Genomic DNA, 57,429 nt, shown 5'->3' with positions numbered 1-57,429 from the left:
TCCCGGGCTACTTTTTGATCGTGTGGGACTTCATCAACTGGTCTCACGAGCAGGATATCCCGGTGGGGCCCGGACGCGGTTCCGGGGCCGGGAGTCTGGTGGCGTACGCGATGCGCATCACCGACATCGATCCGATGCCCTACGACCTGCTCTTTGAGCGCTTCTTGAACCCGGAGCGCGTCTCGATGCCGGACTTCGACATCGACTTCTGCATGAACCGCCGCGGGGAGGTCATTGACTATGTGACCGAGAAGTACGGCTACCATAACGTGGGTCAGATCGTGACCTACGGTCAGCTCAAGGCCCGGGCGGCCATCAAGGATGTGGGACGCGCGCTCAACTTCAGCTATGGCGAGACCGACCGCCTGGCCAAGCTGGTGCCCGACGTACTGGGGATCTCGCTTCAGGAGGCCCTGGATCAGGAGAAGCGCCTGCGCGATATGTGCGAAGAAGAGGAGCGCGTGGACACGCTCTTTGACATCGCGCTCTCGCTGGAAAACCTCAACCGCCAGGCCGGGATGCACGCCGCCGGGATCGTGATCTCGGAGACGCCGCTGTGGGATTTTGTGCCTATCTGCCGCGGGGCCAACGGCGAACTGGTCACCCAGTATGCCAAAAACGAGGTGGAAGAGGCCGGGCTGGTCAAGTTCGACTTCCTGGGGCTCAAGACGCTTACGGTGCTCCAGGATGCGGTGAAGCTGATCAATCAGCAGCGCGACGCCCGGGGAGAGGAGCGCTTCGATCTCAACGCCATCCCGCTTGATGATCCGGAGGTCTTCCGACTGATCTCGGCCGGGAACACCACCGGGGTCTTCCAGCTGGAATCCTCGGGCTTCCAGGAGCTTTTGAAGAAGCTCAAGCCCAACTGCTTTGAGGACATCATCGCCGCGGTGGCGCTCTACCGGCCGGGGCCGCTGGGCAGCGGCATGGTCGATGACTTCATCGATCGCAAGCACGGCCGCAAGAAGGTCGAGTACCCGCACCCCTGGCTCGAAGACGTGCTCAAGCCCACCTACGGGGTCATGGTCTACCAGGAGCAGGTCATGAAGACCGCTCAGGTGATGGCCGGGTATTCGCTGGGCGGCGCCGACCTGCTACGCCGCGCGATGGGCAAGAAAAAGCCCGAGGTGATGGCGCAGCAAAAAGAGATCTTTGTGGCCGGGGCCCTGGAGTTGGAGATCGAGGAGCAGAAGGCCTCCGACATCTTCGACCTGATGGCCTATTTTGCGGGCTACGGCTTCAACAAGTCGCACTCGGCGGCCTACGGCCTGATCACCTATCAGACGGCATACTTAAAGACGCACTTCCAGGTGGAGTTTATGGCGGCGCTGATGACCAGCGACCGCGACAATACCGACAAGATTGTGCGTTTCATTAACGAGGCCAAGGGCTTAGGCATTGAGGTGATGCCGCCCGATGTCAACGAGTCCCTGCTCGATTTCAGTGTTGTCGAACAGAAAATTCGCTTTGGTCTGGCGGCGATCAAGGGGGTGGGCGCCGGAGTGATCGAGGTGATCCTGGAGGAGCGCACCACCGGCGGTCCCTTTGAGAGCCTGTATGACTTTTGCGGGCGCGTGGATCTGAAAAAGATCAACAAGCGCACCATCGAAGCGCTGGTCAAATGTGGGGCGTTCGACTCCGTCGGGCCGCCCATCAAAGAGAGCTACATCGGGGAGATCTGCGCGACCCGGGCCTCGATCTTTGCGGCGATCGAGACGGCGGTGGAGCGCGGGCAGAAGGCGCAGCACGATAAGGCGGTGGGGCAGTCGAGTCTCTTTGGCATGATGGCCCAGGATGCGCGCGAGGAGGTGCTCGACGACAGCTACCCGGAGTGTCTGCCCTGGAACGATCGCGAGCTGCTGGAGCATGAGAAGTCGCTGCTGGGCTTCTACGTGACCGGTCATCCCCTGGATCGCTTTGAGAGTGAGCTGGGGCTCTACGGCGCGTCGACCACCCATGAGCTGATGACCAACAGCTCGTTGCGAAACCGCGCCGATGTGGCGGTGGCCGGGGTGGTCAGCGCGATGCGCGAGGTGCCCTTAAAGAGCGGCGATGGGCGCATGGGCTTCATCACCATTGAAGACAAGACCGGTGAGATCGAGGTCATCGCGTTTAGCTCCAGCTATGCCGAGGCCGAGGAAGTGATTAAGAGCGGGGAGCCGCTCTTGCTCAAGGGGCAGATCCAGGAGGAGGGCGATCCGGAGAACCGTACCCGACGCATCCGTCTGGAATCGGCCAGCACGCTGGAGTCCGAACGCGAGGCCAAGGTCCGCCAGGTGTTGGTCGAGATCGGCGTGGAGCAGGTTTCCAACGGACAGCTCCGAGAACTGCAGAAGGTGCTGGCCGCCCACTCCGGGCATTGCCGCACGACGCTTATCTTTAAGAAAGAAACCTCCCAGGGCACGGGGCAGGCCGAGATGGTGTTGCCGGCAGATTTTGCGACCCGTCCTACCGACGGGCTTCTGATGGCGATCGAGCGCCTCTTCGGCCGCAACTCCGTACGACTGAGCTGAGTCGGTGGGGCGACGTGGGGAGCCTGTGTGACGGGCGCGCTTTCGGGCGCGCCCGATTTTTTTGGGGCTGGGGGAAAGATCGTGTCGCGGCTCGCGATAATAGATGAGCGGCCCGGGGTGCCTGTGAGGTCTATTTATGATCGTATGGCGAGCCGCTAAGACAGTTGACGGGAGCTTTTTGCGTGGCTATACACCTGTATAGTAGTCGAGCAGCCGACAAGCCCGACCCTGCGAGAGCTTCACACACTACGAGATCCTCGCCGGCCATCAAGGCCGGGGAACATGCCTGGGAGATAGAGATCATGTCGAACGATAAGAACAACAAAGAGAAAGCTCTGGACCTGACGGTCAAAGCGATTGAGAAGCAGTTTGGCAAGGGCTCGATCATGCGCCTGGGGACCGACGATACCCTGGTGCGCGTGGAGAACCCGATCCCCACCGGCTCGATCTCGCTGGATATCGCGCTGGGCGTGGGTGGCTACCCGCGCGGTCGCGTGGTGGAGATCTACGGGCCGGAGTCTTCGGGTAAGACGACGCTGACGCTGCACGCGCTGGCGGCCGCGCAACGCGCCGGTGGTGTGGCGGCGTTCATCGATGCGGAACACGCCCTGGATGTGAAGTATGCGCAGGCCCTGGGCGTGAACATTGAGGAGCTCCTGGTCAGCCAGCCCGATACCGGTGAACAGGCGCTTGAGATTGTCGACATGCTGGTGCGCTCCAACGCCATCGATCTGCTGGTGGTCGACTCGGTCGCCGCGCTGACTCCCCGCGCCGAGATCGAGGGGGAGATGGGCGACTCTCACATGGGCCTGCAGGCTCGCTTGATGAGCCAGGCGCTGCGTAAGTTGACCGGGACGATCGCCAAGTCGCGCACCTGCGTGATCTTCATTAACCAGATTCGTATGAAGATCGGGGTGATGTTTGGCAACCCGGAGACCACCACGGGCGGGAACGCGCTGAAGTTCTACTCGTCGGTGCGTATGGACATTCGCCGCATCGGGGCGATTAAGGATGGGACCGACCTGACCGGTAACCGCACCCGGGTGAAGGTGGTCAAGAACAAGGTCGCGCCGCCCTTTAAAGAGGCTGAGTTCGACATTATGTACGGTCAGGGGATCAGTCGTCAGGGCGACCTGGTCGACCTGGGCTCGGAGATCGGGGTCATCGATAAGGCCGGTTCCTGGTACAGCTACGGCGATGATCGCCTGGGACAGGGCCGAGAAAACGCCAAGCAGTTTCTGGTCGACAATCCCGCGGTCGAGGCGGAGGTCGAGGCCAAGATTCGCGAGCACTTCGGATTGGCGGCGCCGCAGGTTGAGGCGGATGCCGAGACCGGCGCCTGACAGGCAAGCTCGGTGATGAAGCATCGCAGGCGGCCCCCTGAAAAGGGGGCCGTTTTTTGTGGTGAGTAGCCCCGGGGGGGCCGCCAGATGGCGGGTTGAGTTTAGCCCGAGGGCGTGCCACAATCGCCCGAGTTTCCCCGCACTCCATAGCGCCGGAAGAGCGCGCGCGGCGGCAGGCCGCCGGGCGGCATTCTGGCACGCCCCGACCCACCCTAAGGGGCCCGGACCGCATCACCAGGAAGGGCGATGAGTAGCAACCAGGACCTCAATAAGATCTTGCAAATCGCCGTTAAAGGTGGGGCGAGTGACATTCATATTAAGGCGGGCCTGCCACCGATTTTCCGGATCGATGGGGCACTGCTTCCGCTGCGCGAGGCCAGACGGCTGAGTCCCGAGGAGATCGGGAAGATGGCCTCCGACATCATGGCGCGTTTTCAGCGCGAGCATTTCCAGGAGACGCTGGATATCGACCTCTCCTACGGGGTGCCCGGGGTGGGACGTTTTCGCGTCAATGTGTTTCAGCAGCGCGGCTCCATCGGGATGGTCTTTCGCGTCATCCCCTTTAAAGTCGCTTCGATCGATGAGCTCCTGCTACCCGAGGCGGTACGCACGCTCTCCGAGGAGCGGCGCGGGCTGATTCTGGTCACCGGCGCCACGGGCAGCGGTAAATCGACGACTCTGGCGTCGATGGTCGACTCCATTAATCAGACGCGAACCTCTCATATCATTACGATTGAAGATCCGATTGAGTTTTTGATTCGGGATAAGCGCAGCATTATCAATCAGCGTGAGATTGGTAACGACACCAACTCGTTTGCCCGCGCACTCAAGGCGGCCCTGCGTCAGGACCCCGACGTCATCATGATGGGGGAGATGCGGGACTTGGAGACGATCGAGATCGCCATGACGGCTGCCGAAACCGGTCACCTGGTCATGTCGACCTTGCATACGGTGGATGCGGCCGAGGCGGTTACCCGTATCGTCACGGCGTTTCCGCCGCATATGCGCGATCAGGCGCGCTACCAGTTTGCCAACCTCTTCCGCGGGGTCATCGCCCAACGCCTGGTCCCCCGGGCCGATGGCAAGGGCCGGGTGCCGGCGGTGGAGGTGATGCTCTCGACGGCCCGCATTCGGGAGATGATCCTGGAGGAGGCGACCGCGCGCTCGCTTACCGAGCAGATCGCCAAAGGCTTTGATAACTATGGGATGCAGAGCTTCGACCAGTCGTTGATGTGGCTGCTTCAAAACGGCTACATCACCTACGAAGAGGCGTTGATTCAGTCGAGTAATCCCGACGACTTTGCGTTGCGCGTCAGTGGTATTGGTTCGACCAGTGGCGACGGTCAGTGGCAGGGCTTTGAAGGCCGGGAGAGGGCTCCCCAGGCCGAGGATGATTTCGATCTGGACGAGTTCGAGATCGATCGTTTTTAGCGTGAGGCCGGCGCTGGCACAGCGACCACGTCGAGCAACACAGGACACGACATTAGTTGATATCAGATGAGGAGGCGGCCGCGGCGGCGTCTCCGATGGATTCAGGGCGACGGGGTCGAGAAGTGAAGAGCGAGCACCGAAGAAGAACATCGTGGCAGGTCGTGTTGGCGTGTTTGACGTGGGCGGTCGTCATGGTGATGGCGACCACTGTCAGCGCTCAGGGGAGAGACGACAAGGATGCGCCGCCACGGGTGACAGTGACCGAGATCCCCGGAGGCGGGACCGACACGCTGCTGATGGAACTGCGCGACATCGCCGGGCTGGATGTGCGCGACCAGGAGTGGTTTGCCAATCAGGTGCGCGGGCGAGCGTTTCGCCTCGAAGGGATCACCGGCCGCTCCTCGGATATGATGTGGGTGATGCGCGGCGGCAGCATCGCGGTTGTCGTCAACATGGTGGCGTATGACGAGGCTGAGTACCGCGCTCAGTTCATCACCGCCGAGAGTGGAACCGTCGCTCACCAGTTCGCCATTGACCGCAGCGAGCAGGGGCTGAATCGCACCGGAGCCCGGGTGGTGCGCACGGAGCTGGAGCGTTTTCTGGGCCTTGGTGGCTCGCCCGCTCCCGCTCAGGCCGCTCCTTCCACGCCGGTCGAAGAGCCGGCTTCTCCGGCTCAACCGACGACTTCGGACGCCGCCCAGGCCTCGTCTTCGGAGTCCGCTGCCCCGGCGGAGGTGGCGCAGCTCGAGGAGCCGGTCGACCCGAGCGACCCGGAGGCGCTGCGCCGTCGCGCAGCCGCCGAAGAGGAGGCGTTGCTCAACCGTCTCTCGCGGGATTGGTTGTGGCTGCGCGCCTACGGTCGAATGTTCCGCAAAGATTTCATGGTCGCCGGAGAAAGCGCCATCTTTAGCTACAAATCCGCCGGGTTCCCGGGCTTTGAGCTGGATGTGGAGGCCTTCCCCTTCGGTCGCACCAATCCGGAGATGATGGCGGCCGGCGTTTACGTCAACTACAGCCACGGTTTCGATGGCCTGAACATTGTCACCACCGATGAAAGCGGGCAGGAAAACACCGAGAGCGTCAGCCTGCAGAGCATGGTGATTGAGGGCGGCGCGATTTATCGCCTGGATTCGCCGCTGGACAATAATAACCGTCAGCTGCGCTTTAAACTGGGGGCTCGTTACGATGCCTTCACCGCCACGGAGAACCCGATGCTCCCCTCTACCAGTGTGATCTCGCTGGTGGTGGGCACTCGCCTGGTGCTACCGGTGATCATCGATGCCTTCGCCGTCACCGCCCAGGTGGATGTGGCGCCAGTCTCGGTGTTTAGCAACGGCGCAGATGTTTTTGGAACAGACTCCTTTAGCTACGGGTTTGGCACGGAGCTGGGGTTTGTCTACGAGTTCATTGACAACCTGTTCATGTCGGCTTCGTACGCGTTCCGGCTCACCCGCAGCGATTTTACCGGCGAGGGTGAGAGTGAGTTTTCGGAATCGGATGCGTTCGATATGAATCAGGGGTTGAAGGTAGGCATCGTCTACCAGTACTGAGATCGCACCTGGTCGTGCTCCGCGTTGCCTGGCGGCAAGCGGCGCGGCCCTTCTTGAAGGGATGAGGCAGTTCGGTGAGCGATAGCAACTTCTCCGCGATTCGTGCGCGGCTAAAATATCCGTCGATTGAGGCTTTTAAAGAAGGCTACGGCCGCTACATCTCCGCAGGCGGGATGTTCGTGCCCATGTCTCCCCAGAAGCTCAAGCCGGTGGGCACGACGGTGCGTTTTCAGTTTCTGCTGGCCGATGGCACCTCCGCGCTGCTTGGCGAGGGGGTGGTACGTCAGCTGCGCGGGGTGGAGCGCGACGGGGAGAGCGGCCCGGTGGGGATGTTGGTGAAGTTCACCAAGCTCAGCCCGGAGTCCAAGGCGCTGATCGACGAGGTCGTTCGTAGCAAGAGCGAGCATTCCGGGGTGCATGTGCCCGCCGAGGTCCCGTCCGAGCCTCAAGACGAGCATACCGCCGAGGCGGAGATTCCCGACGATCTCTACGAAGCGGCCTCCGGTAGGGACGACACCGACGAGGGGAGCAGCGCCTCCGGCGACGAGATCTTCGCGTCGGCCTCGGAGTCGGCGATTGAGACCGGGGCGGTGGTAGACGACCCTGCCGCGGTGGTGGCTGCGGCGCTGGCTCAGGGCTCAGAGCCCGAATCCCTGGCAGAGGCCTCGGAGCCTTCGCCGGAGATGGATGTTCTCGACGACCTTTTTGCGCCGGCGGCCCCGGCGGCGGATGAGGCTGCGGAGGACCCCTTTGCGCCGGCAGACCCATCTGTAGACGAGCTCTTCGCGCCGGCGGAGCAGGGCGCCGACGACGACTTTTTTGCGCCGGTGAGTGAGGCTGAGGACGGCGATGCTTTTGCGGCGCAAGAGGTCGAGGCGCCGGCCGAGAGCCCCGTCCCGGCGCCGGCGGCTCGGGCCCTGGCCGGGGATCGGGCGCTTAAACACACCGAAGGGGGCCTCAAAGTGATGGCCTTCGACGGGACCGATCACCTGGAGGAGGCCGCCCGCGAGTTTGAAGCGTTTGCTTCGGCCGGTGATGACGACGACATCGACGAGCTCTTTGATAACGTCTTCGGTGGTGGCGGTGACGACTTCTTTGGCGGCGGTGGCGACGACCTCTTTGGCGGCGGTGGCAACGAAGCGGCGAGTGTTGGCAGTGCGCCTGACGAGCTTGAGGAATCGCCGATGCCCGTCGCACCCGAGCCCCCCTCGCTTCCCCTGGCGGAGACGCCGGTGGTGGACCTGAGTGACGAGCTCGATGTGGTCGAGGATGACGCCGACGAGGAAGTGCTGGAACTCTCAGAGCCGGTGTCGACGCCGGCGGAGGCGTCCGACTCGGTCGAACTCCTCCTCGACGAGGTGGCAGACCTGGACGAGGACTCCGATGCTGTGGAACTCGCCGAAGACTCGGATTCGCTGGAGCTGGAGCTCGAAGAGCCTTCCGATGCCGTGGAACTCGCCGAAGACTCGGATTCGCTGGAGCTGGAGCTCGAAGAGCCTTCCGGTGCCGTGGAACTCGCCGAAGACTCGGATTCGCTGGAGCTGAAGTTTGGTGAAGAGCCCTCCGAGGAGGCGCCCAGCGAAGAGCTCCTTTCCTTGCTCGCCATGGATGAGAGTTCAGAGCCGGACGAACTCAATTTGAGTCTGGGTGTCGGGCTCTCCGAGAGCTCCGTCAGCGACAGCGACGACCTGAGTGCGCCCGATTCCTTTGAAGCGCTGCTGGCCAACGCTCGCCGCGAAATCGAGGGTAAGAAGGAGCCCGAAGACGAGAAGAAAGGAGACATCCTCGATGAGCTCCTGGGCGATGACGACCTTCCGCCCGCTCCCGGAGCAGCGCCTACCTTCGCGGTGCCGCAACCTGGCGAGAAGAAAAAGAAGGGGGGCTTTATGTCGAAGCTCTTCGGTAAGGACTGAGCCCTTCCAGGCGGGCCGCAGGGCGGCCCCGGACGAGCACGCGCGGCCGCTCCCGATGGGAGTGGCCGTTTTTGATCCTGCGGCTCGCAGGAGCGTCTGTGTGGCGTTCCAGACGTCAACGCATAGATTCGTCAAAGTTATCGTTCTGTGCGCCTCCACAGAGCTTCTGGGGATCTCAGGGGGCAATTAAGGAGCAGGTTTGAACCCATCATCCAACTTTCATCTCGCCTACCTGCACGGGTTTGCCTCGGGGCCAGGCTCCACCAAGGGGAGCTGGCTGGCAGCCAGGCTTCGGGAGCACGGCTATGACCTGCATGAGCCCGACCTGAATGTCCCCTCATTTTACGACCTGACCTTTAGCGAGGCGCTCAGGGCGATGGATCGACTCGACGCCGAGGTCGCGCCGGATGGCCGCCCCTGGCGGCTGGTGGGGGCGAGCATGGGAGGGTATCTGGCCGCGCGCTGGGCGCAGCTCAATCCCACGCGGGTGGATCGCTTGCTTCTGTTGGCGCCGGGATTTGATTTGCCGCAGCGTTGGCCCACGCTGGTGGGTCCGCGCCGGATGAAGCGTTGGGAAGAGCAGGGGGAGCTCCGGCTTCCGGGGCCCGATGACGGATTTGAGCCGGTAAGCTGGCGCTTTATCGAAGACGCTCGCACCCATGACCCCTGGCCAGAGGTCGACTGCCCGGTGGTCATCATTCACGGTCGCAAGGACCTCACCGTGCCGGTGGCCTCGTCCAGGCGCTACGCCCGGGACCACGATAACGTGCGTCTGGTGGAGGTGGACGACCGTCACCAGCTCAACGCCTCGCTGAGTATACTCTGGGAAGAGATGGTGCAATTGTTTGAGATTTAATGGTTTTTCGTCCTAAGGTGATCGCCTCCCGATCGAACAACGGTGAATTTTAGGCAAAGCACCTTGACACTGATCGATCGCACTCTTAGGGTCGGAGCCAGATCGAGTTAAGGCTTTGAGATCATTGATCGATCAGGCGCACGATTGTGGTTTTTGGCGCCAAAAGTTGATCAATTTCAAGCACTTAGAGAGGTTATGCGATCTCTGCTGACTAAAGTCACGAGATCGCCACAGAGCTGGGTATGCGTTCGCTCCGGGACAGCATACCGCAGCCGGAACCATGGATGCGTTTCGCTAATGGCCACGGATGGCCCACCCCCTGACCAGGGAATCGGTTGAGAGGGGGTGTAAACGACAGGGAAGTCGATGCAAGCACGTGCGCAAGAACGGGCGGCGGTACTCTCTCCTTACTATGAGCATGACGGCGGGGTGACCCTTTATAAGGGCGACTCGCTGGAGCTGCTGGAGGCGATGGAGCCGGAGCAGTTCGACATGATCTTTGCCGACCCGCCTTACTTCCTGTCGAACGATGGGGTCACGTGCAAATCTGGCCGGATGGTCTCGGTGAACAAGGGGCGCTGGGATCGCTCGCAGGGCGTGGAAGAAAACCATGCGTTTAACCTGCGCTGGCTCCAGGCCTGTCAGCGCCTGTTGAAGCCCAACGGCACGATGTGGGTGAGCGGTACGCATCACGTGATCTTCTCGATCGGGTTTGCGATGCAGTCGCTGGGGTTCAAGATCCTCAATGACATTGCCTGGTTTAAGGTCAATCCGCCCCCGAACCTCTCCTGCCGCTACTTCACTCACGGCACCGAGACGGTGATCTGGGCCGGACGCGACCATGACACCCGCCACACCTTCAATTACAAGGTGATGAAGGAGATGAACGGCGGCAAGCAGATGAAGAATCTGTGGAACATCATGGCGCCGCGTAAAGGCGAGAAGGAGCACGGGAAGCACCCCACGCAGAAGCCGATTGCGCTTCTGGACCGCATCGTGCAGGCGGCCTCCAATGAGGGCGATCTTATTCTCGATCCCTTCTGCGGTTCGTCGACCACCGGGGTGGCCGCGCTTAAAAACAAGCGCCGCTACGTGGGGCTGGATCAGAACGAAGAGTACCTCGACCTGTCGATTCGTCGCTTCAGCGACTACCTCTAAAGAGCGCCGCGGCGCGCTCCCGGGCGGTCGCCACGGCGGTGATCGGGCAGGCCATACAGGGAGCGTGATATGGAGTATCGCGGGCTAAAGCTCGACGGGTTTCAGCGTCAGGCCATTGAGGCCATTGAGGGCGGGCATAGTGTGCTGGTGGCGGCGCCCACCGGTACCGGCAAAACACTGATCGCCGACTACCTCATCGAGCATGTGCTCGAAGGCCAGGGGGAGGTCATTTACACCGCCCCGGTCAAGGCGCTCTCCAACCAGAAATATCGTCAGTACAGCGCGCTCTTTGGCCGCGACAAGGTCGGGCTGGTGACCGGGGACCTGGTGATTAACCGGGACGCGCCGGTGCGCATTATGACCACCGAAATCCTGCGCAATATGTTGCTGGAGGGGCATCGCTCCGAAGACGCGACCGAACGCGCGGCGGGCGAGGAGCTCGCCGAAGGCGAGCTCTTTTCGCCCTCGGATGTGGCGCTGCCGGACTTAAAGCGGCTTAAGGCCGTGATCATCGACGAGATTCATTTTCTCGACGATCCAGAGCGGGGCACGGTCTGGGAAGAGTTGCTGATTTACCTGCCCTCGGAGGTGCGGGTGCTGGGCCTCTCGGCCACGCTCTCAAACCTGGAGGAGTTTGCCCACTGGCTCTCCCAGATCCGGCGCTCCGAGGTCAAGGTGGTGCTGGAGACCGAGCGCACCGTGCCCCTGCAGATTCGTCTGGCCAATAACGAGGTCGGGGCGGCGGACGTTAAAGCGTATGAAAAGGGCTTCGCGCGCTGGAAGAACGAGCAGAAAAAAGCACGCAAGGGAGGGGACGAGGCGCGAGGTGGGCGACGCTCGTCTCGGGGGAGTCGCAATCGGGGAGGAAAGCGCGGGGGACGAGGCCGCCGCGAGGAGTTTTCCGGCGCCAAACCCACGACGCATCTGGAGATGATCGAGCTGTTGGGGCGCGACGACTTCCCGGCACTCTATTTTATCTACAGCCGTAAAATGGTGGAGGTCTTCGCCACAAAGCTGGCGCACTCCCGGGTGGGACGCAGGCTGGCCGACGGACACCTCACCCGCCAGATCGACGAGCATCTGGAGGCCTTTGAAGGGCGGCATCCGCAGGTGCTTACCCGGAAACTTCGGGGGATGTACCGCCAGGGCATTGCTTTTCACCACGCCGGGCTTCACGTGGCGCTGAAGGCCCTGGTCGAAGAGCTCTACGAGGCGCGGCTGCTGAAGGTGCTCTACTGCACCTCGACCTTTGCGCTGGGCATCAACATGCCGGCCCGTACCGTGATCTTCGACAGCCTGACCCGGTACAACGGAACGGAGTTTGTGCCGCTGACCATTCGCGAGTTTATGCAGATGGCCGGCCGGGCCGGGCGTCGGGGGATTGACCCGGTGGGCAATGTGCTGATTCGTCAGGATTTCAGTGGGTATGGCGAGGTGCGAGGGCTCTTAAAGCGTCTGATGAGCGGTGAGAGTGAGCCGGTACGCTCGGCCTTTAACCTCTCGTTCCACTCGGTGGTCAACCTGGTCGATCGCTTTGATGAAGAGCATATCCGCTACATGCTCGAGCAGAGTTTTAAGGCTTATCAGGATGGGTGCTCGGCCACCGCGTTGCGCGCTCGAATCGAGGTGTTGGAGGAGGAGGAGGACCAGGAGAGCTTCACTCGTCGCAAGCGCCGCGATCTGGCCGGAATGCGCCGGGAGCTGGTGCAGGTGGAGCGCCCGCGTCTGTGGGAGGCATTTGCCCGAAAAGTGGCTTTTTTGAAGACCCATGGCTACCTGGGACCCCAGAATGAGCTGCAGGCGCCGGCGAAGATCTTACGCCACATTAAGATTGAGGAGCTCTTTGTCACCGAGCTGATTCTGCAAGGGGTGATCGAAGATCTCAGCCCGGCGGAACTCTTCGGGGTGATGTGCGGGCTGGTGCAGACCCTGCCGCGTTCGGCCCGGGTGCATGCTCCGGACAACGATAAGTGGTGGCCGATTTTTGAAGCGCTGGAAGCGGTCTACGAGTCGGATGTCGTGGCCGACGGCGACGAGCTGGTGGGGCAGGAATCGGTGTTTACGCCGGAGTTAATGCCCCTGGGAGAGCGCTGGGCCCGGGGGGAGTCTCTGGCGTCGTTGTTGATGGACATTCGCAACCCCACCGACATGTCCGGAGACCTGGTGGGAGCGTTCCGCCGGGCCAAAGACCTGGTCAGCCAGGTGCGTCAGGTGCATCGCGAAGACGAAGATCGCTGGCGGGAGCTCAGCGATCTTCTGCGGGCGGTCACCCGTGATGAGGTCGAGGTTCTGGACTAAGCGCGCTCAAGGCGGCCCGCCCCGGGGCGGGCCGGCTCAGGAGGTCTTGAGGCGAACGGCGACGAAGAGGGGCTCGCCGCCGCGCCGCAGCAGGATGCGGATGGGGCGCTCGGCGGGCTGTCGCTGAAGAACCCGGGGGACCTCACGGGGATCGTGAGTGTCGATGCCGGCGATGCTCAGGATGACGTCTCCCGGGCGCAGGATGCCCGAGGCCGGGGAGCCCGCCTCGACGCGTTCCACCAGCACACCAACGCCGGCCGGACCGCCGGCGCGGCCGGCGTTGCGCGGGGTCACCGCGCTTAAGAACACGCCCAGACGTCCGTCAAAGGGTTTGGGGGCGACGCCCCGGGCCCGCTCCACCTGGGCGCGGGTGGGATCGGGGCGCTCCGCGACGGTGAGATCGGTGCTGGCCGCTTGGCCCTCGCGCAGGTAGCTCAGCTTGACCTCCGAGCCCGGGCTCACGCGCCCCACGGCGCGAAGTAGGTCGGCGGGCTCGGTGACCGTAGCCTGGTTGAAGGCGGTGATAATATCGCCGGGCTCCAGTCCGGCTCGGGCCGCCGGGCTGTTGGCTTCGACCGAGCGCACCAGCGCGCCGGATCTGGGCGCCACATTGAAGGTGGTGGCCAGAGCCTCTGAGAGCTCTTGCACACCGGCGCCGATGAAGCCCCGCGAGACGTAGCCCGGGTCGCGCAGCTGGTCGAGGATCTCGGTGACCACGTCCACCGGAACTGCAAATCCAATGCCCTGTCCCCCGCGGATGATGGCCGTATTCACCCCGACCACCTCGCCATTGAGGTTAAAGAGCGGGCCCCCGGAGTTGCCCGGGTTAATCGAGGCGTCGGTCTGCAGGAAGTTGTCGTAGGGCCCCATGCCCAGGGCGCGTCCCGTGGCGCTTAACACGCCCACGGTCACCGAGTGCTCCAGCCCGAAGGGGCTGCCGATGGCCACGACCCACTGCCCGGGTTCGATATCGCTGGCGGTGCCCAGTCGGACGGCGGGCAGCGCAAAGGGCGCGCTTACCCGCAGCAGTGCCAGGTCGGTGGCCGGGTCGGCGCCGATAAGCTGGGCGGAGAGCACGTCGCCGGAGGCCAGAGAGACCTGAATGGTCTGGGCGTCGCTGACCACATGCCAGTTGGTTACGATCAACCCGCTCTCATCGACGATGAAGCCGGAGCCCTGGCCGCGGGAGGGCGCGCCCGGGTTGGGGTTGAAGAAGGGGTTAATGCTGCCCTGAGGAGCGGCCATCTCGGTCTGCACCGAGACGACCTGGTCGCGGTTCTCTTCAAAGAGACGGGCGACCTGGGGCAGCGCTTGAGCCGCGGGACGCTGCGCCCAGGCTGCGCTCGGGAGCACCAGCAGAAAAAAGAGAAGCACGAAGAGGGCGGCGCGTGAGCGAATGCGGGGCATCATGGGCATCCTTGAGTGGAAACGACTCAGGGTTCGAGGTGTAGAAAGGGATCTTCGGCGCTGAGTTTGTCTTGCTCATCGCCCAGGCCGCGGAAGACATAGACCAGCGAGCCGGCTTCCGAGGGCCAGGTGTCGGCGCTACCGCGCATCACCAGCCGATCGAGGAGCTCTTGAGCCTGGTCCACCGAGAGATGGCAGCCCAGCGCCGCCTCCTCCACGGTGAGGCGCCCCTCTTTGTGTTGAGCGTAGCGTAGGATGCGATTCTCCTCCTGGGAGAGCTCATCCACGGTGGCGTTTTCCCGGCTCTGGCGGATGCCGCGCACCGCCACGATGCTTAAGACAAGCGTGAGCGCCGCGAAGATCAGCGCGGCGATGGTCGCCGCGACCGCCTGGTCGCTGTCGAGTAAGCCCAGGGCGATCATGGAGAGGGTCAAGAGCGCAAAGAGGGGCGCGCCCAAGAGCGCGCCCATGGTGCTACAGCCTCGTTGCATCGCAGCTCCAGCCAGCGAACATCCATCGTAAGTGCAGGGGATGATGCTTCATCATCTGCCGAGCGTCCAGCCGGACGCTCGACCAGTGGCGGGCTCACTCGTAGGAGTGCTCCTTCCAGAAGTTGGGGGCGGAGAGGTTCTGGTTCTTGAGCTGTCCCAGGTACTGGCGAGCCCCCAGGACCATGTCGGGAAGGGTGCGGCGGGTGGCCCAGCGCACCAGGAAGTCGGGGAGCCAGCCGCCGATGTCGACGTTGAGCACGTGGCGCATCAGCGTGTGCTCGTTGTTGGGTCCGTAGGGTTGAAGGATCCAGTAGCCGAACATGTCGCCCATGTTTCCGGAGCCTTCGATGTAGGAGAAGGTCGAGACGAAGCTCTCCACCCCGCCCAGGGTGCGGGTGTGGTTATGGACGTTGAAGTGGCCATCGCGGTCGCGGGCCGGGAAGGGCACCTTGGCAGTGCCGGAGCAGACGACCCGCTCGGCGCTGGAGCGGCTGATCAGTGCGGTGTCTTTGATGTTGTCGCGCCAGTCACCGTACTTCCAGCACTCGGCGACCAGGGGGATGACGTCTTCCATGGGGGCTTGAATGATGCCGGTGGCGACCCCGCGGTTGACGCGGTCCCCCTGCTTGAGGGAGGTCAACACGTCGCCGCGTTCGATGCGGGCGCGCTGGGAGTCGGAGAGGTTGATCGGGCGTACCGGTTCGCTGGAGCCGGCGAAGGCCAGCGAGGCGCTCAAGAGGATCAGTGCGGAGCTCAGAAGGGCGAAGAGGCGGCTGGCCAGAGCATGGCGAGTGCTAGCGTTTAACATCGTGTTCCTCGGACGAAAGCAATGAAGCCAGGACAAAAGAGGAGTTTAATCGCGATCACGCCCGTGTCGATCCCGGTCGTGACCTCGTGTTAAACCTGTGACGCAGCGGGGCTCCGAATATTCGAAGGCATCGATGAGGATGAAACCAGCGCCAGGTGACCCCGTGGGGATTAGGTAACCTGTGGCGCGAGCAGATGCAAACTGGACACGAGATGACCTTAAAGTCGAAGGCGGCCGCGGCCGCCCACACCACGAAGGCGCGCGGCGAGCTGTTGGCGCTGTGGGAAACCCTGGATCAGGAACACGCCACGCTGCTGATGGAAGGCAGCGAAACGCTGGGCGCGGCCCGCGCGGCGCAGAGCAGCGGGGCGTGGGTCGACGCCGGGCTGCGCCGTTCGTTGCCGCGTCTGGTGGAAGGGGAGGAGCGAGGGACATCGGTGGAGTTTCGGGTGGCGCGCACCCTGGGCGAAGGTGGGATGGGGGTGGTGCGCCTGGCGCATCAGCGCTCGCTCAATCGGGAGGTGGCGCTCAAAAGCGTGCGCGACGAGCGGCGCACTCCCCAGGCCGAGCGGGCGCTCTTAAGGGAGGCCTGGATCAGCGGGAGGCTGGAGCATCCCAACATCGTGCCCGTCCATGCGCTGGGGGTCGATGAGGCCGGCTCGCCCATGCTGGTGATGAAGCGCGTGGAGGGGGTGAGCTGGGCCCAGGCGTTGGCCGAGCCGGGGAGGCTGCCGGCGGTGTTCGCCGGCAGCGACGAGCTGGAGCGGCATCTGCTGATTTTGATCCAGGTGTGCAACGCCGTGCATTTCGCGCACGACCGGGGGATTCTCCATCGCGATCTCAAGCCCGAAAACGTGATGCTCGGCGATTATGGCGAGGTGTACGTGCTGGACTGGGGGCTGGCCGTGACCCTGGATCAGCACGAGCAGTCGTTGCCCCGGGCGGTCGACGTCTGCGATGTGGCGGGCTCGCCGGGGTACATGGCCCCGGAGATGGCCGGGGCCGAGGGGGCGCGCCTGGGGACCTGGACCGATGTGTACCTGCTGGGCAGCGTGCTGCATGAGGTTGTGACCGGGAGAATGCGCCATCAGGGCCGGACGCTGATGGCCACGCTGGTGGCGGCTCATGCCTCCGAGCCGCCGGTGTTGGGCCCGGAGGTCGATGCGGAGCTGGCCGCGCTGATCACCGAGGCGACCGCCGCCGACCCGGGGGCCCGGGTGACGTCGGTGCAGGCGTTTCGCGCCCGGATCCAGGCCTTTTTGGAGCATCGCGAGTCGGGGCGCCTCACCGAGGCGGCGCGGTGCCGGCGTCAGCAGTTTGAGCGGGCGCTGCGGGTCTGGCAGGAGGAGCAGGCTCGCCAGGACGAGCGCGTGGAGGCGGCGCTGCGCGAGGCGGCGGTTCAGGTCACGCAATGCTTCTCGGAGAGCCGTTTTGCCTATGAGCAGGCGCTGGCCGTGTGGGCGCAAAATGGCGCCGCCGAGCGCGAACTCCACGGGCTGTTGCGGGAGATGGCGGGCTTTGAGCTGGAGCGCGGCGAGCTGGCGGCGGCCGAGGCGTTGATCGCTCAGTTAGAGGGTGGGGAGGAGGCGTTGCGGGCGCGCCTGGAGGAGGCGCGTCGTCTGGAGGAGGCCCGCGCGGCTGAGGTCGCCCGTCTGGAGCGGATGAAACGCGCCCTGGATCTGCGTCCGGGGAGTCTCGCGCGGGCTCGCCTGGCGATGTGGCTCGGGGTGGTCTGGACGCTCTTTCCCCTGGCCCACGTGGCCCTGGTGCGCCTGCTGGATGTGACGCCGACCTGGCCGATGATCGTGGCGGAGATGGGCGGAATCGCCGGGGTGTTTTTTCTGGCGGTATGGCGCTGGCGAAAGCGCCTGATTCAGAACCGCGCCACCTACAGCATCATGCTGGCCGTGGGGGCTACCCTGGCCACCTCCACCGTGCTGCGCGTGGTGGGCTGGGTGATGGGGATGGATGTGCAGATGGTGGTGCCGCTGGAGAACCTGATCTTCATGCTCAACCTGGTGGTGCTGGCGCTGGCGGTGGATCGGCGGATGCTACCGGCGTCGCTGGGGTTTTTGTTCAACGCGTTGATGGGCGCGGCGCTTCTGGAGCACGCCCTGGCGCTCACGGCGTTCGGAATCCTCTACGCCACGGGGTACCTGGCCTGGCTGTGGCGCCGCGACGCGCGCCAGGGGCTCGCCAGCCCGCAGTAAGCCGGCGTTCTGCAGGTGCAGAAGTGGGGGGCGAGGGCTCAAGTGGGTGTTCTGCGCGCGACAGAGCGCGAGGTCGGGGGACTCATGAAAAAAGCCCTCTTCGGCCGAGGCGAAGGGGGCTTTGAGTGGGGGCTAGATGCTCCCGGCGTTACTCGATGATGCGAACTTCGGTGGTGTAGTCGAGGTCGGGGAAGTTCGCGCGCAGGTAGGTGTTGCCTTCCTGCTGGAGGCGGCCCTGGTCGGGACCACGGCCGCGGGGGGCGCCTTCGCCGTAGCCTTTGTAGAGGCTATCGACCACGTCCATGCCCTCGACGACCTTGCCCACCGGGGCGAATCCCATCTGATCGAGGTTGGCGTTGTTGCCAAAGTTGATGAAGAGCTGGGTGGTGCGGGTGTTGGGGCCGGCGGTGGCGAAGCTCACAAAGCCGCGCTCGTTGGACTGGGCCACCGGATCGTCGCTGATGCGGGCTTCGCGCCAGACTTCGTTGACCTTCGGGTCGCCGTGGATGCCGAACTGGGCCATAAACCCGTCGATCACGCGGAAGAAGGCCACGTCATCGTAGTAGCCGAGTTTGACCAGGTTGTAGAGGCGGTCGGCGCCGCGGGGGGCCCACTCGCGGTTGACGTCGATGACGAAGTTGCCTTTGGTCGTCCCGAAGTTGATGCGGAATTGCTCGGGCGCTTGCTCCGAGGCGTTGGCCGGGTCGAGGAGTTCGGGGTTGGTCTGGGCTTCGGGGGCGGCCTCCTGCCCGGCTTGTTCGGCTTGTTCGGCCGCGGCGGCGCTTTCTTCGCTGGCCTGCTCCGCCGAGGCGGCTTCGGTCTCGGCCGGGGTGGCGTCGGTCTTGGGGGTGGGGGGGCTGTCGCAGGCGGCGATCATGGCCGCGCAGGTCAGCATGGCGAGGAGGGGACGAAGGGATCGCATCATGACCATCTCACAGTTCAAAAGGTTGGCATTTCAGGTGGCGCCGGCCGGCTGGCCAGCGCGCGAGCATTAAGCATTGCGGGCAGGCGATACGCTAGTCGTGGGAGCGCGTACGTCAAGGGCAGGCGGCGCTATCGCCCAGGTCGCAGGCGCGTTGCCGGGCCTCTTGCGCCCCGGCGCGGTCGGCGGGACCGCCCTGGCCGTTGGTGCGCATCTGGGCCAAAAAGACGCAGCCCTGGGGGTGGTCGAGCCGGCAAGCGCGCTCCAGGTAGGTGCGGCCCCGGGCGAAGTCCGGGTCGGGCTGGCGGGTGTTGTAGTAGATGGCCAGGTTGTAGCAGGCCACCGGCACATTGAGGGTGCAGGCGCGCTCGTAGCCGAAGACCATCTCGGGGGGGGCGAGCTGGCCGGAGCCGGTGTTGAGGTAGGAGTGGGCGTGGTGAAAGCAGCTGTAGCCATGCCAGCGCTGGCAGCCGGCCTCCCAGAGAGCGCGGGCCTCGGTCAGCTGGTCTGTGCGGGCCAGGCGCAGGGCGTGTTCGGCGCATCCGTCGGTGTCGTCGAGCTCGCAGGCCCGGGCGTAGTAGGTGTCGACGGTGGCGGGGTCGGCGTTGGCATCGCTGAAGCGTTGGGCCAGGGTGGTGCAGGCCGGGCCGTAGCCCTGGTCGCAGGCCGCGGCGATCTGCGCGTTGACCTCCTCTTGCGGGTGGCCGAGTTCGGCCTGGAGGGCGGCCAGGCGCAGGCAGCCCTCGGGGGCGTTGAGCTGGCAGGCGCGCTCCAGCAGGGCGTGGGCGCGCTGGGGATCGCGCACCTCGGCGGTCTGGAGCAGGGCCACGGCCAGGTCCAGGCAGGCCAGCGGGTCGCCCTCATCGCACTGGGCCTGCCAGCGGGGGGCGTAGGTGGCAAATCCGGCCGTGGTGCCCACGCCCACCGCGTCGAGGCAGGCCTCTTGCTCGCCGAGATCGCAGGCCCGTTGATAGAAGTCGCGGGCGAGCTCCGGGCTGAGGTCCACACCGACGCCTTCTTCGTAGACGATGCCCAGGTCGCGGCAGGCCACGGCCAGTTCCAGCTCGCAGGCCCGGTGGAGGAGCACCAGGGACTGGGGCAGGCCCTCCTGGCGAGTGGTGTCAAAGGCGATGGAGGTCGCCAGCTCGTGGCAGGCGCGGGCGTCGCCCTGGCGGCAGGGGAGCAGGCGCGGATCGTCGAGTTCCAGTGCCGCCAGCGGGTCGGCCGGGGCGTCGGGGGCCGGGCCTGGCGAGCGCTCGGCCGACGCCGGGGCGGGGGCCGGGGGCGTAAGGGGCGCGTCCTCGGCGGGGGCCAGCGCCCGGATGAGGGCGATGGCCGCCAGGATCACCAGCGTGAGCAGCCCTACGAGCTTGATGATGTGGCGTTGGGGGTGGTGCACGTCAGACTCCCTGGCGAGGTGCTTTAAATCCCGTAGATGGCGTGATAGTCGCAGATGCACCGGGTGGCGTCGAGGCGCGCTGATGTGAGTTCAGGAGGAGATGATGGCCAGGCAGAAATGGGCAGCGATCGTGATGATCGGGGGGCTGGTGGCGTGCGAAAAAGAGGGGCCGGCGCCGGCTCCCGAAAGCGTCCAGGAGGAGGCGGTACCTGTGGAGCCCCCGGTGGCGGCGGTGGAAGAGGAGCCGGTCGTCGAGGTGGTCGAACCGCCGCCCGGGCCGCTGACCTTTGTGAGTTGGCCGGGGCGAGAGGAGCTCTACACCTTTGACCTGATGTGGCTGGGGGGAGAGCGGGAGGTGGCGCTTCTGGCCGAGCCCGATCCGCAGGCCGAGGTCGTTGACCGCGCCGGGTGGATGGACACCGAGGAGCTGCGCTGGCAGGACACCCGGGTGCGGGTGACCGAGCCCCGCTACTACCTGCTGGAGAGCCCGCGCGAGCTGGTGGGGCTGGCCTACGATCAGTCCTTTGAGGAGCTGGAGGCCGAGGAGATTCGCCTGGAATTGGAAGAGGGGGAGCGTCTGGCGCTTTATCAATACGATGGCGAGGGCAGCTGCTATCTGGGAGCGCGCGGACTGGTGGTGTTGAGTGGGTGTCCCGAGGAGGGCGTTCGCCTGGAGGAAGCGGAGCCTGCGGAGCAGGCTGGCGAGCGCTGGCGCCCGCGCGCGCAGCAGTGGTGGGTCAAGGTTCAGGGCCCCCGGGCTGCCGGCTGGATGCGGGTGGACGATGCCCCGGTGGAAGTGCACGTGCGTCAGATCGAAGGCTACGACTAAAGCCCGGCTGGCCGGCTCCCCGGAGATCGAAACACAGGCGATGTGGAGTACAACGATGTCGGAACCGGTGACAAAGTGGGCGATCGCAGCGGACGGAACCTCGGTGGCCTACTGGGACCACGGCGGTGAGGGGCTGCCGGTGATCTTTACCAATGGCTATGCCACCTCGACCTATTACTGGGACGGCCTGGTCGAGGCGCTGGGGGAGAGCGTGCGGGTGATCACCTGGGATCTGCGCGGGCATGGGCGCTCGTGTGCGGCCCGGGATCCGGCGAGCCTGACGGTGGAGGGGTGTACCGACGATCTTCGGCGGGTGATGGACGCCGCCGGGGTGGAGCGCGCGGTGCTGGTGGCGTTTTCCTTTGGTTGCCAGATTGTGCTGGAGGCCTGGCGACAGATGCCCGAGCGCATCGCCGGGCTGGTGCCGATTCTGGGGCCCTTTGAGCGGCCCTTTGATACGTTGGTCGATCCGCGGGTGGGGCCGGGGCTCTATAAGCTCTTTCGCCGGGTGCGTCCGCCGGTGGTGGCCACGCTGTTGCGGGCCAGCGCCCGGGCCGGGCGACTGCCCGGGGTTCACCGTCTGGCACAGCTCAGCGGGGTGGTGGGCCGCGGCGTGAGCGCCGCGGCGATGACCCCCTTCTATGAGACCCTGGCGGGGATCGATCCTCCCAGCTGGCATGCGTTGGGGCTGGCGGCTCAGGAGCACTCGGCTCGGGATGTGTTGGAGAGTATCTCGGCGCCCACGCTGGTGGTTGCCGGGGGGCGCGATGTGTTTTCGCCCGGGGCGCTGGGCCGGGAGATGGCGGCGTTGATCCCGGGGGCCCGACTACTCTGGCTGGCGGAGGCCACGCACACCGGGCTGCTGGGCCACCCCGACGCCATTGCGCAGGCGCTGCGTACGTATCTCGACGATCTCAGGTCGGAAGGGCCTGGCCAAAAGACTCCCGAGCAGGAGACTCCCGGCCAGATGTTACCCGCCTGAACCCCTCAGTCTTCGGGGAGTTCCAGTTCGAGCTCATCAAAGGTCGCCTGGAGTTCATCGATCTCCGACTGGATCTCTTGTTCCATGTCGGCGAGCACTTTGACGGCGTTCTCGGAGGTGATGGCCTCGCGGGCGCTCTGCTGATACTCGAGCTGCTGACGCGTCAGCGGGGTGGAGACCGAGGGTTTGATCTCGGGCTTTTCGTACTCCGCCTCGTCGACTCGCAGCGGCTCCTGGGGGCTGGATTTTTTGCAGGCCACACTGCTCAGCATGGCGAGCATCACCATGGCGAGCAGGGCGCGTTGAAGGGTGGGCATGATCATTCTCCCGGGGTGTCGGTCTGAGGCAGGATGCGGGCGGCCTCCAGGTTGTTGGTGCGCTGCAGGGTGCGCCACATGAAGTAGCGGCGCAGTTCCAGGTCACGCGCGGCGGCGGCGCGCTCGATGAGCGCCTGATCGTTGTTTTCATCGCCGATCTGTTTGATGCGATCGAGTTGGGCCAGGCGCTCCATGTGGCGGCGACGTTCCATCACTCCGGCAATCACCGAGGGATGGTTGACGTGCGCGGCCATCTCTTTCTGGAGAGCCTGTTGGTCTTCGCGCTGCTGATCGAGCAGGAGCTTGCGTTCGACGCGCAGGACTTTGATGCGTTCCAGGTCAAAGCCGGTGGCGGGGTCGGTGGTGCTCTCGGTCGGCGTGGCGCTCTGCTGAGCGATGGCGGGAAGGCCCATCAGCAGCGCAAGCGCGCAGGCAGCCGCCCAGAGTGTGGCTCGAGCGCGGGGCGATAGGGGCTTGTGAATGGGGGAGGAAGTCACGAGGATGCCTGGGTGAAAAGTTGAGTCGAGTGCCCGAGGAGGGCATCGCGGTGGGAGTTTCCCGTGTCGGCCTATTGTTAGACAGGGGAGCCCCCCAAGTGCAAGTGGCCGTGCAGCGGCGCCTGTCGACGTATGGCACGATCAGGAGAGACGATGAGCGAAGATAAGAAAGACATCGACTTCTCGGTGGAGCGCACCGAGGAGGAGTGGCGGGAGCTGCTCGGCGAGGAAACCTACCAGATCACTCGACAGTGCGGCACGGAGCCGCCCTTTAGCGGGAAGTACTACAATCATAAGGGTGACGGCGTGTATGCCTGCGTGGTTTGCGGGGCGCCGCTTTTTGATTCGGCAACCAAGTACGAGTCGGGCAGCGGGTGGCCGAGTTTCTACGATGCGATCGATGCGCAGCGAGTGACCACGCGTCTGGATCGCAGCCACGGGATGATTCGCACCGAGATTCTGTGCGCGCGCTGCGGCTCGCACCTGGGTCATGTGTTCCCCGACGGGCCGGAGCCCACCGGGATGCGCTTTTGCGTGAATTCGGCGTCGTTGCGCTTTGAGCCCCGTGAGGAATCGTGATGCGAGGGGGACTGGCGCGTGGGCAGTCGCGTCGAGCACGCAGGGCGCGCTACCGCGAGGTGATCGAAGGCCTGGACGCGCTGCTGGAGGGAGAGCACGACGAGGTGGCCATGATGGCCACGGTGGTCTGTGAGCTCCATCACGCGTTTGAGGATTTTGATTGGACGGGGTTTTACCGGGTGGTGTCCCCGGGGCTGCTCAAGGTGGGGCCTTACCAGGGCGGCCATGGGTGTTTGAGCATCTCCTTTGAACGGGGGGTATGCGGCCGTGCCGCGCGCAGTGCCGAGGTTCAGCTGGTCGACGATGTCCTGGCCGACCCGGCGCATATCGCCTGCTCGGCGAGCACGCGCTCCGAGATCGTAGTGCCGGTCCTGCTGGCCGATGGTCAGGTGGTGGCGGTGCTCGATGTGGACAGCGACCGCCCCGGGGCGTTTGACGATGTGGACGCTGATGAATTGGGCGCGATTTGCCGGATGCTGGGGGGGCGGTTGAGCGGCTCGTGCGCGATGCGTGCGCCGGAGCGCATCTCCCGCTAGAGTCGAAGCCCTGAGACGCAATTTGTGGGCTGATACTGGCGAGGTGATGGCTTGGGCATTCTGGATTTGCACGTCGATAGCATCATTCAGCAGCGGCTTTTCCGCTACGATATCCGCAAGAAGCACCGCGGCGGGATGCGCGGGCAGCCGCTTTTCTGGCACGCCGACATCCCCCGGATGCTCGAGGCCGAGTACTCCGGGGCTTGTCTGGGGGTGCACTACTGGCCGGTGGAGCGTGAGGGCGGCTGGCAGGAGTTGAAGCGTCAGGTTGCTTACCTGGATCGGGTGGCCCGGGAGGATGCGCGGGTGCGGCGGATCATGGTGAGCGAGGACTGGGAGCAGGCGCAGGCCGAGGGCAGGCTGGGGCTGGCGCCAGGGGTGGAGGGGGCGCATATGCTCAACGCCAGGATTGAGCGCGTCGCGGAGCTCAAAAAGATGGGGGTGGCCTACCTGACTCTGACGCATTTTTCGGCCAATTCGGCGGCGACTCCGGCGATGGGGCGGGGAGGCAATGATCGCGATGGGCTGACCACGTTTGGGCGTCGCCTGGTCGAGGAGCTGAACCGCTACGGGGTGGTCGTGGACCTGGCCCATGTGAATGACCCCGGGGTGCTTGATGCCTGCGCCGCCAGCCACTCACCGGTCTTTTGCACGCATACCGGGGCGCGGGGGCTCTATGAGCATCCGCGCAATATCAGCGACGCGGCGATTGACGCCATTGCCGCCACCGGGGGCGTGATGGGGGTGATCTTTGCGCCCGGGTATTTATGCGGGAGCTGGCGCGCGACCAGCGAGGTGGCGCTCGATCATCTGGACTATTTTGTGGAGCGGGTCGGCGTGGAGCACGTGGCTCTGGGCTCGGACTACGACGGGTGGTTGCCGGCGATCCTGGCCGATCATCGCGACTGCCGAGATGTCGGCAAGATGGTGGAGGGGATGCGCCAGCGCGGCTACAGCGCGGCGGATATCGAGAAGATCACCGAAGGGAATGCGCAGCGAGTCTTCTCGGAGGTGGCGCGCCTGGCTACCGAGGCGCCTGCCTGAGAGGCAGGCGTCCGGGGCCGCGGTGGGCTTAGCGCAGGCGGGCGGCGAAGCCTTCCAGGCGCTGGCGAGCGATGGCGTTGGGCTCCTGGTCAATGGCCACGTCCAGGAGCTTGGCACCGGCATCGCTGTTGAGTGAGCCGATGGCTGCGCCGGCGCTCAGGCGTACCTGAACGTCGTCATGGCCCAGAAGCAGTGGCGAGAGCACGTCCAGCGCGCGCTCGCCATAGCTGCTGGCGAGCACGGAAATCAGGGTGTGGACCAGGCCCTCCTCGGTGTCAGGGGCCTGCAGCAGGCTTTGGAAGTAGGCAAAGGTCGCGTCGTCGGGCCAGTGTCCCATCGCCAGCAGCGCACGCTCGCGATGGAAGGCAAAGAGCCCTTCGGTGCGGGCCAGCCGCCCCACGATTTCTTTTGCCCGGGGAGTGAGGGTTTCGAGCTGTTTGCGGGTGGGGACCTGGTGGTGCTGGGAGAGGAGCATCAGCACCGCCTCTTCGATGTGCGCGTCGCCTTGGGAGGGGCGCACATCGCCGGGAGTATCGGACGAGGGGGTGGAGACGCGACGATCGCCATTCTCGGCCATAGCGGGCGAGGCGATGAGGCTGAGCAGTGCCAGAGTAAGAAGCCAGAGTTTCATACGATCTCTTGGGGCAAAAAGGTGATGCAAAAAGGGTGGCGAGAGGTCAGCAGACTTACTTGATCAGGGGGTTCACGCCCATGGTGTGAGCCTGGCCGGCCGAGATTTCGGTGTTTCGGACATCGGCCAGGGGGAACATCATGTTGCCCCAGTCCGGGCAGTACGTCGGGTTGGAGCTGCCCAGGTCGGTGCAACGCTCGGTGTCGGCCAGAGGATCGAAGGAGCTGCCGGTGGTCTCGGTGGTGTGGAAGAGTCCCAGGAAGTGACCGAGTTCGTGGGCGATGATCGAGGCGGTGAATTCGTTGCCATCCAGGGGATTGGAGCCCCAGCTGCTCTCGGTGCCGATGTAGGCGCCGGTCAGTGCCACGCCGCTGATTCCGGAGCCGTGCAAGGCCGGGGCGCCCGGGATGCCCATGGAGATACCCAGGACGCCTTCCGCGCCGGTGAAGCTGAAACTCTTGACCAGAATGAGATTGGCGCTGAGCACGCTGTCGGCGTCAGTGCCGGGAGGTTCGGTGAGCATGGCCAGCCGCGCCACATCGGTTTCGCTGCGCACGACCTGGTAGGCGGCTTCCGATTCCGCATCGACGGCGAAGTAGCGCACCTGGCCCAGGGTGATACCCGCCTGACTGTAGGTGTCTTCGACGTGTCCGAGGACCTCCTGGAGGTCGTTATGGTTGTGGGCGTTGTGGGCGGTGAGGCCTTTGCCGCCCAGACCGACCAGGTAGATGTTCAGGTCGATGGTGTTGCCGCGGGTGGGACGCTCCAGCACGTAGTGGCAGATTTCGCCGGCGTTGGTGGCCAGGCGGTAGGTGTGTTCACCGGAACGCACTTTGCTGACGTCCTGAGGGACGGCCGGGATAATGGTGGGGTTGATGAACCCGAAGAGCTGTGCACCGGCGGCCTGAAACGAGTTGCCCTGGCGCAGGTTAAAGGAGGTGCCGTCTTCGTTGGCGGTCACCGAGTTGGGGCCCAGGCGGTAGCCGGACTCCACAAAGGGGACCACGGTGAAGGAGTGCAGCCCCTCGGAGACGTTGAAGCGGAGATCGGCGCGGCCCTCGGGCGCCGGGGTACAGGTGACCTCAAAGGGGAAGTCCTCACCCATGCCATCGAAGGGGGGCGCGGGGTTGGGAGCGCAGTAGCCCTCGCTGTTGCTGATGCCCATGCAGATGTAGCCTTCACGGCACTCGCTGGTGGAGGTGCACATGCGCACACAGAAGTTGGAGCCGCGGCCTGGCAGCAAACAGGCGTTGTTCTGGCCATCGCTCTGGCAATCGGCGCGGGAGTTGCAATCGATGGTGGTGCAGTAGCCGCCGGGCCAGTCGGGCTCGGGAGCGCAGAAGCCGCTGCGGCAGTCGCGATCGCTCTGGCAGGCCTCTCCGTCGACCTCTCCGGAAGGGGGCGGGGTGGTATCGGTATCGGGGGTGGCGTCGGCACCGGCATCGGCATCGGTGTCTTTCACGGGGTCATCTTCGATGACGATGATCGGCTCTTCAGGCGTCTGGTCGGTGGGGCCGGAGCAGGCTGGCGCGAGCGCGGCCAGAAGCAGGCCCGAGAAGGCAACGAGAAAAGGAGGACGACGCATGAAAAGCTCACTTCGAGAATCGTAAGTAGCGGCCGGTGGACAAGTACCGGGGGAGAAGAGTCGGACAATGTAGGGAAAATGAAGAACATTTGAAAGCTAACGGAATGTTGCGTTTTTCAGGTCGCCCGTGTCCGGGTTATCCAGGTCAGTGGAGGCGCTGGAGGGTATCGGTGCCGACGGCCGCGACGCAGGCCGGAGGGCCTTCGTTATCGGGAGCTACTTCGTAGTGAACTCGCCAGGCCTCGTCGCTGCGAAGTCCGAGATGGTCGAGCCAGGGAAAGAGTTCCTGATCGACGGTGTGGTAGTAGATCGCGGCGAGCTGTGGGGGCCGGAGGGTGCCCAGATTGCCGGCTTCGGTGTCGACGGTGACTTCGTGTCCGGCGAGCTGATCCAGGGTGTCGGGTCCGGCTCCGAAGAGGCGCTCGTAGGCGTGGAGTAAGGAGGGCGTGCGGGCCCGGGCGCGGCGTTTTAAGTGGGGCGTGTTCTGGGAGTATAGCCAGTCAAGCAGGGTGCGCCCGGCGTCGAGAACCTCGGTGAGGCTGCGCTCGATGGTGTCGCAGATGGAGATGATGGCGCGATCGGAGCTGACCGCGCTCAATCCCAGATAGGTGGCTCGGGAGAGCGTGAGATTAAAGGCAAAGAGTTCGACACCCTGGTCGAGCAGCGTTTCGTTGTCGGCGTTTGTGCTCAAGAGGGGCTGAGAATAAGAGGCCGGCTCGGCGTTGAGAGCGTCGAGGATGTGCAGGCAGAGATAAAGGTGGCGGTTGAGTTCATCGACGCAGAAGATCGCCGGACTGAAGGCTTCGATCGGTGCACCGCTGCGGGTGAGGTTGGCCAACCATCCGACCAGGCGTTCGACGGTGATGCGGGTGGCAGTGACGCGCTTTTTCCATTGTTCGCGGGCGAGTACGCGTTGTTCGGGACGGACCAGGGGGTGGTCCGGGCGTGGGATGGGCCAGTGGTGGTCGTCTTCGAGCAGGGCGCGATGAAGTTGGCGCAGGGCTTCGGGGGCGGCGGGGCGCTTGGGCATGCCGGTGCTCTCGGGGGGAAGGAACGATGGTGCGGTCGTTGACGAGGCCCGTGGGCCATGCCAGCTTGGCGCTGTATACGAGGGCTGGTCAGCCGTCCGCATAAGGTGCGGTTGATTGCGTGAAAGCAAGGTGCGCACCTCGGTGGTGTCGGCAAGACGTGTGAGGGCAAGGCGTGGGTGTTGAAATCGAGCGTAAATTTCTGGTCCAGAACAACGCCTGGCGCCCCCAGACTACCCACAGTCAGCCGATGGCTCAGGGCTACGTGTCGAGCTCGCCGCAGCATACCGTGCGGGTGCGGGTGGCCGGGGAGCAGGCGTATCTGACGCTCAAAGGACCGGTCTACGGCGTCTCCCGGGCGGAGTTCGAGTATGAAGTGCCGGTGGCGGAAGCGCGCCAGATGCTGGGGCTCTTCTGCCAGGGACGACGTCTGGAGAAAGTGCGACACCGGGTGGTCGTCGGCCGGCATACCTGGGAGATCGATGAGTTTTCTGGTGAGAACCAGGGGCTTATCGTGGCCGAGATCGAGCTGAGCGCTCCGGATGAAGATTTTGAGCGTCCGGAATGGCTGGGCGAAGAGGTCTCGGGGCAAGCGCGCTATTACAACTCGCAGTTGGTCGCCCATCCCTACTCGGGCTGGTCCGAGGGAGAGGCTTCGGGCGAGGGTGCGTGACGAGATGATGGCAGGTGGCGCGGCGGCGCCGCCGAACACACGAGTAAGATGCGATCGCGGATCGCGGAGGTGAAGATGGCAGTAGTAGGACGCGTGGGCGCGACACCGCCCGATTTAAGTCGGGTGCGGCCCTACGGCGATACCCTCGATGACGGGCAGGTGCAGCTGAGCTTTACGCTGCCGGTGCCCTGTGGTGAGGAGGCGCGTGAGGCGGCCCGGATGGTCGCGCGCAAGATGGGACTGGAAGATCCCCAAGTCTATCACATGCACGACCTGGGCGAGGGCTATACCTATTTTCTGGTGTACGGGCGTTTTCTGGAGGCGATCGACTTTACGCAGATTCAGGTGGCGAAGGTCGAGAGCGAGCGCATGGATTTCTATGCGATCAACACCTACATCAGCGAGGAGATCGGGCGAAAGATCACGGTGCTGGGGGCTTGCACCGGCACCGATGCGCACTCGGTGGGGATCGATGCCATCATGAATATGAAGGGCTATAACGGCGATTATGGCCTGGAGCGCTATCCGATGATCAACGCGTATAACCTGGGGATGCAGGTGCGTAATGAAGATCTGATCGCGCACGCCATTGAGAAGCAGGCCGACGCATTGCTGGTCAGCCAGGTGGTGACGCAGAAAGACGTGCACATTAAGAACCTGGCCGAACTCATCGATATGTTGGAGGCCGAGGGTCTGCGTCAGAAGATGGTGGTGGTGTGTGGGGGGCCGCGTATCTCGCACGAGCTGGCGTTGGAGCTGGGCTACGATGCGGGTTTTGGGGCCGGGACCACCGCGCCGGACGTGGCCAGCTACTTCGTTCAGGAGATCGTAGCCCGGGGACTGGCCTGAGACTCGGAGCCACGCGCGTCACACAAAAAAGGCCGCATTCTCTACTAAGGAGATGCGGCCTTTTTTGATGAAGGTGTGCCGGGGGCTCAGAGGGCTTTGCGTCGGCCGCTCTTCTCGACAAAACCTTCGGGCAGGGGAGAGTCACGCAGGGCGGTCTCCACATAATAGCAGCTGCGCGCGGAGACATCGGTGATCGTGGATTGATCCACGACAATCTCGCGCAGGGTGACATGGGACCACTCACCACCGTCGACCGAGACGTCTTTCCAGCGCCCGCCTTTGAAGGTGACGCGCTCCATCATCCAGCCTTGAGCGGCAAGCCCTTCGAGTTCGCATTCGTTGAGCCGGCAGTCGGTCCACTCGTTGTCGCCGATGACGACCTGGTCAAAGGAGCACCGGCTCAGGGTGCTGGCGTCGAGTGCCCAGCCCTCGTAGCTGCCGCCGTCAAAGTGACAGTGCAGGAGGGTGACCCCGTCGAAGAAGGCTCCGTCGAGGATGGTGTCTTTGAAGCGCACTTCGCTGAGCGTGCAGGCTTCGAACTCGCAGTTGGTCAGGTCGAGATCGGAGAAGTCGAACCCTGTCAGAGTGAGTTCGCGGAAGGTCTGGCCTTCCAGCGAGATGGGCCCTGCGTCTTTTTCGGAGCGGGCGCGCAGGGCGTTGTGGAAGGCCTGGGGGTTCGCGCTGCGGATCAGGGACGCCAGATTTGCGGACATAAGAAGCCTCAAGCGGGGCGGACAGCCGAAGATGCAGAAAAGGTCGACGTGAAAAGCGTGGGCGTCGATAAGACGCGCGGCAACTTAGGCACAAGCGCACTATGGTGCAAGCGTGGTGTGCGTTGGGAGCGGATAGGGCCTGTGTTAAGGTGCGCGCCGATTGCAGCGGGTAAAGTGAGCGCAATGGTGCAAGGAGTCGGCATGAGTGGTTGGAAGAGAGTGGCCGGGGCGCTGGCGATGGGGGCGACGGTCGTGCTGGGGGCGGCGCCGGTGCTGGCGCAGAACGCGGTCGAGGCCGGGGTGCATTACGGTGACGGGCTGCGTCATCTGGCCGAGGGGCGTTACGCGGAGGCGGTGGTCGAGCTGCATCGTGCCTACGGGATGGCCGGGGAGGCCGGGATGCTCGCGCAGGTGATCGAGGCCTACGATGCGATGGGGCATTGTGAGGCGGCCAGTCGGCAGCTGGTGCTCTACGGGGAGCGCCATGGGTCGGGCGGAGCGCCGGAGTTGAAGCGCTGTGCGCGCAGCGGTGTCGTGGCGCTGACGTGTGCGCCCCGGGGAGAAGCCGTACGGGTCAACGGTGCGTTTGTCGTGGGTTGCGGACAGGAGATTCGCCTGCCCGAGGGGCGTCATCGTCTGGAACGCGAAGGTGGCCAGGCGCTCGAGGTGGAGGTTCAGGCCGATGCGCGCATCCGAATTGAGCCCGCTGCGGGCACGCCCCTGAAAGGAGGCGTTGCTCGCCTGGGCGGACCGGGGCTTTTTGGGACCGATGTGCAGCGCCTGCCGGCAGTCTCCCCGGCGTATACGGTGTACCAATCGGCCGATGGCCTCTACCAGATCTGGGTGCGCCGGGCCGGCGAGAGCGGCCGGCGCCTGGAAGACGTTCCGCGGGTCGAGATCGTATGCCCCGATGGAGAAGATGGCGAGAGCGATCCGGGGTGCCTGTGGCTGCGCGAACTTCGGCGCAGTTCCGGTTATACGGACAACCCCACACGTCTGGAAGTGGTGGTTCCTCGTATGCCCTAGGATTTGACGGGCGGGCGGGGGGAGGAGCGCTCAAAGCGTACCTCCGCTGTAGAGGGGGCATCGGCGGAGAGGAGTTCGGTCAGGGCGAAATCGCGGGGACCCAGATCCCCCCGTGTGGGGGCACCGGCGCCGTCGAGGTGAACCAGGCGGACCCGAAGGCGTTCATTGCGGCGCAGACTCTCGGCGCGAGCGAAGTAACGCATGGCCGAGGCCACGATCGGTGGGGTGCCGGGCCCCAGCCCCACGGCCAGCAGGTTGAGGGGATCGTTGATGGTCATGGCGAGCAGGGCGTTAAACTCGTCGAGGGCCGGGCGAGTGGCGTCCCAGCGTAGCACATCATCGGGACGGCGAGCCGGGAAGGGCTCGGCAACGATTGCGGCGATCGGACCGTGGTCGGCGCGCAGGGCGTCGAGGAAGTCCATGGTGGGAAAGAGGCGCTCCAGATCGTAGTCGGCGCTGCGCAGCGCAACGCCGCGTTCGGCCATGCGGCGTGCCAGCTGGGAGGAGACTCCGGGGCGGTTGAGGATCGCCACCGGCAGCTCATGGGCGATGGCCAGGCGTTCCACCGCGGTGGCCAGCACCGCCGTTGGGGAGGGTACGTAGATCAGCGGGGCCTGCTCCTCGTCCAGCCAGGAGGCCGGTGTGGTGCGGCGGTCGAAGGCTTCCCAGCGCACCTCCTGGCGTCGGTTTGCGTCCAGGGCCACCGGGGTGCGTTCGCCCCCTTCGAAGAGTTCGTCGGCTAATGTCTGGGCGATCGTCCTGGTGTCGAGCCCCTCGGCGTCGAGATCGATGACTTTGATATGGGCTCCCCGGTGACGGTGGCGAAGGGCGCGTACCAGACCGACCATCGCGCCGTAGGGAGCGACTACCGGATCGAAGGGCGCCAGGCCAAAGGCTCCGGCGGAGTCGAGCACTGCCACAAACCCCGCCCCCGGTTGCATCAGCCGGGTAGAGAAGCGCTCGGCGGTCACCAGGGCGTCTTCAACCACGCTCATCGCGTCGTCCAGATGGGCCGGCGCGCGCAGGCTTCCCAGAAAAATCACCACATCGGTGGGGGTATTGAGTGCGGGTCGGCGCCCTTCGACTCGGGCGCGCACCCCGCGCGCGTTGAGGACTTCGGCGAGCACCGGCGCGACCCCGAAGCCGTCGTTGGTCAGCAGGACGCGCTGGCCCGGTTTAAGGGCCGGGAGCGCAGTGCGTGGGGCGTTGACCTCAACCAGCGCCGGCGTGGTGATGTGCCGTGCCGGTGAGGGCTCGCTGCTCACGCGCGCGGGAAGCTGCGTGTCAGGGAGCTGCGGAGGTTGTGGGGAATGCGCGGTGGATGCGCGCGCTTCTTGCTTCTCGCGGGTCGTCGCATGTGGCGAAACCTCGGCCCCAGAAGCTCCGGGCTCCACGTTGGCCGTGGCCCGGGGCGCGGTGGGTTCGGTGCGTTGGGCCAACTCGCGAATCGTGTCGACCAGGTCACGATGTGAGCTGAGCACCTGGCTCAGCGCGCGCTGGCTCTGCGCGGCCGCCTCCATGTAGTCCGCGTGGGCGGATTCCAGGCGGGCCTGGGAGCGTTCAAGGCGTTCGATAAGCTCGGGCCAGGGCAGCCCGGCGTTCTGGCGAGGATCACTCATAGGTCTCGTCGCTTGCGTTCGGTTCGGTGCTAGGGTATGACCTTTCGGCTTTGAGGCCGCAAATTTATTAGCGCGCACACACCGTGCGCTTCACGGCCCGCAGACAAGTAAAGATCAAACGCGCAAAAATCCAACCCCTGTCGGTTTGAAACTATCATGCAAACCTTATTGCTCGTCATCCATATCATCGTCAGTTTTATCATGGTCGTCGTTATCTTGCTCCAGTCGGGCAAGGGCGGTGGCATGGGCTCGGGGTTTGGAGGCGCGGCGGCGGTCGGTCAGCAGATCTTCGGTGGACGCGGTGCGGCGACCTTTTTGGGTAAGCTGACTGTGGCGCTGGGAGCGACCTTCTTTGTGACCAGCATGGCCCTGGCCTGGTACTCGAGCCGCCCGCAGTCGGCGCTTGACCTCAGCCAGACCGCCGGTACGCCGGTGGAGTCGCAGGTTGAGCAGGTGATCGAAGAAGGCGGTAGCGCGGCAGCGCCGGTGGCTCCTGTCGAAGAGGCCGCCCCGGTGGAAGAGTCGCCCGAGGCGGAAGAAGCTGCGCCCGCTCAAGAGAGCGCCCCGGCCGAAGAGGCCCCCTGACATTCAATTCGCTCCGGTGGCCCACGCCGCGGAGAGACTTATGATGCCGAGGCCACAGTCGAAGACGCGAATTTCACGCGGGCGACTGTGGCCTTTGCGCGTTCTGGTACGCATGCTTTTGGCCGAAATCTGGAGGACCGACCGATGAAACGACCCGACCTGCTCGATGCGATCGATGCCCACTTTGAACGTCCCGCGGACCAGCTCGGTGACCAGGCCCGCGCCGACTTTGAGGCCTTTTTGGAGCTCCTTGAACAGGGAGAGGTGCGCGCGGCCTATCCCACCGCGCAAGGCTGGGTGGTGGAACCCTCGGTCAAGCGTGGGATTCTGCTGGGCTTTCGCCTGGGCAAGAACGTGGAGATGGGAGGGGCCGACCTGCAGTTTAGCGATAAGGATACCTACCCGGCTCAGCGCCTGGATGTGGTGGGCCGCAGCGTGCGGGTGGTTCCCGGCGGCAGCTCCGTGCGTCGCGGGGCCTATATGGGCGAGCGAGTCACGATGATGCCGCCGGCCTTTGTAAATGTGGGCGCGTATGTGGGGGCGGGCTCCATGGTGGATAGCCATGCACTGGTGGGCAGCTGTGCCCAGATCGGTGAGCGTGTGCATCTCTCGGCCGGCGCACAGATCGGCGGGGTGCTGGAGCCCATCGGGCAGACCCCGGTGATCGTGGAGGATGATGCGCTCATCGGCGGAAACACCGGCCTCTATGAAGGGGTGCAGGTTGGTGAGCGGGCGGTGATCGGGGCCGGCTGCGTGATCACGGCTAGTACCCCCATCTTTGATCTGGTCCGTGAAGAGGTGTACCGGGCCACGGCCGAGGAGCCGCTGAAGATTCCGGCCGGGGCCGTGGTCATTCCGGGCAGTCGCCCGGCCCGCGGCGACTTCGCCCGGGAGCACGGGCTGCACATGGCCGCGCTGCTCATCATCAAGTATCGCGACGATCGCACCGATGCGCGCTCCGCGCTCGAGGACCTGCTCCGATGAGCTCCTCCACTGCGCTCACTCCCTCGGCGCGGGCGCGGGCGATTGAGCCCACGCTGATCCGCATGCTTCGCGCCCGGGTGGGAGCTCAAACCCTGGACTTCGGGCTCGGTCAGAGTGACCAGATGGTGAGTCCGCGGGTGGCCCGGGCCGCCCGTCAGGCGCTCAGCCAGGAGGCTCGGGCGCCCTACACACCCAACGCCGGTCTGCCCTCGGCGCGGGAGGCCGTGGCCGCTCACCTGGGCTGCGACGCGGCTCAAGTCATGCTGACCTGTGGCGTGCAGGAGGCCCTGGCGGTCAGCCTCCTGGGGCTGGTCAACCCCGGGGATGAGGTACTGGTGCCTGACCCCGGGTTTCCCGCCTACGCCAATCTGGTGCGCGCCTGCGCCGCCACCCCTCGCCGCTACACCCTCCGGGCTCCCCAGGCTCCTGGAGCGCCCTGGCGAGTCGATCTCGATGCGATCGCCGCGGCGATCCGACCTGAAACACGTCTGATCGTACTGAATAACCCCGCCAACCCCACCGCCCAGGTGTTTACCGCCGGGGAGCGCCACGCGCTGGCCAGGCTCATTGAGCGCCACGATCTGGCCTGGATCGAAGACGCGATCTACGAGGACTATGTCTGGTCGGGAGTGTTCGAGAGTCTGGGGGCGTTGGAGTCGATGAGTGCGCGCGGTGTGCGCATAAGTGGGCTCTCGAAGAGTCATCATCTGATGGGATGGCGCATCGGCTGGATGGTCGCTCCGGCGGAGACGATCGCCGCGCTTACGCCGCTGCACCAGCACCTGGTGACCTGCGCGCCCCTGCCGGCCCAGCTCGGGCTGGAAGCCGCGCTGGCCGAGCACGAAGAGGCCACTGCGGCGGCCCGGGCGATCTTTGCCCGGCGCCGGGCCACCGTCGCGTCTGCGCTGGGGCAGATCGAAGATGTGGGGCTGGCGGAGATGGAAGGAGCGTTCTATGCCTTTATGGACGTGCGGCCCTGGCTGGAGCGTTTTTCATCGACGCTCGGGTTGGCCGAGGCCCTGCTCGACGAGCAGGACGTCCTGGTGACCCCCGGCGAAGGGTTTGGCCCGGCCGGCGCCGGGTTTTTACGACTTGCCTACACCCCTGGCGAGCCCGACCTCTCGAAAGGATTGGCTCGCCTGGTGAGCTTTTTAGATTCTCACCGCCCGTAAGTCAGATACGGGTGCCACGAGCATGCAGGAGACACCGATGAGCGAAGAGACCCCCGAGCAGGCCATCGACACCACCGAGGGCACGCGTGCCTCGTTGTGGGAGGAGCGCTTCGAAGCCCAGATTAACACCTTCTTCGATGAAGCCATCGCCCGGGTGCCGGGTTTTGTGGACCGCAACCTCAAGAGCTTTCGCCGGGTGATGGGGCGCAGCCTGGGGCCGCGTACCGGGATGGCCGATCTCTTTATCTCGGCGCGTAATATGGCCGCGGGCATGTCGCGCTCGGTGGGAGGCCCGGATTTTTCGACCTCGACGTTTACCGACGACCAGCTCACCGAGGCGTTTGAACGGGAAGTAGTCAGCTCGGTGGAACTGGAGAGCCTGCTGGGCCGCCTCTTCTCGGAGTTTGAGGAAGAGCAGTGGCAGCGCTTTCGCCGGGGGTACGGCGATGGCGAGGCCGGCTCCGAAGACATCGAAGGGCTACGCCGGCGTCTGGGGGAGTTGATGGAGCACGAGATCGCCCACGATCCCCTGCTGGCGCAGGCGATTCGCTCGGGGGTGCGCCTGGGGCTGCCGGCGACCCTGGGCTACATCCTCTTTGGGCGTACGACCTTTGTGATGGATGGTGTCACCGAGGGCTACTCAGGACACCTTGATATCTACCGTCGGGCGCTGGGTAAGCTCGGCGGGCTGGAGCTCCCCGGGTGGATCGGGGCGGTGGGGCTGGCCGGCGGGTTGATGGGGACGCTCGCGCTGGGGGGCCTGGTGGAGTACGCGGTCAATAACGTGCGGGACATTAAGGGCTATTATATTCGCCAGATCAACGCCGCGCGTTACGTGCTGCTCTACGGCGAGGATCCCGAGCAGCCCGAGGGGCAGGGGCTGCTGCACGTGGTTCGTGGGCTGGAACGCCAGTTTGAGCGCCTCCCCCAGCTGACCCACGAGGTGCTCGACCTGGCCGAAAAGAAGGTCGTCGCTCTGACCGGACGCGTGCTCCCGGGCGCGGATGAGACATCGATGCCAGCGCCGGACAAGAGCCTGGAGCCCGGAAACTGAATTCTTCTGTAATTTTCCAAAAGAGTCTCTTGACGCTCCCCGGTCTTTGGGCTACTTAACCCTCCAGCGGGGCCGTAGCTCAGCTGGGAGAGCGCTAGAATCGCACTCTAGAGGTCGTGGGTTCGATCCCCATCGGCTCCACTCGCTGAAGACCCGCGTCACACTTGGTGACGCGGGTCTTTTTTTGTTTCTTGGGTGGGGAAATACTCCCAAGTGAAGCCGGGTCACCCAAGTGGGCTCCCAAGTTAAAAGCCGGGCAGCCCGGCGGCTCAGCGCGTGCCTGGTCTCGTTGGTTGTGGTGCGCCTAGAGAGGAGGATGAGCGTCGCTCACGGGGGCGTAGAGCCTCTCCTATCACCGAAAGACGTCGGTGTGAGGAGAGGGAAGAGAGCACGAAGGAGCGAGGCCGAGGATAGTATCGAAAGTCGGCTCACCGGAGGGCGCTGTGATAGGGTGCGCTTTCCAGGCTCGCCAGGCGGTGGGTCGTAGGTGTTGGTGTGTTCCGCTTCGCTTTCCCGGGCTCGGTGTCCTCCGGAGGTCAGCGCGGAGGGTGAAGCCCTATTTTTGAGCAAGCCGATGAGCGACAATGATCTGATCGTCGAAGATAACCTGCGGGTGCGCCGCTTTGAGGTCGACTCGAATTTTGAGGGCTGGCGCCTGGATCAGTTCCTGGCCAATCGCTTGCCACGAATTTCGCGCTCCTTTGCCGCCAAGATCTTAAAAGATGGTGATGTGCGCCTGACTCCCTATCGACGAGCGCGAGCCTCAAGTCGAATGCGGATCGGCGATGTGGTGGAGTTGCGAGAGCGCCTGGCACCGGAGCGGGTCCAGGATGACGAGGCGAGTGTGCTCTACGAGGATGACGCCTTGCTGGTGGTGAACAAGCCGGCGGGGATGCTGGTGCATGAGAGCGCCCGGGTGCGCTTGAATACCATCACGCACTATCTGGCGCGTCAGGGGTACTCCGAGGCGGAGCCGGTGCATCGTCTGGACCGCGAGACCAGCGGCGCGCTGGTGTGCGCGCGCCAGCGGTGTTGGGTGCCGGAACTGCGTGGAGTCTTTGCCACCGATCATCCCGAGAAGATCTACCGAGCGCTGGTCGAAGATCCCCGCGATGTCTGGGAGGTGGGAGCGCGTCGCACCCTGGACTGGCCCCTGGGAGAGGATGAGAAGAGCGCACTCTCAATCAAAATCGGGCACGGGGGGCTGCGGGCGCTGACGCATGTGTATGTGCTGGGAAGGCGTGAGCGAAAGGGCTACCGCCTGGCCGATCTGGAGGTGCGTATTGAGACCGGGCGTCAGCACCAGATCCGCGCGCACCTGGCCATGGCGGGCACGCCAATTGCCGGCGATAAGCTCTACAGCCGCGACGACGCCTTCTTCATGGCGATCTGCGATGCTCCCGACGATCCTTGCCTGCTGGAGCAGCTGCCCTTTGAGCGGCAGGCGCTCCATGCCTGGAAAATTGGCATCAAGAACCCGAAAACCGGCGCTCTCCTGCAGGTGGAGGCGCCGGTTCCGGAACTCTGGGAGCGTTGATGGGCGGTTGAATCACTGACCCGGCTTAGGGCCTTCGTGAATCGACGCGACCATCGTATCGCCGTACTCATCTTCTTGAATGATCAGCGAGATGTGTTCGCCATCGCGCTCGAAGTTCAACAGCTCACCGTGAATCGCCGCCAGCTGCGGGACGTGACGAGCATATTCATCGAGCATCTCCGTGGATTTGGAGATCTCCCAGCCGCGGTTGGTCATGGCGTTGCGGTAGAAACGCGCCACGTTGTCGGTGGCCGCGCGACTCTTGTAGAGGTTGACCACGTAGGGATCGTTCGGCGAGTTTCCGGCCAGCCGGCTTACCCGCTCACAGCCGGCACAGGCCGGGATGGTCGAGTCCGGACGGACGTCGATGGCGTTGGGATCGCGGATCTTTTTGGGATCAAAGCCGTCGTCTGCCCAGGTGGCCGTGACGGTGGAGCCCCCGGTGTCGGGGTTGCGCCGGGCTTCGATGAGCCGGTAGGAGCGCATGTTATCTTCGATGTCCAGGCCACCATTCTGAGAGTGCGTCCAGGTCTCGATAAGGTCGGCGATATTGTCGGACTCCCGCCGCGGAACCATCGCTCCCATTGAGACCAGGTCGTCGGTTACCGAGAAGGGGACGACCTCGCCGTTGAGCATGGCGTGGTTTTGCTTGATGTACTCCGGGTCGTCCTTTGCGTCGCGGTAGACTTCTTTGGAGTCGCCGTGAAGGAGCAGGGGGTTGGTGTAGACCTGCGAGTTCACGCCGAGTGCATGAAAGCGCTGCTGATAATACTCCAGGAGCTCACGCGGGCTCTTTTCGGAGTCTCCGGCGGCAAAATAGACATCATTGCCGTTGTAATCGTAGGAGCGCGGTTGCAGGCCAGACTCGACCACGACCCGCTCGAAGTTCCGTTGCTCGGCCTTCGGTCCGGTGAGGAAGTCGGTCAGGTCGGCCTGGGCTTCTTTAACCTCGCCGTCGGACGAGGGCGCGACCATGATCGCGGCCCCGATCGCGACGATTGCCGCGCCGCTGGCGCCGAGCTTGAGCAGCGTGCGCAAAGTCGATGAAATGTTCATAACGTACTCCTCGCTAAGAGGTCTGGGCGCGTATTACTGGCAATTGGCCGGGTCACCGCCGGGCGGATTCTTCAGGCAGTTGAGGATGTCTTTACCGTCCTGGCTGGCGGCGCCTCCGCCACAGTCAGGTTTGCTCTTGGTGCACAGCGGGCCGTACTTGTCGCGGCAATCGGCCCATTCCTGAGCCTTCTGAGCGCACTCCTGGCTCTGTTGGTCGAGCTCTTCGGCGTTGGGGACATCGACGGAACTGGCGGCGTCAAACTCCGGAATCATGGTGAAGGGCATCATCGCGTCCTGATAGGCCGTGGTGGTCCCCAGCTCCAGCCGGGTGAGCGCCACAGCAAGCAGGCGTTCCTCGGGCATGGTGGGAGCGGCCGCGGTGTAGGCGGCCTCGGCCTGCTGGCCGCTGAGCCAGTAGTGTTCGGAGAACTCCTTACGCACGACTGAGGCGCCGATGCCGTAGCGGATGCCGGCGGCCAGGGCCGGGCGCGCGCCAGACTGCGTGAGAATGGAGCTGGTGATCTGGGCCCAGCCACCTGTTTGCATCTGGCCGGCCATCATCTGGTCGTTCATCAAGTTGAAGGTGTGGCTGGTGTTGTCGCCAAGAATCCCGGAGAGGGTGAGCTTGGGGTTGACGCCGACGTTTTCGATAAAGGATGCCAGCTTTGCTTTGGCACCGCTATCGGCATAGAGACCGCCAGCGGCTTCGGCGACGTCTTTGACGGCGGCGACTCCCCACTGACCGGTGTCGCTGTAGTGAAGCCCGGCATCGATGGCACCCGCAGCGGGATGCATGTTAATAGCCGCGTAGCTGGTCTGAATCGTGCGCGTGTCGGCCCAGAGGTCGGCAGCGGCCAGCCCGTGGGTGCGAAGCGCGGTTTCGTGGGCGTCGTAGAGCGCGGTGATGCCGACAAACGCGGTCAAAAAGAGGGGGAGGACGATGACAAACTCGGTCATCGCGGTGGCCCGTTCCTGGTCACGAAGTTGGCGGAGCGCTGTGTGGAGGCTTGTTAAGATATTCATTTCTGAATCCCCTGAAGTCGGTCCGCGTTCATCGAAGCGTTGACGGCGTAGAGATACATGAAGTCTTTGACCGCCGATCCCAGCGAGAAGTTGGAGTCGAGGAGGCCCACCAGGGAGGTCAACGCCAGGTAGGGGACCATATCCATGTACACCGCCTTCATTCCCACGGGGTTGCCCTGGAAGGAGGTCCCGAGGTTTTCACCGGGAAGGTGAACCGGGCGCAGACGTGCGGTCCAGCTGGGCGACCACATATGAGGCCGACCTATGAGACCGCCTACAACTCCGTTGAAGGGATTGAAGGTGTTGAACACCCCGCCAAGTGAGCTCGAGAGGGTGGTTTCGCCAAAGACAATCTCGGAGCGCGCCATCGACCAGTAACCTTCGGCCGCGTAGAAGGGGGCCGAGTTGTGATCGCCGCCGAGAATGTTGAAGCGGTTGCGCTGGATGCCGCTGCGCTTGCCCCCGGCCTGGTAGGCGAAGGTGATGTTGGAGGTGGACTGCATCCAGGTATTCTTTTCGACGCCATTGAAGATGCCGTCTATCACGCCGTTGTCGACGCGATAGTCGAGGACTTCGGCGCCGTGCATGAAGCCGGCGATGGTGCAGCCGATGGCCGGCACGATGTTGAGCCCGATGAAGATAGCGATGGTCTGGCCATCTTTGGAGATGCCCTTGATTCCGGAGTCGCTGCGGATGATGTGCTCCGCGGCGAGCATCAGGTGCTCGGGGGTGGCGATGAACTCGGTGCAGTAGCCGGCGTGGGCCATAATGGTGCCCAGGGAGTCATCGTGGCGCTTGATGGGCAGCTTGTCGGTCTTGTCGGTGTGTTCCGGGACGTAATCTTCGACGATCGAGGTGCCGATCCAGTTGTCGATAAACGAGAGCGCGCTGGTGATCTGGTCGGGAATCTTTACCACATCTCCCGGAGGCGGCGGCCAGGCGCCGGTGACGGTGGCGCCGTTGGAGATGCCGCGCATCACGTTCTCGACGTAACTCCACCAGGGGGTAATGTCGCGCATGTACTGCTGGTAGAAGTCCAGCGTTTTAATCTCATCGTTGGAGCGGCCCAGCATGGTCGGCAGGTTGGTGATGCCTAGTTCTAATGTCTCCATGGCGAGCTGCACCCCGCCGACGGCCATTCGATAACAGGAATGGGGGTTGGGGAAGATCTTGAGGCAGTCGGCGGTGTAGATGGCCAGACTGGTGATCAGCGCCTGGTAGGCGTTGAAGTAGACCACCGTGTATCCGTAGAAGACACGCTTGGCGGTGTTGGCGTACGAGATCATGTTCATCGAGCGCGCCTTGACCACCGACTGCGAGAAGGCAGCGGTGTCGGCGGCGTTTTGAAGCTCGATCTTGTCGCGGGCGGCGTCCCCGGCGTCATGCATCATCATGGCGCTGATGAAGACCATCAGGATGCCGGCGAGCATCAGCAAGAAGACGGCGCCTTGCTGGGCACGATGAAGCGCGGCCAGGCGCTGACGAAATGTATTGCGAAGCAAGCTCATAAAAGCCTCCAGGTCGTCACGGGTTCACCAGCCAGGCGCGTTATCCAGCGGGGGAATCTGCAGGGTGGTGGTGTATTCGCGGACCATCGTCGAATAAAAGGCTGCGCGGCCGGCCACGGTGCGGAAGTCGCCGAAGATGCGCTCGACCATGGGCATGGCGTTCTGGTGTTGATACTCCACCCGCGCAGTGACCTTGGTGCCGCTGGTGGTGTAGGAGACGTCGGTGGCGCAGTAGGCAAAGTTGAGCTTCCGCTGGCCGCGCGACAAAAAGGAGCTGCGGTCAAAGGCATTGGCGATGCTCAGGTGCTCGCGGTTGCCGTGAGCCTTGGCGTGCAGGGAGACGTCGGTGACGTGCCCACCCATGGTCATGGATTCGATTTTGGGATCCAGGGTCTGGGTGCTCTTATTGGTGCAGCTTCCCATGCTGTACATGAAATCGGAGGGGGCCACCGGAGTGACGGCCACGGCCGCGGCCACGCGGGCTTTGTCGCGGACCATGCCCTGGTTGACGCCGTTGCGGCCCACTTCGGCTTCGGGGTGCCAGATGGCGGCGGTGCGCCCGGCGTTGTAGGCGGCCAGCGTGGTCAAGATGCCCGCGGTGTTGTTGATGGTCAGCTGAAGCAGTCCCATCAGCAGGAGCAAAAAGACCGGGAAAATAATCAGCGTTTCGACGATCACGGTCCCGCGGGCTTTGACCAGCCGGGGCTGGCGCTGTCGGGAGGCCATAAACCCGCGATAGGCAATCACGCCCATGGCCCAGGTGCAGGCGCTTAACCCGAGTTGAATCCAGATCTCGAATTTGATCTGAGCCAGAAGTCCGTGGCGCAGCGCTTCCACGGTGAGGTCGCGGGTTTCCGCGCTGGTCAGCAGCATCCAGGAGGCCACAAAGACCACGCAGACACCGACCAGGTGGCCCGCGGCGCTGGTCAGGTGGCTGGCGAGTGTGGCGGCGCCGCGCGACGCTTTGTCAGGCGTATGCTGAGGCGGTAGGGCATGTGATTCGGACATGGTTTCACCCGGAGAAGGGGGTAATCCGTATATACAGACATCGCTGAGCGTATGTATTGCACGATACGTGCCATTAGTAATGTGTTGCGCAATTTGGGGAGTTCGAATCCCCGCGACGCAGGGTTGGTGCGCCAAGCTGGCACACCAACCCGCGTAGCAGTCTAGTTCTGGGGGGTTGAGTCCGCAACCGATCGGTTAGTCGCTTTCGGGGCTCAGCGGGTAGAGCTGCCAGTCTTCCCGGTGGCAGCTCGGATCCTCCACGCTCATGACGAGAAAGAGGACGTCGTCGGATTGCATCGCATCGGGGGCCGGGCGACGGTGTTGGGCACCGGCCGGGGCGCAGCCTTCCAGGAGCAGGCGCGCCTGGCCCTGAGCGCCGGCAAGGACGTAGTAGCGCGCGGGGACGTCGAGCGCGGACGTGGCCTGCCAGGTGATCTCGCGAGTCTCGGGGTTCCAATCGACCCGCTGTGGCGAGAGCCCGTCGGGATTGACGAAGGTTTCGTAGCGTTGCTCAAACGTGAAGCTCTCGTAGGCCAGCGTGGCACGAAGCTCCGGGTCGTCGGAGGGTTGAGAGCGCACAAAACGCTCGAAGGCGCCCAGCGCTTCCAGCTCCTGGGCGCGGCGCTCCTCGGGGGAGGGGAGGTCCTCGGCGAGCTGGCGCAGAGTCGTGGTGGCGCGCCAGATCAGGTAGGGATCGTCGGTGTGGGCGCGCGCGCGGGTGAGCATGGTCGAGAGGTAGGTGTGTGCGTCGGGGCGGCGTTCGGGGTAGTCGGCCCATTGCGCGGCGCTCTCAATGGCCAGGGCCGCTTTGTCGGCATCGTCGGCCATGGCGTGGGCCAGGAGCGCTTCGTCTTCGGGGTGCTCGCCAGTGGCGTAGTGGATGGCGAAGAAGACGGCCAGGGTGTAGGCCGCCACCAGGCCGGCGGCGCTCAGGTTGATCCAGGTGGCGCTTGCGCGTGGCGGTTCAAAGTGGCGCTGGCGGCCGAGCAGGAGCAGCCCGAGCGCCAGCCCTGCGAGCAGGCCGCCGAAGTGGCCCCAGGCGTCGATCACCGGGAGCAGGACGGAGACCGCGGTGTTGAGCGCCAGAACCGTGATCCACCAGCGCCGGGTCTGGCGGTAGGGCGGGGGAAGTTGGGCGCCAAAGCGCAGGTGCAGCGCCAGATAGGCGCCCAGCAGGCCGAAGAGGGCGGTGGAGATCCCCACGGAGAAGAGCGCGTCGGAGCCCAGCAGCGAGGCGATGGCGCCGGCCAGGGCCGTGGCCAGCGTCAGCAGGATCGTGGGGGCCAGTCCGAAGAGGCGCTCCAGGTAAGTGCCCAGAAAGAGGAGCCCCATGGCGTTGAAGCCCAGGTGTATCAGCCCGCCGTGGAGGAGGTTGGCGGTGAACACCCGAAAGATCTGTCCCTGGTCAAAGACCAGCAGGGCGGAGTTGGCCCCGGCATAGAGGTGTTTGAGCACCTCGACTGGCGGGGTCAGAAAGCTCTGGGCGGCAAAGGCGATGGCCAGCACGACCAGCAATCGGGGGGTAAACCAGGCGCGTTTCCCGGTGATCTCCTGGCAGAGTTCGGCAAGCGCGCGCATCCGCGACAGGTGTTCGGGGCCGCCCTGGCCAGCGCGCACGCGTTCCAGGAGTTCGGCCCAGACCAGGCGCCAGGTTTCCGGGTGGTTGAAGTCGGAGGCGGTGTAGATGTAGGTGCGATTGGCGCTGTCCAGGACCAGCGCCGGCTCTCGGCGCACCACCAGGGGCACGGCGGTGCGTAGGTCCTGGTAGGAGAGGGTATCGGCCCGGCGCGAGGTGCTGCTGCGGGGCAGGGTGAGGGTGGTTTCCCCGAAGACGATCGTCTGAGCCTGGGAGGGAAGCCAGAGCTTGCGCAGCCCGATGGCCACCAGGGCCACCGCCAGCGGGGCCAGCGAGGCCAGCGGCGGAAGTTCGGTGGCGAGCAGGGATTCGGCCTCGCCAAGGAGCAGCCAGACGCCAAAGCAGAGCGCGCCCAGCAGGGTCGCAAACGAGCGCGTGATCAGACTCGGGGCGACCATCGGGATGCGGAGGTCGCTGCGCTCCTCTTCCGGGGAGGGGAGAGCGTCGGGGGCGTGCTCTTTTGGGCCGTCATTCATGCCGGGGTGTCCTGGGACTGCCAGCCGGCGTTGACCGCGTGGAGGTCTTCCACCGTGTCGATCTCACGCCAGCCGCCGTCGATGGGGGCCGCGCCGATGGACACGCCCTGGTCGATGAGCTCTTCGAAGAGGTCGCAGAGGTAGGCTTTCTGGAAGGTGCGCTGATTGCGGAAGATCGCGTCGAGATCCAGGCGCTGGCGAACCCGTGCAAAGGCCTCCCGCAGCTGGTGCGCGCCGCGCTCGCTGAGGTAGGTCAGGCCGATGAATTCGCCCAGGGCGCCTTCGGGGCCGACGTGTTTGCCCACCCGGCGCACCAGGCCCTGGTCGACCCTGGCAAGCTCGGCCTGCTCGACGGGGTGGTCGTGGCGACCCTGGTAGGCCCGGTGCCACTGACGGTCGATGACCAGGGTGATGTCGTGCTCGGTGCTCAGCGCGGCTTTGACCACCGGCGGGCCGAAGACGATATCGGAGTAGGAGATGAGCAGGGGGCCTTCGATGGCCTCCTCGGCGCAGAAGAGCGACTGGAGGATGTTATTCTCCGGCCAGCGGGCGTTGTGATGGTAGGTCGCGCCGGGGACCACCAGGCGCTCGGCCAGGTAGCCGCGGATGATGTGCAGGTCATCGACGCCGTGGGCGCGGTAGGCCTCCAGCTGATGATCGAGGATCGAGCGCTCGCCAACGCGAACCATGCACTTGGGGCGCTCGTCGGTATGATGTTGCAGGCGGCTGCCACGTCCGGCAGCGATGATGATCGCTCTCATGATCGGTAGAACCCCGGGTGTGCGAGTTTAAGCAGGATCGCCAGGGTGGTGCGGGCTAGATACACCAGGTAGACGCCCAGGTAGAGCGCCAGAAAGACGATCGCTGCGTCAAAGGGAAGGACAAAGGCCGCCAGGGCAACCCACAGGATCCAGGAGGGGTAGTGCACGAAGTAGCGGGCGATGGCCTCGGCCAGCCACAGGACTTTGCCGATGAGTGAGGTCGGCATGGCGCGTTTGCGGGCGGAGTCTCCCGGCCGGATCTCGACGCCGGCGTATTCGGGGCGGCGCACAAAGTTGGTCAGCGAGGTGGCCGCTCCCACCAAGAAGACGCCGGCGGTGGCCAGAAGGAGCCAGTAGGCCTGGCCGTCGAGCATCCACAGGCGGATGCCCAGGGAGCCGGCCAGGATCATGGCTTTGAGCTCGTCCATCAAAAAGTCCAGGTGCGAGCCCACCTCCGAGGTCATGGATTTGAGGCGCGCCAGCTGCCCGTCGGCGCAATCAAAGAGGTAGGAGAACTGGACCAGCAGCGCCCCCACCAGAAATCCCCAGGCGCCGGGCAGGGCGATAAAGGCCGCGCCGGCCACAAAGAAGATCGCCACGCCCAGAAAGGTCACCTGGTTGGGGGTGAGGGGAGTGGGGCGCAAGAGCGCCACCAGGATCGCCGCGATGGGGCGCGCGACGTACACGTTCCAGGCGATGTCTTCTTTTTTGCGGGACGCCCGGTACACGTCGCGGATCGATTCGAGGAGCGAGGCCATGGTCAGGAGGTCCAGGAGGTCATGGTTTCTTCGGCCAGGGAGAGTTCAGTGCCGTCCCAGCGCCACAGGTGCTGGGCGCCTCGCCCGGCACCATCGGCCAGAGCGAAACCCTCTTCGTGGAGCCAATATTCGGTGCCGGGGTCCAGGGCGGGCACCTCCCAGTTCTCCGGGATGTTGCGGTGCCACACGCTCCAGAACTGGTAGTGGTGGATGTAGGTCTCGTCGTCGTCGAAGACGGGATCTTCGATCGCCTCGCGCCACTCCTCCTGCAGGATGCAGGTGGCCTGGGGGGTGGAGAGGTCCATCAGCTCGCGGGCCGCGCAGTGGCCGCTTTCATCGGTCACAAACACAAACACCCGCTCGGGCAGGGGATGCTCCACGAGCTGGGGGTAGAGCTCCTCGGAGGCAGTCTTCTCCAGAAAGTCGAAGAATTGCAGGAGCACCCCGCCGGTGACGCGGCGCTGGGCGTTCTGGCGGGGGTCGAGATCCTCTTTCTCGGGGAGGGGCGCGCTGCGTTGGGACGCGATGAAACGATCGAGGGCTTCGCGCCACTCTTGAGCTGGCGAGCGCAGGGGGGAGTCAGTCATGGAAACCTCAGGGGGGGCCGTGGAGTCGGTTGGCGAAAGGCCGGGCCGGGGCGCCTGCGCATGGCGAGGAGGGGCCGGCGCTCCCTGTGCGTTATGGTGTCAGCAAGGCCCGGGCGTCAAGGTCGTGGCGACGTCCGAGACTCCGGGCTCGATAGGTCGAGCAGGCGATCTGGCCGTCGAGAAGCGCAGGTAAGGGGTCTGAGTTGGCGATCTGGCTGTCGAGAATGGGAGGTAAGGGGTCTGAGTGGATGGACTTAGCAGTCGAGAGTGGGAGGTAAGGGGGCTGAGTTGGCGATCTGGCTGTCGAGAATGGGAGGTAAGGGGTCTGAGTTGGCGATCTGGCTGTCGAGAATGGGAGGTAAGAGGCCTGAGTGGATGGACTTCGTGGGTGAGTCCGGGAGGTAAGGGGGCCGAGTTGGCGATCTGGCTGTCGAGAAGCGCAGGTAAGGGGGCCGAGTTGGCGATCTGGCTGTCGAGAAGCGCAGGTAAGGGGGCTGAGTTGATGGACTTAGCAGTCGAGAATGGGAGGTAAGGGGTCTGAGTTGGCGATCTGGCTGTCGAGAAGCGCAGGTAAGGGGTCTGAGTTGATGGACTTAGCAGTCGAGAATGGGAGGTAAGGGGTCTGAGTGGCAGCGCGTCGTGCCTTAGAGCGCTAACTCGGGGATATGTGGGGGGCTCGGGCCGGTGGGGACCATTTTTTTCCGGGGGGGCATTTCCTTCCTGCTTGTCGTTCGGGTGGGGGGCGTGACAGCGTGAGCGGCAATTCGTTTTATGTGCCGGCGTAGCCCTGGTCAGGGTGTGCGCTCGATGACTGCCGATGGAGGGATCGATGCGTTTGTATATGGAGAATGGGCAGCAGTTCTGGGATGCGCAGGTCATGGAGGATGGGGAGGTCACCATCGAGAGCGGGGAGGTGGGCGGGGAGACGACCCGGAGTCAGGAGAGCTACGCGAATCGCGACGAGGCGATGGCCGCGGTGCGGGCAGAGGCCGTAGCGCGGGCCCGGGAGGGCTGGGCCGAGATGCTCCCGCCCTCGGCTCGCTGGCAGCCCGAGGAGACACTGGGGCCCTGGTACGACACCGATTTCTTCAAGACGTTGGAGTCCTTTGAGTCGGTGGAGGCCCGTGAGCCCGGCGACTACGTTGCCCGGGTCGAGAGCTACCACGCCATGCAGTCGCCCGCGGAATTGGCTCGTTTTATGGCCTGGCGAGCGGCCCACGCCACTGACTACTGCAACTATGGCGAGTGGCGGATCTGGGAGGAGGATGCCTGGATTCCTTCGCCGGACGAGGGGAACCTCTTTGAGCAGCTGGCGCTCCTGGACCAGAGAAACTACCTGGGGACGGCGATGGTGGAGTACTTCGCCAGCCTGATCTGCCTGGGCAGCGCCGGCAACGGGGACGTGTATTTTGCCGCCCGGGATTTTCGCGATTCGAATCGCGCCGAGGTGCTGATCTGGGATCACGAGGAGCAGTTCCCCTATGCCTTTGCCGACGGCCTCTCGACGCTGGCCTGGGTCAACCGGGTGTACACGGAGCTGGAGGTGCAGCAGGAGGAGGGGGCGGTGGATGAGGAGCGCATCGGCGAGTTGATGACGCCGGTGGCCGATCGCGCCTCGTTGACCTGGCATTATCGCGATCAGATGGAGATCGGTGGCGTGACGCCGGAGTACGAGGTGAAGAGCGCCGGGCTTTTTATGTACGTCCGCGCGATCTACCTGGTGCGTCTGCTTCAGGGGCGCGGCGCGCGTGAGGGCGCGGAGCACTTCTATGAGACGGTCCACGAAGGGCTCACCTTTAAGGACGCGGTGGAAGGACCCTATCTGGATCGCGTGGTTTCGACGGCGCTCTACTGGTTGTGGCGGCTCTTCTTCTTCAAGAGGGAGGAGGAGCTGGCCCGCTGCCTGGAGGTGTGTCGTGAGCACGCCTCTCCGCTGGTGCGGGACGCGGTGGCGTTGATCGAGGAGCTGGAGGCCGGGCGCGGGCAGCTCGGTGCCATCGAGGACATTCACGCGCTGCGGGAGGAGTTTGTGGCCCTGGACCTCGATCCGGCGCGGGCCGCCGAGCGTGCGGTCGAGCAGGCCGCCCGGGAGCAGGCCGAGCGGGAAGCCGAGGAGGCCCAGGAGCAGCGAGCGCAAGAACTGGTGGCGACGCACTCGCCAGAGGAACTCGCCGCGATGGCGATCGATGAGCTGGGGAGCCCCCTGGTGCTGGCGGCGATCCGCGAGGTGGTGGAGCGGGATCTGCCCCAGGCCGCGCCGCTCTTTGGCAAGCTCCGGGCGCGGGACGCCTCGGAGCGGAACTTCACGCCTACCGAGCGCCTGGAGCTGGAAGAGGCGCTCACGCAGATGGGGCCCTGGCGGATTCCGGCGCTCTTGACCGCGCCTTTTCCGCGGCTGGCGCTGGCGGCGAAGGCCGCGCTTCGGGCCGACGCGCACACCCGCAAGCGCGTGGTCGAGCTCGCCAGTTGGTTCCTCGGTGTGGGCACGGAGTATTTTCGGGAGGAGCGCCAGGCCGTCTATGCGCTCACCATTCTGGGGGAGCGCGAGGCGGTTCCGACCTTTTTGAAGATGCTCGACGAGCTGATCTGGGCGCCGGAGGACTGGAGCGCGGAGATCAAGCAGAAGGATGTGGTCTGGGCGCTGCTCGACGGGGTCGGGCAGCTGGGGGATGCCAGCTGCGTGGCGCCGATGGTGGCGTTGCTTAAGCGCGCGCCCGAGAGTGTGCTCCCGCGCCTGCTGGTGAACCTGGGGAGGCTCGGCGGGCAGGAGGCCACCGAGGCGCTGATCCCGGCGCTGGCCACGCGCTTTAGCCGCCCGGCGATGGTGGGGCTGTCTCGCTGTGGCACTCAAGGGGCTATTGAGGCGCTCAAGGCGCATCTGGCCCCCCAGGTGGGCGAGCTGGAGCTGCTCTATGAAAAGGTGATGCTGGCGTACGCGCAGGTGGCCCGGGGAGGCGCGCTGGACGAGGCGCTGGTCTACCAGGCCTTGAGCGTGATTGAGCCGAACAAGTACGAGGATCGCGAGCTTCAGAGCACGCTGGCCGAGCTCCTGCCCTCGCTTGGTGACCGGGCCCGGGCGGTGCACGAGGCCGAGCTCTTGCTTCAGCATCCCTACGCCGAGGTGCGCCAGGCGGCGCTCGGAGCGCTGGAGACGATGGGGCAGCAGGTGGAGCTGCGCTTTGCCGATCGCGTCACCGTCGATGAGCTGGTGGCAGCCAGGGATGTGGAGGCGTTGATCGGGCTGCTCGAAGACCCGCACGCGATCTTTTTGCATAACGTCATCGCGTCGGTGGCCGAGCATGAGCTCGACGACGAGGCGCTCATCCAGGCCTGCGTGGACTGGGCGCGTCGGGTGCCCCTGCGTTATGAGCACTACCTCTACGGGTACGTCCGCGATGAGCATCAGGTTGCCGAAGATGTGATCGCGGCGCTGGCGGCGTTGAACCACGAGAGCGCCGACCGCCTCCTGGGGGCGCTGCTGGGTGCGGGCAACGTGATGTATCGGGAGGCCGACACGTTTAAGTACGACTACGACGGCGCGGCCACCCGGGTTCAACGCTACATCTCGGCGCCGGTGGACGCGGCCGAGGAGGCGGCCCCGGGGTGGCGCTTTGAATCGCTGAGCGTCAGCCCGGGGGTGGTGGGAGTCAATGTCAACGCGCTGGCCTGGTCGCCCGATGGTCAGTGGCTGGCCGTGGGCAGCGAGGAGGGCGCGCGCCTTCTGGATCGCGAGGGGCTGGAGGTGCGGCGCTTTGCCAGCGCGATGGGCTGGATCTACGACGTGGGCTTCAACCCCGAAGGCTCGCTGCTGGCGGTGGGGGCTCACGGGGGGCACCTGCAGCTGCTCGATCCGAGGAGCGGGGCGATGGTCGCCAACCTCAAGCCCGCCGAGGGACACTCCGGCGGGGTGCGCAAGCTGGCGTTTTCGCCCTCGGGGCAGTGGCTGGCGTCGGTCTCCGACGATCAGACGCTGCGTCTGTGGGATGTGCGCGGTGTTAGCGAGGCGGTGGGCGCGGGGTTTGTGGCAGGGAGCTCGCCGGTCCCGGTGGAACACGTCTGGACCTATGAGGATCGCGATGACGTCAACGGCGTGGCCTGGATCGATGAGGAGCGCCTGGTCATCATCACCGACAACGCCACGCACTTCATCGCCCGGGAGGCCACCGGCCCGCAGGTCACGGTGAAGAAGCACGGCGGCGCCGATGTGGCGGTGGATGTGTCGCGCCAGCGCGTGTATGCGGCCGGAGTGACGAAGGTGCGGGTTTTCGATCTGGAGGGCGCGGAGCTTGAGGAGGAGACGATCAAGCAGGGCGGCGTTGCCCGGGTGCGGGTGGGGGCCTCGGGCGATGTGCTCTACCTGGCCTCCTGGGCCGGTGCGCAGTGTGGGGTAACCCGTGTCGACATCTCCGCGCCGGCCAAACCCCGTCGCAAGCGTTTTAAAGGTCATCAGGATGACGAGGTCTTCGGAATGGACCTCCATCCGCTGACCGGCGAGGTGTATGCGGCGGGCCGGCTCAGACGAGTTCTGGCCTGGTCACCCGAGGGGCAGCCGCTGGGAGAAGATGCCGCGCCTTACCACACCGACGAAGTCAGCGGCATCATCTGCAGCGAGCACTTCATCTACACCGCCAGTGACGATGGCACGGCCATCGAGTGGGATCGCCAGAGCGGGCGTGCGCGGCGGGCCTTTACCCCCTCGTGTGACGAACGGGTCTGCGCGGTAGGACTCTCGGAGGATGGCCTGACCCTGGTGCTCTCGGGGAGCGAGTTTGCGGCGGCCTTCGACCTGGCAAGCGGCAAGGAGCTGTGGGTGCGTGAGATCGGCAGAGCCGAGCACCTGGCGGTGGTCGGCAATGAGGTGGTGGTCGCCGACGACGATGGCCTGGTGTGGCTCTCACTGGAAGATGGCACCAGGCTGCATGCCAGTGGGTCTTTTGCCGATTCGTTTGTGTTTTTCTGGGAGCGAATCGACGCGAAGCATCTGGCCTGTGCCGGGTACGACGACCGTCAGCTCTTTATCTGGGATCTGGAGCGTCGGGAGCAGGTCGGGACCTTTATGTTGCCTCCCACCGAAAGGGGGAGCATCTACGGGCTGGCGGCGGGCGATGGTCGCCTGGCGATCTCGCGCTGGGACAACTCGGTGGTGGTGCTCGATGCCGGCAGCGGCGAGCTGGTAGCGCGGGTTCATACGGGAGAATCGCTGCCGAACCCGCGCTGGAGTCCCGATGGCGAGTCGCTTCTGGCCGGGGAGTACGCGCTGGTGGAGTTTGACGGGGGTACGTACCAGCGCCGGGGCACGTCGCCGGTGCCGGCAAAGATCAGCTGCCTGCACGTTGTGGATGCCGATCGTGTGCTGGTGGGCGGCGCCGGCGGCGGTTTGTGGTGGGCCCACCGCGCTTAAGCGGCCAGCGAGCGTGGCGTGGCGCGTAGGTCAGCGCGCCGCGCTCGTAGCGGGGGGGGCCGCCGGCAGCGTGAACCAGAAGATTGAGCCGTGGGGGTGGTTGGGCTCATAGCCCACCTGCCCGCCCTGGGCGCTGATCAGGTGTTTGACAATCGAGAGCCCCAGGCCGGTGCCACCCATATGCGTGGCTCGCCCCTTATCAACCCGGTAGAAGCGCTCGAAGAGGCGCTGGTGATGGCGCGGATCGATGCCCGGGCCCTGATCGATGACTTCGAAGCGCACGTGGTCGGAGTCGGCGGGGGTGTGGGCGCGCACGATGATGGGGCCGGGCTCCGGGAGGTGCTTGATGGCGTTATCGAGCAGGTTGACCAGGACCTGATCCAGGGCGCGGGGATCGGCCAGGACGGTGAGCTTCGGATCGATCTCCAGGGAGAAGGAGACGTCGTCGGCAGCGTGGAGGGCCTCGCGGGCTTCGAGGACCGCGGCCCGGGCGCCAAGGGGCCTGGGCGCCAGGTTGGCCTGCTCGGCCTCCAGGCGGGCGATGTCGAGGAGATCGGCGATCAGACGCGTGAGGCGCTCGGCGTTGCGGTGAATGCCGCGGGTGAAGGTGCGGGCGGCGTCGGGGTCATCCAGCGCGCCGCTGAGGAGGGTTTCGCTATTGGCCTGGATGACGGCCACCGGGGTGCGCAGCTCGTGGGAGACGTTGGCCACGAAGTCGCGGCGTACGGTCTCCAGGCGGCGCAGTTCGGTGACGTCGTGAAGGACCAGGATGAGGCCCGGGCCGGTGTGCGACCAGGCGGCCCGGACCAGGATCGTGCGCATCAGGGGGGAGGCGAGCTGGAACTCGGCGGAGATGCCGCGTCCGCGGCGCGCGGCCTCGGTGAGTTGTTCCAGGGTGGCCGGGGGCATCAGGTCGGAGAGATCGCGGCCCCGGGCGTCGCGCTCTAAGCCGAGGAGCGCGCGGGCGGCCCGGTTGATCAGCGTCACCGTGAGGTGGGCGTCGGTGGCCACCACGCCTTCGGACATGCCATTGAGGACCGCTCCGAAGCGATCGCGCTCCTGGGCCAGCGAGCCGACGCTGCGCTCCAGCGCTTCGGTGAGCTGGCGTACCGAGCGGGAACTGGGTGGCGAGTTATCGGGGGCGTGGGCTTCCAGCGCGTCCTCGTCTTCGTCGGTGGCTCCGCGGGCATGGGTCAGCAACTCTTGCAGGGTGCCGGACATCAGCCGGGTGGCGATGCTGCTCAAAAAGATCGCGATCACCAGGCCGGCCAGGGCGCCAAAGAGGGCCACGGTGCGCAGGCGGTTGAGCACCTGATCGATCTCATCCAGGGGTACCGAGAGGCGGACCACCCCGTCGAAGTCGGTCCGGGAGGCCGGGATCGCCACGTAGAGCAGGTCGGTGCCGAGCGACTCGCTATGACGCCGGGCGCGCCCAAACCCCGAGGTGGTCGCCGCGACGACTTCGGGGCGGTTGGCGTGATCTTCGATCGCTTCGTCGGTTTCCAGATGGGAGTCGGCCAACACCTGGCCGTCGGCGGCGATCAGGGTGATGCGTGTCTGGGAGGCCTGACTCAGGCGATCGACGGTGGCCTGGAGGCCGGGATCGTCATCGTGCGGCAGCGCGCTGGTGGCGGGAAGCGCGGCCTCCACCAGGCGCGCGCGCTGGTGGAGGTCGGCTTCGATGCGGGCTTCGGTCCACGCGCTCATCGTGCGATGCACCGAGAGCGCGCCGATGAGCAGGAAGAGCCCGATGAGCGCGACCGCGATCGCGAAGATTTTGCTTCGAAAGGTTAGAAACACCCGGGTCTCGTCAGCCCTGTTCAGGAGGCGTGGCGCAGAAGCGGTAGCCGATCCCGCGCAGGGTTTCGATGTAGGCCCCGCAGGGGCCGAGCTTCTCGCGCAGGCGCTTGATGTGCGTGTCGACCGTGCGCGTCATCACGTCGGCCTGAATGTCCCACACATCACTTAAGAGGACCTCGCGCGACTGGGCGCGGCCGCGCCGGGAGAAGAGGGTCTCCAGGAGGCGAAACTCCAGCGCAGTGAGGCTGACCGGCTCTTCATCCACCCAGACGCGCACGCCGGGGAGGTCGACTTTGAGTCGTCCGAAGATCACCTCGCCGGGGCGAGGTTCCTCCTCGGCACTTTCGGTGCGGCGAAGCACGGCGCGGACCCGGAGCATCAGCTCGCGCACGTTGAAGGGTTTGACCACGTAGTCGTCGGCTCCGGACTCAAAGCCCTGCACCCGCTCGTGTTCCTCGCCACGGGCGGTCAGCATCAACACCGGGATATGGCGAGTGGTCTGGTCGGCGCGCACCCGGCGGCAGACCTCGTAGCCCGAGAGATCCGGGAGCATCAAATCAAGGAGGAGGAGATCGGGAAGCGGGCGCTCTTTGAGGCGAGCAAGCGCCTGATGCCCGGTGGCCGCCGAGATCGCCTCGAACCCCTCCCGCCGCAGGTTGTACTCGAGGTTTTGAACCAGGTCGTGTTCGTCTTCGACGATGAGAATGAGCTTGGACATCAGGCTGACTTCTTTAACGGAAGAGGCGGAAGGGAGAGGGGGGGGGGCAGCTGGCCCGAGCGATCATGTCGGACGATCGCTCAGGTGCTTGCGCGCCCGCGCCACGGCCTCATCGCGTTGATCGCGCAGCGCCGTGCTCAGTCCTACCTTATAGAGGTGTGGGTTGTGAAAGCGTCGGTGTTCGGCCGGGAGCTGCGCGAGCTGCTGGCGGCAATAAGCGCGGGCTTCAAAGGCCGAGTGCAGCGTGCCGATTCGCTCGCCATGTTGCATCACCGGCTGGAGCAGCAACTCCTGGTCGAGCTGGCTGATGTCCACCTCTTTGTGGGGCTCGTGGGGATGATGGATGCGTTCGACATGCGTCTGGTGATCAAGCGCGACGGCATCGGCGTAGAACTGGCCCTCGGCGTCACGGATCCGGAAGACCTGTTTATCGCCCGGGAAGGTCATCTTGCGCAGGCTGTCGGAGAGCTTGATGCGGGGGACTTCGTCGAGCGTGGCGAGTTTGTAGACTCCGCCCAGTGCCGGGTCATCGTAAGCGGTGACCAGCTGGGTGCCTACGCCGAAGATGTCGATCGGGGCCTGCTGATCGACGAGCAGGCTGCGGATCACGTGCTCGTCGAGGTTGTTGGAGGCGGCGATTTTGACGTCGGGGAAGCCGGCGTCATCAAGCATCTTCCGGGCGCGCCGTGCCAGGTAGGCCAGATCACCGCTGTCGAGGCGGATGGCTTTGAGCTCGTGGCCGCGGGCCCGCAGCTCGCCGGCGATCGTGATGGCGTTGGGGACACCGCTTTTGAGTGTGTCGTAGGTGTCGACGAGGAGCACTGAGGCGTCGCCGTAGTGCTCGGCGAAAGTGCGGAAGGCGTCGATTTCACGATCAAAGGACTGAATCCAGGCATGGGCCAGGGTGCCCGAGAGGGGGATGTTGTAATGCATGCCCGCGAGTACGTTGGACGTGGCATCAAAGCCACCGACCACCGCCGCGCGTGAGGCGTGCAGGCCGCCAAAGCCATGGGCTCGCCGCAGTCCGAAGTCGACCAGGAGGCGCTCGCCGGCGACTTCGCGCATGCGCGAGGCTTTGGTGGCGATGAGCGACTGGAAGTTGACCAGGTTCAGAAGAAGCGTCTCGACCAGTTGGGCTTCCAGCAGGGTGCCCCGTACCTGAAGCACCGGGGCGTAAGGGAAGATCAGCGTCCCTTCAGGCGGCGAGCGAATCTCGGCCTGGAAACGAAACTCGCTCAGACGGGCCAGAAAGTCGGCGTCAAAGCCCTGTTCCTTTAAAAACTCCAGCGAGGCGGCGTCGAAGTGCAGATCCTCCAGGATCTCCAGCAGCGTGGCCAGCCCGGCAAAGACCACATATCCTCCCGAGAAGGGCGGGGTGCGGTAGAAGTAGTCAAAGCAGGCGCGTTGGTCGGCCTTGCCCTCCCGGAAGTAGCCCTGAGCCATGGTCAGCTCGTAGAGGTCGGTGTAAAGAGCGATGTGGTCCAGCCAGGCCGCCATAAATATCCTTGAGTATCTGTAGATGACGTCGCGTGCGGCGCCTCCCGGGGGGGCCGCCGTCGAGAGCCGGGAGATTAAGCGCCAGGGCTGCTCCCGACAAGATCGCTCCCTGTATCGGGTCTTCGGAGTCCTTGCCTATGTCCTCTGTTCCTTCAACCTATCAGCTAATCTGGGCGCTCAGCCGGCATGTGCTTGATGATGCCGAGAGGGTCCGTGTGGTGTGGGCGCTGGCGCTGCGCGCGGCCGCCCTGCCGGCCCAGGCCTACGATCTCAATCAGCGCGGTCAGTGGCGAGCGTTTGAGGCCGACCGCCTGATCGTCGATACACTGACCCAGCGCACGCAGATGGTGGTGGTTCGTCTGGAAGGGGGGCTCCTGGCGCTGGCGACGGGCAAGCATGGCGAGCGCCCCCGGCTGCTTGCCAGGCTCGACGGAATCGATGATGAAGAGGCCGCCCGCGAGCGCATCGCGCGGATCAGTGCCGAGCTTGCGGGATACGATCCGGAGGTGTTTATACGCAGCGATCGTCTCGGTGACGCAGGCCCGCAGACCTGGCTGGTGGCCGGGCCCGGGCGGGTTCCCTCGGTGCTGCAGGAGGTCGGCAAGTCTCCGCTTGTATCCGCGGAAGTATCGACGTCGGGGCATTGGCAGGTTAGCGTTGG

The 57,429-nt window shown here is 64.9% G+C and carries 47 protein-coding genes and 1 tRNA gene (2 of these 48 only partly in view); 25 read left to right on the top strand and 23 right to left on the bottom strand.

What is annotated here, in order from left to right; translation table 11 throughout:
* From dnaE to DL240_RS01395, 8 genes are all read left to right on the top strand, one after another.
* A protein-coding gene (dnaE, locus tag DL240_RS01430; RefSeq protein WP_111728704.1) for a DNA polymerase III subunit alpha crosses the window boundary here: on the top strand, positions 1-2,513 show its 3' portion. Its footprint begins 1,054 nt before the window's first position; the window shows 2,513 of its 3,567 coding nt (coding positions 1,055-3,567); its start codon lies off the left edge, out of view; its stop codon occupies positions 2,511-2,513.
* Positions 2,514-2,815: 302 nt separating this feature from the next.
* Positions 2,816-3,856, top strand: a complete 1,041-nt coding sequence (recA, locus tag DL240_RS01425) for a recombinase RecA (RefSeq protein WP_111728069.1) — start codon at positions 2,816-2,818, stop codon at positions 3,854-3,856.
* A 246-nt stretch (positions 3,857-4,102) separates the two neighbouring features.
* Positions 4,103-5,287, top strand: a complete 1,185-nt coding sequence (locus tag DL240_RS01420) for a type IV pilus twitching motility protein PilT (protein WP_111728068.1) — start codon at positions 4,103-4,105, stop codon at positions 5,285-5,287.
* A gap of 191 nt (positions 5,288-5,478) precedes the next feature.
* On the top strand, positions 5,479-6,837 hold the full coding sequence (locus tag DL240_RS01415; protein WP_146618036.1) for a hypothetical protein: 1,359 nt from the start codon (positions 5,479-5,481) through the stop codon (positions 6,835-6,837).
* Positions 6,838-6,911: 74 nt separating this feature from the next.
* Positions 6,912-8,750, top strand: a complete 1,839-nt coding sequence (locus DL240_RS01410) for a PilZ domain-containing protein (RefSeq protein WP_111728066.1) — start codon at positions 6,912-6,914, stop codon at positions 8,748-8,750.
* A 199-nt stretch (positions 8,751-8,949) separates the two neighbouring features.
* A complete protein-coding gene (locus DL240_RS01405) occupies positions 8,950-9,606 on the top strand; it encodes an alpha/beta hydrolase (protein ID WP_111728065.1) in 657 nt (218 codons plus the stop codon).
* A gap of 366 nt (positions 9,607-9,972) precedes the next feature.
* Complete coding sequence (locus DL240_RS01400; protein ID WP_111728064.1) at positions 9,973-10,764, top strand: DNA-methyltransferase; 792 nt, start codon at positions 9,973-9,975, stop codon at positions 10,762-10,764.
* A 69-nt stretch (positions 10,765-10,833) separates the two neighbouring features.
* Complete coding sequence (locus tag DL240_RS01395; RefSeq protein ID WP_111728063.1) at positions 10,834-13,062, top strand: DEAD/DEAH box helicase; 2,229 nt, start codon at positions 10,834-10,836, stop codon at positions 13,060-13,062.
* A gap of 36 nt (positions 13,063-13,098) precedes the next feature.
* Here the strand turns inward: DL240_RS01395 and DL240_RS01390 are convergent, their stop codons facing one another.
* The 3 genes from DL240_RS01390 to DL240_RS01380 form a co-directional block, all read right to left on the bottom strand.
* A complete protein-coding gene (locus DL240_RS01390; protein ID WP_158542273.1) occupies positions 13,099-14,469 on the bottom strand; it encodes a trypsin-like peptidase domain-containing protein in 1,371 nt (456 codons plus the stop codon).
* A 26-nt stretch (positions 14,470-14,495) separates the two neighbouring features.
* Positions 14,496-14,960, bottom strand: a complete 465-nt coding sequence (locus tag DL240_RS01385) for a hypothetical protein (RefSeq protein WP_146618035.1) — start codon at positions 14,958-14,960, stop codon at positions 14,496-14,498.
* A 94-nt stretch (positions 14,961-15,054) separates the two neighbouring features.
* Positions 15,055-15,768, bottom strand: a complete 714-nt coding sequence (locus DL240_RS01380; protein WP_111728060.1) for an SRPBCC family protein — start codon at positions 15,766-15,768, stop codon at positions 15,055-15,057.
* 194 nt (positions 15,769-15,962) lie between these two features.
* On the opposite strand from DL240_RS01380, the gene DL240_RS01375 reads away from it, so the two are divergent.
* Complete coding sequence (locus DL240_RS01375) at positions 15,963-17,978, top strand: serine/threonine-protein kinase (RefSeq protein ID WP_111728059.1); 2,016 nt, start codon at positions 15,963-15,965, stop codon at positions 17,976-17,978.
* A gap of 148 nt (positions 17,979-18,126) precedes the next feature.
* Here DL240_RS01375 and DL240_RS01370 read toward each other — a convergent pair whose 3' ends face one another.
* Together DL240_RS01370 and DL240_RS01365 are read right to left on the bottom strand one after the other, a co-directional pair.
* Complete coding sequence (locus tag DL240_RS01370) at positions 18,127-18,903, bottom strand: peptidylprolyl isomerase (RefSeq protein WP_199589696.1); 777 nt, start codon at positions 18,901-18,903, stop codon at positions 18,127-18,129.
* A gap of 112 nt (positions 18,904-19,015) precedes the next feature.
* Complete coding sequence (locus tag DL240_RS01365) at positions 19,016-20,299, bottom strand: tetratricopeptide repeat protein (protein ID WP_146618034.1); 1,284 nt, start codon at positions 20,297-20,299, stop codon at positions 19,016-19,018.
* A 103-nt stretch (positions 20,300-20,402) separates the two neighbouring features.
* On the opposite strand from DL240_RS01365, the gene DL240_RS01360 reads away from it, so the two are divergent.
* Positions 20,403-21,128: a hypothetical protein gene (locus tag DL240_RS01360; RefSeq protein ID WP_111728057.1), complete on the top strand. Its 726-nt coding sequence runs from the start codon at positions 20,403-20,405 to the stop codon at positions 21,126-21,128.
* A 55-nt stretch (positions 21,129-21,183) separates the two neighbouring features.
* Complete coding sequence (locus DL240_RS01355; RefSeq protein ID WP_158542272.1) at positions 21,184-22,110, top strand: alpha/beta fold hydrolase; 927 nt, start codon at positions 21,184-21,186, stop codon at positions 22,108-22,110.
* A 5-nt stretch (positions 22,111-22,115) separates the two neighbouring features.
* Here DL240_RS01355 and DL240_RS01350 read toward each other — a convergent pair whose 3' ends face one another.
* Complete coding sequence (locus DL240_RS01350; protein ID WP_111728055.1) at positions 22,116-22,427, bottom strand: hypothetical protein; 312 nt, start codon at positions 22,425-22,427, stop codon at positions 22,116-22,118.
* Positions 22,428-22,429: 2 nt separating this feature from the next.
* On the bottom strand, positions 22,430-22,840 hold the full coding sequence (locus tag DL240_RS01345; RefSeq protein ID WP_111728054.1) for a hypothetical protein: 411 nt from the start codon (positions 22,838-22,840) through the stop codon (positions 22,430-22,432).
* 237 nt (positions 22,841-23,077) lie between these two features.
* On the opposite strand from DL240_RS01345, the gene msrB reads away from it, so the two are divergent.
* The 3 genes from msrB to DL240_RS01330 are packed head-to-tail and all read left to right on the top strand — an operon-like array spanning position 23,078 to position 25,083.
* Positions 23,078-23,503: a peptide-methionine (R)-S-oxide reductase MsrB gene (gene msrB / locus DL240_RS01340; RefSeq protein WP_199589695.1), complete on the top strand. Its 426-nt coding sequence runs from the start codon at positions 23,078-23,080 to the stop codon at positions 23,501-23,503.
* Positions 23,503-24,039, top strand: coding sequence for a GAF domain-containing protein (locus DL240_RS01335; RefSeq protein WP_111728052.1), 537 nt, complete (start codon positions 23,503-23,505; stop codon positions 24,037-24,039). Before msrB ends, DL240_RS01335 begins: the two co-directional genes overlap by 1 nt.
* Before the next feature lie 51 nt (positions 24,040-24,090).
* A complete protein-coding gene (locus DL240_RS01330) occupies positions 24,091-25,083 on the top strand; it encodes a dipeptidase (protein WP_111728051.1) in 993 nt (330 codons plus the stop codon).
* A gap of 28 nt (positions 25,084-25,111) precedes the next feature.
* Here the strand turns inward: DL240_RS01330 and DL240_RS01325 are convergent, their stop codons facing one another.
* The 3 genes from DL240_RS01325 to DL240_RS01315 all read right to left on the bottom strand — a co-directional run bounded on the left by DL240_RS01325 (position 25,112) and on the right by DL240_RS01315 (position 28,329).
* Positions 25,112-25,714: a HEAT repeat domain-containing protein gene (locus DL240_RS01325; protein ID WP_111728050.1), complete on the bottom strand. Its 603-nt coding sequence runs from the start codon at positions 25,712-25,714 to the stop codon at positions 25,112-25,114.
* 55 nt (positions 25,715-25,769) lie between these two features.
* The gene (locus DL240_RS01320) at positions 25,770-27,299 is read right to left on the bottom strand and encodes a hypothetical protein (RefSeq protein ID WP_111728049.1); all 1,530 of its coding nucleotides are present in this window, start codon (positions 27,297-27,299) and stop codon (positions 25,770-25,772) included.
* Positions 27,300-27,444: 145 nt separating this feature from the next.
* On the bottom strand, positions 27,445-28,329 hold the full coding sequence (locus DL240_RS01315) for a hypothetical protein (protein WP_111728048.1): 885 nt from the start codon (positions 28,327-28,329) through the stop codon (positions 27,445-27,447).
* 173 nt (positions 28,330-28,502) lie between these two features.
* On the opposite strand from DL240_RS01315, the gene DL240_RS01310 reads away from it, so the two are divergent.
* Complete coding sequence (locus DL240_RS01310) at positions 28,503-29,000, top strand: CYTH domain-containing protein (protein ID WP_111728047.1); 498 nt, start codon at positions 28,503-28,505, stop codon at positions 28,998-29,000.
* A 75-nt stretch (positions 29,001-29,075) separates the two neighbouring features.
* Positions 29,076-29,849 carry a lysine 5,6-aminomutase subunit beta gene (gene kamE, locus DL240_RS01305; RefSeq protein WP_111728702.1) on the top strand — a complete coding sequence of 258 codons (774 nt, stop codon included), beginning with the start codon at positions 29,076-29,078 and terminating at the stop codon, positions 29,847-29,849.
* Between the two features lie 86 nt (positions 29,850-29,935).
* Here the strand turns inward: kamE and DL240_RS01300 are convergent, their stop codons facing one another.
* Positions 29,936-30,562: a pentapeptide repeat-containing protein gene (locus DL240_RS01300; protein WP_111728046.1), complete on the bottom strand. Its 627-nt coding sequence runs from the start codon at positions 30,560-30,562 to the stop codon at positions 29,936-29,938.
* A 201-nt stretch (positions 30,563-30,763) separates the two neighbouring features.
* Between DL240_RS01300 and DL240_RS01295 the strand changes: the two genes are divergently transcribed.
* Positions 30,764-31,588 (top strand): type III PLP-dependent enzyme domain-containing protein, encoded by an 825-nt coding sequence (locus DL240_RS01295; protein ID WP_146618033.1) that lies wholly within the window; start codon positions 30,764-30,766, stop codon positions 31,586-31,588.
* Here DL240_RS01295 and DL240_RS01290 read toward each other — a convergent pair.
* Complete coding sequence (locus DL240_RS01290) at positions 31,585-33,207, bottom strand: Rossmann-fold NAD(P)-binding domain-containing protein (RefSeq protein WP_111728044.1); 1,623 nt, start codon at positions 33,205-33,207, stop codon at positions 31,585-31,587. The genes DL240_RS01295 and DL240_RS01290 overlap by 4 nt on opposite strands.
* A gap of 156 nt (positions 33,208-33,363) precedes the next feature.
* Between DL240_RS01290 and secG the strand changes: the two genes are divergently transcribed.
* The 6 genes from secG to DL240_RS01260 all read left to right on the top strand — a co-directional run bounded on the left by secG (position 33,364) and on the right by DL240_RS01260 (position 38,539).
* A complete protein-coding gene (secG, locus tag DL240_RS01285; RefSeq protein ID WP_111728043.1) occupies positions 33,364-33,792 on the top strand; it encodes a preprotein translocase subunit SecG in 429 nt (142 codons plus the stop codon).
* 144 nt (positions 33,793-33,936) lie between these two features.
* Positions 33,937-34,776: a 2,3,4,5-tetrahydropyridine-2,6-dicarboxylate N-succinyltransferase gene (locus DL240_RS01280; protein WP_111728042.1), complete on the top strand. Its 840-nt coding sequence runs from the start codon at positions 33,937-33,939 to the stop codon at positions 34,774-34,776.
* Positions 34,773-35,948, top strand: coding sequence for a pyridoxal phosphate-dependent aminotransferase (locus tag DL240_RS01275; RefSeq protein ID WP_111728041.1), 1,176 nt, complete (start codon positions 34,773-34,775; stop codon positions 35,946-35,948). The genes DL240_RS01280 and DL240_RS01275 overlap by 4 nt, the downstream gene beginning before the upstream one ends.
* 37 nt (positions 35,949-35,985) lie before the next feature.
* Positions 35,986-37,002, top strand: a complete 1,017-nt coding sequence (locus DL240_RS01270) for a coproporphyrinogen III oxidase (protein WP_111728040.1) — start codon at positions 35,986-35,988, stop codon at positions 37,000-37,002.
* Between the two features lie 68 nt (positions 37,003-37,070).
* Positions 37,071-37,143 (top strand) — tRNA-Ala (locus tag DL240_RS01265).
* A 433-nt stretch (positions 37,144-37,576) separates the two neighbouring features.
* Positions 37,577-38,539: a pseudouridine synthase gene (locus DL240_RS01260; RefSeq protein WP_111728039.1), complete on the top strand. Its 963-nt coding sequence runs from the start codon at positions 37,577-37,579 to the stop codon at positions 38,537-38,539.
* A gap of 12 nt (positions 38,540-38,551) precedes the next feature.
* Here DL240_RS01260 and DL240_RS01255 read toward each other — a convergent pair whose 3' ends face one another.
* From DL240_RS01255 to DL240_RS01220, 8 genes are all read right to left on the bottom strand, one after another.
* Positions 38,552-39,595, bottom strand: a complete 1,044-nt coding sequence (locus tag DL240_RS01255) for an immunoglobulin domain-containing protein (RefSeq protein ID WP_111728038.1) — start codon at positions 39,593-39,595, stop codon at positions 38,552-38,554.
* A gap of 33 nt (positions 39,596-39,628) precedes the next feature.
* Positions 39,629-40,618, bottom strand: coding sequence for a TadE/TadG family type IV pilus assembly protein (locus DL240_RS01250; protein WP_146618032.1), 990 nt, complete (start codon positions 40,616-40,618; stop codon positions 39,629-39,631).
* Positions 40,615-42,126: a TadE/TadG family type IV pilus assembly protein gene (locus DL240_RS01245; protein ID WP_111728036.1), complete on the bottom strand. Its 1,512-nt coding sequence runs from the start codon at positions 42,124-42,126 to the stop codon at positions 40,615-40,617. The genes DL240_RS01250 and DL240_RS01245 overlap by 4 nt, the downstream gene beginning before the upstream one ends.
* Before the next feature lie 24 nt (positions 42,127-42,150).
* On the bottom strand, positions 42,151-43,134 hold the full coding sequence (locus tag DL240_RS01240) for a TadE/TadG family type IV pilus assembly protein (protein ID WP_111728035.1): 984 nt from the start codon (positions 43,132-43,134) through the stop codon (positions 42,151-42,153).
* 195 nt (positions 43,135-43,329) lie between these two features.
* Positions 43,330-45,246, bottom strand: a complete 1,917-nt coding sequence (locus DL240_RS01235; RefSeq protein WP_111728034.1) for a rhomboid family intramembrane serine protease — start codon at positions 45,244-45,246, stop codon at positions 43,330-43,332.
* The gene (locus tag DL240_RS01230) at positions 45,243-46,007 is read right to left on the bottom strand and encodes a phosphocholine cytidylyltransferase family protein (protein WP_111728033.1); all 765 of its coding nucleotides are present in this window, start codon (positions 46,005-46,007) and stop codon (positions 45,243-45,245) included. The genes DL240_RS01235 and DL240_RS01230 overlap by 4 nt, the downstream gene beginning before the upstream one ends.
* Positions 46,004-46,765 carry a CDP-alcohol phosphatidyltransferase family protein gene (locus tag DL240_RS01225; protein ID WP_111728032.1) on the bottom strand — a complete coding sequence of 254 codons (762 nt, stop codon included), beginning with the start codon at positions 46,763-46,765 and terminating at the stop codon, positions 46,004-46,006. Before DL240_RS01225 ends, DL240_RS01230 begins: the two co-directional genes overlap by 4 nt.
* A 2-nt stretch (positions 46,766-46,767) precedes the next feature.
* A complete protein-coding gene (locus tag DL240_RS01220; RefSeq protein ID WP_111728031.1) occupies positions 46,768-47,352 on the bottom strand; it encodes a hypothetical protein in 585 nt (194 codons plus the stop codon).
* 829 nt (positions 47,353-48,181) lie between these two features.
* Between DL240_RS01220 and DL240_RS01215 the strand changes: the two genes are divergently transcribed.
* Positions 48,182-52,753 (top strand): PQQ-binding-like beta-propeller repeat protein, encoded by a 4,572-nt coding sequence (locus DL240_RS01215; protein ID WP_111728030.1) that lies wholly within the window; start codon positions 48,182-48,184, stop codon positions 52,751-52,753.
* Between the two features lie 30 nt (positions 52,754-52,783).
* Here the strand turns inward: DL240_RS01215 and DL240_RS01210 are convergent, their stop codons facing one another.
* The 3 genes from DL240_RS01210 to DL240_RS01200 all read right to left on the bottom strand — a co-directional run bounded on the left by DL240_RS01210 (position 52,784) and on the right by DL240_RS01200 (position 56,768).
* Positions 52,784-54,553 (bottom strand): sensor histidine kinase, encoded by a 1,770-nt coding sequence (locus DL240_RS01210; RefSeq protein ID WP_111728029.1) that lies wholly within the window; start codon positions 54,551-54,553, stop codon positions 52,784-52,786.
* Positions 54,554-54,563: 10 nt separating this feature from the next.
* A complete protein-coding gene (locus DL240_RS01205; RefSeq protein WP_111728028.1) occupies positions 54,564-55,271 on the bottom strand; it encodes a response regulator in 708 nt (235 codons plus the stop codon).
* Positions 55,272-55,334: 63 nt separating this feature from the next.
* A complete protein-coding gene (locus DL240_RS01200) occupies positions 55,335-56,768 on the bottom strand; it encodes a nicotinate phosphoribosyltransferase (RefSeq protein ID WP_199589693.1) in 1,434 nt (477 codons plus the stop codon).
* A gap of 137 nt (positions 56,769-56,905) precedes the next feature.
* Here DL240_RS01200 and DL240_RS01195 point away from each other — a divergent pair, with 137 nt between their 5' ends.
* A protein-coding gene (locus DL240_RS01195) for a hypothetical protein (protein WP_111728027.1) crosses the window boundary here: on the top strand, positions 56,906-57,429 show its 5' portion. 79 nt of this gene lie beyond the right edge of the window; only the first 524 of its 603 coding nucleotides appear in the window; it begins with the start codon at positions 56,906-56,908; its stop codon lies off the right edge, out of view.

Source organism: Lujinxingia litoralis, assembly GCF_003260125.1.
GTDB classification, from domain to species: domain Bacteria; phylum Myxococcota_A; class Bradymonadia; order Bradymonadales; family Bradymonadaceae; genus Lujinxingia; species Lujinxingia litoralis.
The sequence above is the reverse complement of the archived record's forward strand: the minus strand, read 5'-3'. Positions and strand labels throughout refer to the sequence as shown.

Coding starts and splice junctions, on each gene's coding strand:
- recA (WP_111728069.1), top strand. CDS start 2,816: ATGTCGAACGATAAGAACAACAAAGAGAAAGCTCTGGACCTGACGGTC.
- DL240_RS01420 (WP_111728068.1), top strand. CDS start 4,103: ATGAGTAGCAACCAGGACCTCAATAAGATCTTGCAAATCGCCGTTAAA.
- DL240_RS01415 (WP_146618036.1), top strand. CDS start 5,479: ATGGTGATGGCGACCACTGTCAGCGCTCAGGGGAGAGACGACAAGGAT.
- DL240_RS01400 (WP_111728064.1), top strand. CDS start 9,973: ATGCAAGCACGTGCGCAAGAACGGGCGGCGGTACTCTCTCCTTACTAT.
- DL240_RS01395 (WP_111728063.1), top strand. CDS start 10,834: ATGGAGTATCGCGGGCTAAAGCTCGACGGGTTTCAGCGTCAGGCCATT.
- DL240_RS01390 (WP_158542273.1), bottom strand. CDS start 14,469: ATGCCCCGCATTCGCTCACGCGCCGCCCTCTTCGTGCTTCTCTTTTTT.
- DL240_RS01385 (WP_146618035.1), bottom strand. CDS start 14,960: ATGCAACGAGGCTGTAGCACCATGGGCGCGCTCTTGGGCGCGCCCCTC.
- DL240_RS01380 (WP_111728060.1), bottom strand. CDS start 15,768: ATGTTAAACGCTAGCACTCGCCATGCTCTGGCCAGCCGCCTCTTCGCC.
- DL240_RS01375 (WP_111728059.1), top strand. CDS start 15,963: ATGCAAACTGGACACGAGATGACCTTAAAGTCGAAGGCGGCCGCGGCC.
- DL240_RS01370 (WP_199589696.1), bottom strand. CDS start 18,903: ATGATGCGATCCCTTCGTCCCCTCCTCGCCATGCTGACCTGCGCGGCC.
- DL240_RS01360 (WP_111728057.1), top strand. CDS start 20,403: ATGGCCAGGCAGAAATGGGCAGCGATCGTGATGATCGGGGGGCTGGTG.
- DL240_RS01355 (WP_158542272.1), top strand. CDS start 21,184: ATGTCGGAACCGGTGACAAAGTGGGCGATCGCAGCGGACGGAACCTCG.
- DL240_RS01350 (WP_111728055.1), bottom strand. CDS start 22,427: ATGCCCACCCTTCAACGCGCCCTGCTCGCCATGGTGATGCTCGCCATG.
- DL240_RS01345 (WP_111728054.1), bottom strand. CDS start 22,840: ATGGGCCTTCCCGCCATCGCTCAGCAGAGCGCCACGCCGACCGAGAGC.
- msrB (WP_199589695.1), top strand. CDS start 23,078: ATGAGCGAAGATAAGAAAGACATCGACTTCTCGGTGGAGCGCACCGAG.
- DL240_RS01335 (WP_111728052.1), top strand. CDS start 23,503: ATGCGAGGGGGACTGGCGCGTGGGCAGTCGCGTCGAGCACGCAGGGCG.
- DL240_RS01325 (WP_111728050.1), bottom strand. CDS start 25,714: ATGAAACTCTGGCTTCTTACTCTGGCACTGCTCAGCCTCATCGCCTCG.
- DL240_RS01320 (WP_111728049.1), bottom strand. CDS start 27,299: ATGCGTCGTCCTCCTTTTCTCGTTGCCTTCTCGGGCCTGCTTCTGGCC.
- DL240_RS01315 (WP_111728048.1), bottom strand. CDS start 28,329: ATGCCCAAGCGCCCCGCCGCCCCCGAAGCCCTGCGCCAACTTCATCGC.
- kamE (WP_111728702.1), top strand. CDS start 29,076: ATGGCAGTAGTAGGACGCGTGGGCGCGACACCGCCCGATTTAAGTCGG.
- DL240_RS01300 (WP_111728046.1), bottom strand. CDS start 30,562: ATGTCCGCAAATCTGGCGTCCCTGATCCGCAGCGCGAACCCCCAGGCC.
- DL240_RS01295 (WP_146618033.1), top strand. CDS start 30,764: ATGAGTGGTTGGAAGAGAGTGGCCGGGGCGCTGGCGATGGGGGCGACG.
- DL240_RS01290 (WP_111728044.1), bottom strand. CDS start 33,207: ATGAGTGATCCTCGCCAGAACGCCGGGCTGCCCTGGCCCGAGCTTATC.
- secG (WP_111728043.1), top strand. CDS start 33,364: ATGCAAACCTTATTGCTCGTCATCCATATCATCGTCAGTTTTATCATG.
- DL240_RS01280 (WP_111728042.1), top strand. CDS start 33,937: ATGAAACGACCCGACCTGCTCGATGCGATCGATGCCCACTTTGAACGT.
- DL240_RS01275 (WP_111728041.1), top strand. CDS start 34,773: ATGAGCTCCTCCACTGCGCTCACTCCCTCGGCGCGGGCGCGGGCGATT.
- DL240_RS01270 (WP_111728040.1), top strand. CDS start 35,986: ATGAGCGAAGAGACCCCCGAGCAGGCCATCGACACCACCGAGGGCACG.
- DL240_RS01260 (WP_111728039.1), top strand. CDS start 37,577: ATGAGCGACAATGATCTGATCGTCGAAGATAACCTGCGGGTGCGCCGC.
- DL240_RS01255 (WP_111728038.1), bottom strand. CDS start 39,595: ATGAACATTTCATCGACTTTGCGCACGCTGCTCAAGCTCGGCGCCAGC.
- DL240_RS01250 (WP_146618032.1), bottom strand. CDS start 40,618: ATGAATATCTTAACAAGCCTCCACACAGCGCTCCGCCAACTTCGTGAC.
- DL240_RS01245 (WP_111728036.1), bottom strand. CDS start 42,126: ATGAGCTTGCTTCGCAATACATTTCGTCAGCGCCTGGCCGCGCTTCAT.
- DL240_RS01240 (WP_111728035.1), bottom strand. CDS start 43,134: ATGTCCGAATCACATGCCCTACCGCCTCAGCATACGCCTGACAAAGCG.
- DL240_RS01235 (WP_111728034.1), bottom strand. CDS start 45,246: ATGAATGACGGCCCAAAAGAGCACGCCCCCGACGCTCTCCCCTCCCCG.
- DL240_RS01230 (WP_111728033.1), bottom strand. CDS start 46,007: ATGAGAGCGATCATCATCGCTGCCGGACGTGGCAGCCGCCTGCAACAT.
- DL240_RS01225 (WP_111728032.1), bottom strand. CDS start 46,765: ATGGCCTCGCTCCTCGAATCGATCCGCGACGTGTACCGGGCGTCCCGC.
- DL240_RS01220 (WP_111728031.1), bottom strand. CDS start 47,352: ATGACTGACTCCCCCCTGCGCTCGCCAGCTCAAGAGTGGCGCGAAGCC.
- DL240_RS01215 (WP_111728030.1), top strand. CDS start 48,182: ATGCGTTTGTATATGGAGAATGGGCAGCAGTTCTGGGATGCGCAGGTC.
- DL240_RS01205 (WP_111728028.1), bottom strand. CDS start 55,271: ATGTCCAAGCTCATTCTCATCGTCGAAGACGAACACGACCTGGTTCAA.
- DL240_RS01200 (WP_199589693.1), bottom strand. CDS start 56,768: ATGGCGGCCTGGCTGGACCACATCGCTCTTTACACCGACCTCTACGAG.